The sequence below is a fragment of the Paraburkholderia phenazinium genome (assembly GCF_900100735.1).
GTDB classification, from domain to species: domain Bacteria; phylum Pseudomonadota; class Gammaproteobacteria; order Burkholderiales; family Burkholderiaceae; genus Paraburkholderia; species Paraburkholderia phenazinia.
This window is the reverse complement of the sequence record NZ_FNCJ01000022.1, coordinates 1-57,671: the sequence shown is the minus strand read 5'-3', so window position 1 is coordinate 57,671 and position 57,671 is coordinate 1. Positions and strand designations below refer to the sequence as shown.

Annotated in this window: 45 protein-coding genes and 4 pseudogenes (1 of these 49 running past the window's edge); 25 read left to right on the top strand and 24 right to left on the bottom strand. The window is 63.4% G+C overall.

Annotated features, from left to right (window positions below; all coding sequences use genetic code 11):
• On the bottom strand, positions 1-295 hold the 5' end (the start) of the coding sequence (locus BLQ92_RS33160) for a TorF family putative porin (protein WP_090692837.1). Its footprint begins 356 nt before the window's first position; only the first 295 of its 651 coding nucleotides appear in the window; the start codon lies at positions 293-295; the stop codon falls past the left edge of the window.
• 524 nt (positions 296-819) lie between these two features.
• Here BLQ92_RS33160 and BLQ92_RS33155 point away from each other — a divergent pair.
• The 4 genes from BLQ92_RS33155 to BLQ92_RS40300 all read left to right on the top strand — a co-directional run bounded on the left by BLQ92_RS33155 (position 820) and on the right by BLQ92_RS40300 (position 5,636).
• Positions 820-1,581, top strand: coding sequence for a hypothetical protein (locus BLQ92_RS33155; protein ID WP_090692832.1), 762 nt, complete (start codon positions 820-822; stop codon positions 1,579-1,581).
• Between the two features lie 291 nt (positions 1,582-1,872).
• Positions 1,873-2,538 carry a hypothetical protein gene (locus BLQ92_RS33150; protein ID WP_090692829.1) on the top strand — a complete coding sequence of 222 codons (666 nt, stop codon included), beginning with the start codon at positions 1,873-1,875 and terminating at the stop codon, positions 2,536-2,538.
• Positions 2,539-2,724: 186 nt separating this feature from the next.
• Positions 2,725-4,098 carry a S8 family peptidase gene (locus tag BLQ92_RS33145; protein ID WP_090692825.1) on the top strand — a complete coding sequence of 458 codons (1,374 nt, stop codon included), beginning with the start codon at positions 2,725-2,727 and terminating at the stop codon, positions 4,096-4,098.
• A gap of 953 nt (positions 4,099-5,051) precedes the next feature.
• Positions 5,052-5,636: a J domain-containing protein gene (locus BLQ92_RS40300; protein ID WP_175772378.1), complete on the top strand. Its 585-nt coding sequence runs from the start codon at positions 5,052-5,054 to the stop codon at positions 5,634-5,636.
• 106 nt (positions 5,637-5,742) lie between these two features.
• Here BLQ92_RS40300 and BLQ92_RS33135 read toward each other — a convergent pair whose 3' ends face one another.
• Both BLQ92_RS33135 and BLQ92_RS33130 read right to left on the bottom strand, forming a co-directional pair.
• A complete protein-coding gene (locus BLQ92_RS33135; RefSeq protein WP_090693094.1) occupies positions 5,743-7,971 on the bottom strand; it encodes an ankyrin repeat domain-containing protein in 2,229 nt (742 codons plus the stop codon).
• 120 nt (positions 7,972-8,091) lie between these two features.
• Positions 8,092-11,460 carry a hypothetical protein gene (locus BLQ92_RS33130; protein WP_090692818.1) on the bottom strand — a complete coding sequence of 1,123 codons (3,369 nt, stop codon included), beginning with the start codon at positions 11,458-11,460 and terminating at the stop codon, positions 8,092-8,094.
• Positions 11,461-12,409: 949 nt separating this feature from the next.
• On the opposite strand from BLQ92_RS33130, the gene BLQ92_RS40295 reads away from it, so the two are divergent.
• The 3 genes from BLQ92_RS40295 (at position 12,410) to BLQ92_RS33115 (ending at position 16,409) form a co-directional block, all read left to right on the top strand.
• Positions 12,410-13,168 carry a hypothetical protein gene (locus tag BLQ92_RS40295; protein ID WP_176860797.1) on the top strand — a complete coding sequence of 253 codons (759 nt, stop codon included), beginning with the start codon at positions 12,410-12,412 and terminating at the stop codon, positions 13,166-13,168.
• Between the two features lie 326 nt (positions 13,169-13,494).
• Positions 13,495-14,067 (top strand): hypothetical protein, encoded by a 573-nt coding sequence (locus tag BLQ92_RS40290; protein ID WP_176860796.1) that lies wholly within the window; start codon positions 13,495-13,497, stop codon positions 14,065-14,067.
• A gap of 107 nt (positions 14,068-14,174) precedes the next feature.
• Positions 14,175-16,409: a coiled-coil domain-containing protein gene (locus tag BLQ92_RS33115; RefSeq protein ID WP_090692812.1), complete on the top strand. Its 2,235-nt coding sequence runs from the start codon at positions 14,175-14,177 to the stop codon at positions 16,407-16,409.
• A 59-nt stretch (positions 16,410-16,468) separates the two neighbouring features.
• Here the strand turns inward: BLQ92_RS33115 and BLQ92_RS33110 are convergent, their stop codons facing one another.
• The 12 genes from BLQ92_RS33110 to sctU form a co-directional block, all read right to left on the bottom strand.
• The gene (locus BLQ92_RS33110; protein ID WP_143016721.1) at positions 16,469-16,990 is read right to left on the bottom strand and encodes a hypothetical protein; all 522 of its coding nucleotides are present in this window, start codon (positions 16,988-16,990) and stop codon (positions 16,469-16,471) included.
• A 173-nt stretch (positions 16,991-17,163) separates the two neighbouring features.
• The gene (locus tag BLQ92_RS33105) at positions 17,164-17,619 is read right to left on the bottom strand and encodes a type III secretion system chaperone family protein (protein ID WP_090692805.1); all 456 of its coding nucleotides are present in this window, start codon (positions 17,617-17,619) and stop codon (positions 17,164-17,166) included.
• Positions 17,620-17,714: 95 nt separating this feature from the next.
• Positions 17,715-17,933: a hypothetical protein gene (locus BLQ92_RS33100; protein ID WP_090692801.1), complete on the bottom strand. Its 219-nt coding sequence runs from the start codon at positions 17,931-17,933 to the stop codon at positions 17,715-17,717.
• 125 nt (positions 17,934-18,058) lie between these two features.
• Positions 18,059-18,307, bottom strand: coding sequence for a hypothetical protein (locus BLQ92_RS33095; protein ID WP_090692798.1), 249 nt, complete (start codon positions 18,305-18,307; stop codon positions 18,059-18,061).
• Positions 18,308-18,339: 32 nt separating this feature from the next.
• Positions 18,340-19,356: an HrpD5 family protein gene (hrpD5, locus tag BLQ92_RS33090; RefSeq protein WP_090692794.1), complete on the bottom strand. Its 1,017-nt coding sequence runs from the start codon at positions 19,354-19,356 to the stop codon at positions 18,340-18,342.
• Between the two features lie 47 nt (positions 19,357-19,403).
• Positions 19,404-20,153, bottom strand: coding sequence for a hypothetical protein (locus BLQ92_RS33085; protein WP_090692789.1), 750 nt, complete (start codon positions 20,151-20,153; stop codon positions 19,404-19,406).
• The gene (gene sctS, locus BLQ92_RS33080; protein ID WP_090692786.1) at positions 20,150-20,410 is read right to left on the bottom strand and encodes a type III secretion system export apparatus subunit SctS; all 261 of its coding nucleotides are present in this window, start codon (positions 20,408-20,410) and stop codon (positions 20,150-20,152) included. Before sctS ends, BLQ92_RS33085 begins: the two co-directional genes overlap by 4 nt.
• Positions 20,411-20,413: 3 nt before the next feature.
• Positions 20,414-21,061 carry a type III secretion system export apparatus subunit SctR gene (gene sctR / locus BLQ92_RS33075; RefSeq protein ID WP_090692782.1) on the bottom strand — a complete coding sequence of 216 codons (648 nt, stop codon included), beginning with the start codon at positions 21,059-21,061 and terminating at the stop codon, positions 20,414-20,416.
• Positions 21,045-22,154, bottom strand: coding sequence for a type III secretion system cytoplasmic ring protein SctQ (gene sctQ / locus BLQ92_RS33070; RefSeq protein ID WP_175772382.1), 1,110 nt, complete (start codon positions 22,152-22,154; stop codon positions 21,045-21,047). Before sctQ ends, sctR begins: the two co-directional genes overlap by 17 nt.
• A gap of 28 nt (positions 22,155-22,182) precedes the next feature.
• Positions 22,183-22,893, bottom strand: a complete 711-nt coding sequence (gene sctP / locus BLQ92_RS33065; protein ID WP_090692774.1) for a type III secretion system protein SctP — start codon at positions 22,891-22,893, stop codon at positions 22,183-22,185.
• A 17-nt stretch (positions 22,894-22,910) separates the two neighbouring features.
• On the bottom strand, positions 22,911-24,962 hold the full coding sequence (gene sctV / locus BLQ92_RS33060) for a type III secretion system export apparatus subunit SctV (protein WP_090692770.1): 2,052 nt from the start codon (positions 24,960-24,962) through the stop codon (positions 22,911-22,913).
• A complete protein-coding gene (gene sctU / locus BLQ92_RS33055; RefSeq protein WP_090692766.1) occupies positions 24,959-26,071 on the bottom strand; it encodes a type III secretion system export apparatus subunit SctU in 1,113 nt (370 codons plus the stop codon). The genes sctV and sctU overlap by 4 nt, the downstream gene beginning before the upstream one ends.
• 288 nt (positions 26,072-26,359) lie before the next feature.
• On the opposite strand from sctU, the gene BLQ92_RS33050 reads away from it, so the two are divergent.
• The 10 genes from BLQ92_RS33050 (at position 26,360) to sctC (ending at position 35,790) form a co-directional block, all read left to right on the top strand.
• Positions 26,360-26,839: an HrpB1 family type III secretion system apparatus protein gene (locus BLQ92_RS33050; protein ID WP_090692762.1), complete on the top strand. Its 480-nt coding sequence runs from the start codon at positions 26,360-26,362 to the stop codon at positions 26,837-26,839.
• Between the two features lie 10 nt (positions 26,840-26,849).
• Positions 26,850-27,257, top strand: coding sequence for a hypothetical protein (locus BLQ92_RS33045; protein ID WP_090692759.1), 408 nt, complete (start codon positions 26,850-26,852; stop codon positions 27,255-27,257).
• A 20-nt stretch (positions 27,258-27,277) separates the two neighbouring features.
• A complete protein-coding gene (gene sctJ, locus BLQ92_RS33040) occupies positions 27,278-28,078 on the top strand; it encodes a type III secretion system inner membrane ring lipoprotein SctJ (protein ID WP_090692757.1) in 801 nt (266 codons plus the stop codon).
• On the top strand, positions 28,075-28,779 hold the full coding sequence (locus tag BLQ92_RS33035; protein WP_090692754.1) for a type III secretion protein HrpB4: 705 nt from the start codon (positions 28,075-28,077) through the stop codon (positions 28,777-28,779). Before sctJ ends, BLQ92_RS33035 begins: the two co-directional genes overlap by 4 nt.
• Entirely contained in the window at positions 28,764-29,558 is a 795-nt protein-coding gene (gene sctL / locus BLQ92_RS33030; protein WP_090692750.1) for a type III secretion system stator protein SctL, read from the top strand. Before BLQ92_RS33035 ends, sctL begins: the two co-directional genes overlap by 16 nt.
• Positions 29,545-30,879 carry a type III secretion system ATPase SctN gene (gene sctN, locus BLQ92_RS33025; RefSeq protein ID WP_425194928.1) on the top strand — a complete coding sequence of 445 codons (1,335 nt, stop codon included), beginning with the start codon at positions 29,545-29,547 and terminating at the stop codon, positions 30,877-30,879. The genes sctL and sctN overlap by 14 nt, the downstream gene beginning before the upstream one ends.
• 2 nt (positions 30,880-30,881) lie before the next feature.
• Entirely contained in the window at positions 30,882-31,376 is a 495-nt protein-coding gene (locus BLQ92_RS33020; protein WP_090692743.1) for a hypothetical protein, read from the top strand.
• Between the two features lies 1 nt (position 31,377).
• Positions 31,378-32,214: a type III secretion system export apparatus subunit SctT gene (gene sctT / locus BLQ92_RS33015; RefSeq protein ID WP_208449356.1), complete on the top strand. Its 837-nt coding sequence runs from the start codon at positions 31,378-31,380 to the stop codon at positions 32,212-32,214.
• A 209-nt stretch (positions 32,215-32,423) separates the two neighbouring features.
• Entirely contained in the window at positions 32,424-33,878 is a 1,455-nt protein-coding gene (locus BLQ92_RS33010) for a helix-turn-helix transcriptional regulator (protein ID WP_090692738.1), read from the top strand.
• Between the two features lie 28 nt (positions 33,879-33,906).
• Positions 33,907-35,790: a type III secretion system outer membrane ring subunit SctC gene (gene sctC / locus BLQ92_RS33005; protein ID WP_090692734.1), complete on the top strand. Its 1,884-nt coding sequence runs from the start codon at positions 33,907-33,909 to the stop codon at positions 35,788-35,790.
• A 148-nt stretch (positions 35,791-35,938) separates the two neighbouring features.
• On the opposite strand, the gene BLQ92_RS33000 is transcribed toward sctC, so the two are convergent.
• A complete protein-coding gene (locus tag BLQ92_RS33000; RefSeq protein WP_090692731.1) occupies positions 35,939-37,138 on the bottom strand; it encodes a hypothetical protein in 1,200 nt (399 codons plus the stop codon).
• Positions 37,139-37,601: 463 nt separating this feature from the next.
• Between BLQ92_RS33000 and BLQ92_RS32995 the strand changes: the two genes are divergently transcribed.
• Positions 37,602-38,180, top strand: a complete 579-nt coding sequence (locus BLQ92_RS32995; RefSeq protein ID WP_143016720.1) for a GNAT family N-acetyltransferase — start codon at positions 37,602-37,604, stop codon at positions 38,178-38,180.
• 96 nt (positions 38,181-38,276) lie between these two features.
• Here BLQ92_RS32995 and BLQ92_RS40285 read toward each other — a convergent pair whose 3' ends face one another.
• Both BLQ92_RS40285 and BLQ92_RS32980 read right to left on the bottom strand, forming a co-directional pair.
• Positions 38,277-39,194: a hypothetical protein gene (locus BLQ92_RS40285; protein ID WP_175772386.1), complete on the bottom strand. Its 918-nt coding sequence runs from the start codon at positions 39,192-39,194 to the stop codon at positions 38,277-38,279.
• Positions 39,195-39,511: 317 nt separating this feature from the next.
• Positions 39,512-40,324, bottom strand: a complete 813-nt coding sequence (locus BLQ92_RS32980) for a response regulator transcription factor (protein WP_143016718.1) — start codon at positions 40,322-40,324, stop codon at positions 39,512-39,514.
• 520 nt (positions 40,325-40,844) lie between these two features.
• On the opposite strand from BLQ92_RS32980, the gene BLQ92_RS32975 reads away from it, so the two are divergent.
• The 3 genes and pseudogenes from BLQ92_RS32975 to BLQ92_RS32965 form a co-directional block, all read left to right on the top strand.
• Positions 40,845-41,441: an RNA polymerase sigma factor gene (locus BLQ92_RS32975; protein WP_090693085.1), complete on the top strand. Its 597-nt coding sequence runs from the start codon at positions 40,845-40,847 to the stop codon at positions 41,439-41,441.
• Positions 41,438-42,109, top strand: coding sequence for a zf-HC2 domain-containing protein (locus BLQ92_RS32970; RefSeq protein WP_090692712.1), 672 nt, complete (start codon positions 41,438-41,440; stop codon positions 42,107-42,109). Before BLQ92_RS32975 ends, BLQ92_RS32970 begins: the two co-directional genes overlap by 4 nt.
• A gap of 455 nt (positions 42,110-42,564) precedes the next feature.
• Positions 42,565-43,266, top strand: a pseudogene (locus tag BLQ92_RS32965) (sensor histidine kinase); the annotation flags it as partial.
• A gap of 10 nt (positions 43,267-43,276) precedes the next feature.
• Here BLQ92_RS32965 and BLQ92_RS32960 read toward each other — a convergent pair.
• From BLQ92_RS32960 to BLQ92_RS40280, 4 genes are all read right to left on the bottom strand, one after another.
• Positions 43,277-46,807, bottom strand: coding sequence for a hypothetical protein (locus tag BLQ92_RS32960; RefSeq protein ID WP_090692709.1), 3,531 nt, complete (start codon positions 46,805-46,807; stop codon positions 43,277-43,279).
• Between the two features lie 297 nt (positions 46,808-47,104).
• Entirely contained in the window at positions 47,105-47,584 is a 480-nt protein-coding gene (locus BLQ92_RS32955) for a hypothetical protein (RefSeq protein ID WP_090692706.1), read from the bottom strand.
• Entirely contained in the window at positions 47,581-47,907 is a 327-nt protein-coding gene (locus BLQ92_RS32950) for a hypothetical protein (protein WP_143016717.1), read from the bottom strand. The genes BLQ92_RS32955 and BLQ92_RS32950 overlap by 4 nt, the downstream gene beginning before the upstream one ends.
• 33 nt (positions 47,908-47,940) lie before the next feature.
• Complete coding sequence (locus tag BLQ92_RS40280; protein ID WP_175772388.1) at positions 47,941-48,117, bottom strand: hypothetical protein; 177 nt, start codon at positions 48,115-48,117, stop codon at positions 47,941-47,943.
• A gap of 1,192 nt (positions 48,118-49,309) precedes the next feature.
• Between BLQ92_RS40280 and BLQ92_RS41520 the strand changes: the two are divergent.
• Positions 49,310-53,019: pseudogene (locus BLQ92_RS41520) on the top strand (YadA-like family protein).
• A 166-nt stretch (positions 53,020-53,185) separates the two neighbouring features.
• Positions 53,186-53,488, top strand: a pseudogene (locus BLQ92_RS41285) (OmpA family protein); the annotation flags it as partial.
• A gap of 154 nt (positions 53,489-53,642) precedes the next feature.
• Here BLQ92_RS41285 and BLQ92_RS32935 read toward each other — a convergent pair.
• Together BLQ92_RS32935 and BLQ92_RS32930 are read right to left on the bottom strand one after the other, a co-directional pair.
• On the bottom strand, positions 53,643-53,873 hold the full coding sequence (locus BLQ92_RS32935) for a hypothetical protein (protein ID WP_090692695.1): 231 nt from the start codon (positions 53,871-53,873) through the stop codon (positions 53,643-53,645).
• Between the two features lie 58 nt (positions 53,874-53,931).
• Positions 53,932-55,329 carry a sensor domain-containing diguanylate cyclase gene (locus BLQ92_RS32930; RefSeq protein ID WP_244106226.1) on the bottom strand — a complete coding sequence of 466 codons (1,398 nt, stop codon included), beginning with the start codon at positions 55,327-55,329 and terminating at the stop codon, positions 53,932-53,934.
• Between the two features lie 456 nt (positions 55,330-55,785).
• On the opposite strand from BLQ92_RS32930, the gene BLQ92_RS32925 reads away from it, so the two are divergent.
• Positions 55,786-56,718, top strand: a complete 933-nt coding sequence (locus BLQ92_RS32925) for a substrate-binding domain-containing protein (RefSeq protein ID WP_090693078.1) — start codon at positions 55,786-55,788, stop codon at positions 56,716-56,718.
• Between the two features lie 141 nt (positions 56,719-56,859).
• A pseudogene (locus BLQ92_RS32920) lies at positions 56,860-57,671 on the top strand (hypothetical protein); the annotation flags it as partial.

The following is a 57,671-nucleotide window of genomic DNA, read 5'->3' as shown; positions in this document are numbered from 1 at the left end:
CGAAGTGAGAGGCCATCGGCTCACGCGCGAACTGGTAATGGGACAACATCGCCTGCAGGCTCCAGTCGGCGGCCCAACGCCACGAGTATCCAGCGTTCGCGATGAACTCGGCGCCGAGCGGCGCGCCGTCAAAAAACCTGACCGGCGACACCGACGCGTTAGCAAATAACCCCGGTCCAGGGTACCAACTGACCTCGGCGCCGACCGATGGCTTGCCGTCGCTCTGGTCGAGTCCGCGATTGATCCGGTCGGTCGTGGCCTGTAGCTGAAATTGCCAGTCGTCGAATGCGGCCATGGCCGGCGCCGGGCAGCAGAGGGCGGCGAGCGCCAGTGGCGCGGCGCAACGCAGCAGGCGGCGCGCGTACGTAGCCGCTGCTTGCAGGGGATGGGGCGAGCAACACCTCAACTTCATATTGACGTGATGGTTTCTTGGGGGGGTGTCGGCTCGGGCGCCGGTTGCCGGCGAGGCACGTGCGCTGGCGATCGGGCATGGGCCGATCCTACCGTAGAAACTTTACGCGCCGATATGGGCGATGGACCTGATTCGTTATTTTCTGGGCGAACCGCCCCAATTGGTGGGAACGCCAATGGAGCGGCGGACTTGCGCAGCGAACGGAGATGCGCCGGCCATGGTTCGCTGAAGTCGTGCGGATTTCGCCGGGTGCGTGAGCCGCGCTGGCTCGTTTGGCTAACTTAACGTACGGAGCGGCGCGTTGTGTCGGCAGCGCGAGTAGCGTATGGCGAGTGCGCGCCGCTCGCGCGGTTAGATCCGCGCCGCATGGTGCGGTGCGGGCGAACAATCAGACGACGAGGCCCACCATGAACGTTTCCATCGATATCTCCACCAATACCGATTCACTCGGTACCGACCCAGCCGCGGCGGCCCAGGCCGAAACGCAGCCCTTCGACTACAACGCGGTCTACCAGTCGACGCTGCAGTCGTTGCAGCAAATGATGCAGCAGGTGTTTGCTCAGGACGGCATCACCGAAGCCGATCTGGACGGCAGTACTGGCTCGGACATGACGGCGCAAAGCGCATCGGGCGCGCTCGCCGGCTACATGCAACAGAACAACATCGGGTCGCTGGACCCCAACCAGCTCTACCAGATGGCGTACAACCCGGCGCCCGGCACGCCGTCCGACGTGTCCGAGGCAGCCCAGTACATGCTGCAAAACCCGGATACCTTCAATCAGATCGAGACGCACGATGTGCCGGGCGCCGATGGCATTGCAGGCGCGAACGACTTCGATTGGGCGGCGCAGGGCGGACTCGGCAATGTTCCGGCCACGCCGGTTGCCGTGGCCGCTTCGCAGACCGATGCACAAAGCGCGTCGGGTGCGCTTGCCGGCTATATGCACGACAACGGCATCAACACGCTTGATCCGAACCAGCTCTATCAGATTGCCTACAATCCTCAGGCCAATACGCCGCCTGGTGTCTCGGCTGCGGCGGCGTACATGCTGCAAAACTCGGACACGTTCAATCAGATCGAAACGCACGATGTGGCGGGCGCCGATGGCATCGCTGGCGCGAACGATTTCGATTGGGCAGCCGAGGGCGGCCTCAACCAGGCCGACTGATCCGCGGTACGCCGTACCATGCCACGGGTCGGCGTGAGCGCCGCCCGTGCGGCGGGCCTGCGCACCCCCGCATGCTGATTCCAGGCACGACCGTGGCAGGGCAGATACGGGGCCGCATTATTGGATCGGGTACGATGGCGGCTTTGATTGTGTAGCGCTCAATAGCGCGTACGCCTGCCCTCGGGACTCCGTTTGTCGATCATGCCTCGTCGTGCGTGTACGTTGCACCGATCGGGTGCCGCGAGGCTTCCCTGCGGAAGAACCCTCGCTGCGCTGCTTTGTGCCGCGCTCGTGCTGCCCGCCGCGGCCCGCGCCGAAGGCTGGAGCGTCGATGCCACGGCCGCGACCGACAAGGTGCTGCGCGGCCTGTCGCTGACCGAAGGTACGCCATCGATCGGCGTGGATGCAGCGTACTATTGGAATTCGGGTTTTTATGCAGACGCTTCGCTCGCGCGTGCCAAGCCTGTGCCGGCCGACTCTGCCACTGGGCTGTTCGTCGGAGGCCTCGGTTACCTGCAGGGCGGCGCCGGCGACTGGCGCACGCAATATGGCTGGACCCACTACGGGTACACCGACGCGGCGTTAAGCTCATTCGATTTCGACGACTTCAGGGTGACCGAAGCCTACCGCGGCACGATCTTCGTCTCGGCCGGCGGCTCTCCCCATGCCCGTATGGTCGATGCGCAAGGACACAGCGCTTCTGGTCCGGTATTCTCGGCGGATAGCGTCGTACGCATACCTTTGAGCTTTGGCTGGTCGGCCGACGGCAGTCTCGGCTATTTCGGCCTGCAGCGCCCCTACCACACCGGATTCGCCTACGGTAGTCTGGGCGTAACGTGGCAAATCGGCCAGTTTCAATTCGACACGTCCCTGATCGGCACGAGTCCCGGGGCAAAACGGCGCTTCGGCAGCACGGCGGACAACCGTCTCGTCGCCGATTGCGTCTGGCGCTTCTGAGCGCCGCCGGTACGGGCTCGCGAAATTTTGCAATGTTGCCGACGGTTGCAACATTCGTTCCTCATAGCGGCACTCACGGAGAGGATCTACCGTGTTCCCTAACTTTTCCGCAGAGACAAGCCCAATGATGGACCGCTCATCCAGCACGCCGGCCGCAATCCTTCCACCACGTTTCGGGAGAACCCGATGAGAACGTTCGACGGCATGCGCGCACGGCTGGCCGCCCGCGCAACCCGCGTGTCCGAACTGACGCGTCGTGTCTCGCTGGCTGCCCTGCTATTGCCGCTGCTGGCGGCTTGCACTGGTGTGTCCCTTGTGCCGCCATCCAATCTTCAGATCGATCCGGCGGCGCTAGAACACATGAACACGAACAGCGACCGCATGGTTATCGTCACGGTCGCCAATCCGAGCGAGTCGATGCCGATGCTGGCCGGCACGACGGCCGGCGGCTATGACGGCGCACCCGGTTACGCGGCTTACGGCAGCGCGCGGGCGACGGTCGCGGCAATCGCGCGCGACTACAACTTGCGCGAGGTGATGGCCTGGCCGATCGTGCCACTGCAAGTGCATTGCGCCGTGCTGGAAATAACCGGCAGTGTGCCCCGCGCCGAGGTACTGGCGAAGCTCGGCAAGGATCGCCGCGTGAAGCTTGCGCAGCCGCTGCAGTCTTTTCGCACGTTAGGCGAGCCGGCCGCGCCGGCCTCCCGGGGAGACTATCTGAGCCTCGAGCGTGGACTGCAGGATATCGACGCGCTAGCTGCCCAGCGCGTTTCGCAAGGACAGGGCGTCCGCGTGGCGGTGATCGATACGGGCGTGGATACGACGCATCCCGATCTGGCCGGCAAAATCGTCCTGAAGCGCGACTTCGTCGAGCAGGACGCGACGCTGTTCAACCGCGATGTCCACGGCACTGCGGTGGCCGGTGTGATTGCCGCGAATCCGGGCAACCGGCACGGCGTCACGGGCGTCGCACCGGGCGCGGAGATTTTCGCGCTGAAGGCCTGCTGGCAGATGCCGCCGGCGAGCGGCGCAGCGTCGAGCGGTCCGTCGATCTGCAATTCGCTGACGCTGGCCCAGGCGCTTGGAGCCGCGATCGACTTGCACGCACAGGTGATCAACCTGAGTCTGAGTGGACCGCCCGATCCCCTGTTGACCCAACTGGTCGAATACGGCTTGCGGCACGGCGCGATCGTGGTTGGCGCGGTTCCACCGGACGGCGACATGCACGCGTTTCCGGTCGGCATTGCTCACGTGATTGCCGCCGACATGCCAGGTACCGCCACCACCGGCGAGGTGGTCTACGCGCCGGGACGGGACGTGCTGACGCTTACGCCGGGCGGCCACTACGACTTTCTGTCCGGCTCCTCGTTCTCCGCCGCCTATGTGTCGGGGATTGCTGCGCTGTTGCTTGCTGTCAATCCGGACCTCAATGCGGCCAAGGTCTATGCCGCGCTCAAAAGCAGCGCTGCCGAAGGCGGCGCGAAGCAGATCGTCAACGCATGTAACGCATTGGCTGCCGTGATGACCGGCGGCTGCGCCACCATCAACGTGGCGCGCTGAGAACGCCGCAGGTTCGTTACCAACCCAACGCCAACGCGCTCATTACCCGCATCGAACGCTAACTGGCGCGAATTCGCCGGCTGCGCTGGTCTTTCGCGGGCAGAGGGGCATCCATGCGACATGATGGCTGGACAATAGATAGATGCCGTTTGGGCCTGCTGCGGCCCTGCACCTGCGCTCATGCTCGATCGCGGGGTGGTGCGGTGCCTGCAAGCGGGTATGGACAGGAGAATCTGATGCCGAGCCGGATAGATAACGCGTTGCCTTTGCCCTTGGCACAGCCTGCTGCGAGCCCCGCTCCAGACAACCTGTCACGAAGGTCGGACACGACGCCGCGTGCCAGGAAAGACGAGGCGTTTTCGCACCTGCGTGGCACGAATTCATCGGCGCAAAGAGCGTCCGGGGCGTCGGCGAGTCCACCGTCGGCTGCGAATCCTGCCGGTTCACGCCGGCCAGGTTCAAACGGTGTAGAGCGGCTTGCCACTTTCTTCAACCGTGCGCACGCGGAGTCGGGTGGCTCCAAGGGTTCCAGCGTACCGCCTGACAGACCGGCGCGGCCGGGCAATGGGCCTGCGCGCTCCGGGCAAGCACGCACGGGTGCGCAATCTGCACAGGCCGCAGGTGACGCAAACCGGTCCGGCCGAAAGAACGATGCCCCCGGTGCCGCAGGGTTCGAACGAAGCAACGGTCCTGCGAGGCCGCGTCCCGCGCCGAGCCGGCACTCGGCTGCCGCCGGTGGACCAGGCTTTGCGCAGTCCTACACGTATCGACGGCCATCGCACCCATCGCAGCATTCCGCAGGCGCATACGCCGCCCCGCATTTCACGGCTCATGGCTACCCGCAATATGTGCGGCCCACATGGAACCGGCTGGGATATCACAGTCGCCTGTTCGGCGCCGGCCAACTGTTCGGATTCTCATACGGATTCGGGCAAACCGCGCATGGGGCCGGGATGCATTTCGGGTTTCATTTCAACGGCCGGTTCCATACCTTGCATGTCGGCCTGCAACCCACCACGCCGCAGCCTTTCTTCGTGGCGCTCAATAGCGGCTATACCTACGGGGCGCCCCCCTATAAGCCGTATGCGGGTGGCCTCTATCACCACGGCGCCGGCGCATGGCAGCCGGGACACTCGTATGGCTACGCTCCGTACGGTTCGCATCAATCCCATGGCCCTTACGGCACGACGACACCGCCTTTCACGGGACGGTGGAATCCGCCTTCGTCTGCAGGCTCTGCACCGCCACCGGGCAGCATGCCGCAAGGGGCGCGCCCACGTCCTGTGCCATCGGTGGATCAAACCCCTCCCAAAGGTTTCCGGCAATGGTACGCGGTGCTAGGTGTGCCACACGATCGTGCGACACGTGAGGCAGTGAAAGCACAGTATCGGAAAGATGCGCTGCGCCTGCATCCGGACAAGCCGAGTGGCAGTGTCGCCGCCTTCCAGGAGCTGCAGTGGGCGTACACCACCGCGCTGAGCGTGCTGGACGCACGCGAGCGCGGCGAGCACGTGCCTGAGCCGCCGCGGGCCGCTTGATTAGGGTGCCGCTACACCGTGGCGCTTTGCCGGTTTTGTTTGGCTAGCTGCTGCCGACCAGAACCGCTTGTTGCCCGGCCTCGCTTCACGCTTGCTCGAATCCGGACTAGTCCTCTTCCGCAATCGACACCATGGGCAAGCGGCCTCGCCTCGCGATGGCGGGCAAGGTCTCCGAGGTACGCACCGGGCCGCGACGGGGCGTCCAGCGCGGTGCGCGCATTTCGTCGAGAGCGGGATTGTCGAGGATCGCCTGTTCGCGATCGACCGAAAAACGCGCTAGAGCGTTACTGAAAAGCCGTGGGTCCGCGTGGTAGCCCAATCCGGGCGGCCCGCTCGTTTGCGGGCGTTTGCCGTTCGGGCCATCGGTATCGGTCAAGCCGAGTTTCAGGTGCACGAGACCGGGATACCTGTAGCCACCCGCGCCCTTCATGATCCCCGTCAGTCCGCGATGCGGGGCTTTCGCATAGTCGAGTGTGATCGCGACGCCTCTCGGGCGGCTGTAATCGACATCGATGTGTCCGTCCTTTGTCGCGCGGCGCGCCTGGTTGTTGTTCAGCAACTGCGAGTCCAGCAGAATCATCGACGGCTGTTTCGGCAACAGGACGCGGCTTTCGACGGTCGCGCGGAAGGTCTGGGCCATCGCGCCACCCATCGACATGCCGCTGACGAATTCCAGTTCGGCGCGGTTCGGATACGAGAGGATCTTTGCAAACAGTTCGCCGGCCCGTTTCGTCGCCCGGTCGACCTCGCCGATCCGGCCGAATGCGCTTGAGACATCCTGGCGGAAGTCGCGGCCATTCTGTGTGCCTTCGAAGAATATCCGCAGTTTGAGCGGCTGTTGCAATTCGCCGCCCGGCACACGTTTGGCGGCAATGCGCAGATGCGCGATTTTCATCACCCTTTGCAGTTCGGTCATCTCTGCGGACGTCAGGGACTCGGTTATCGCAGGATGTCGTAGAGCGGCGTCGTCGTAGTTGCGCAACTGGCCGCTGATCTCCTGGCCGAACTGCTTGAACGTTTCGCGGATCGCGCGCTTTTGCTCGCGCACTTCAGTGTGGTCGGAGGAGAGTTTGCCGAACCCCAATGCTTCAGAAAGTGATTCGGCTTCCTTGTCGTTGAGCTCGTCGAAAGCGCGCAGTGGATCGGCGACGAAGTTCAGTTTGTGGCCAGACTTCAGATTGTTGATCGCCGCCTTGCCGGATGCGCCGAAACGAGCTGGCGATAATGTCAGATCGGGCTCGATGCGCAGATCGTGCTGCTCCGTACGGCTCTGTGGTTGCGGCTGTGGCGTGGCAGTCGGGGGCTTGCGGTCGCGCAGGTTGCCGAGCAACGGCGACTCGCGCTTCGCCAGTTCGAGAAATGCCCTGGCCGCATAAGCATGCGTCGGAATCACATCGGCTGCCCCGCCGAAGCGGGCCGTCAGGAACTGGGCGAAAGTGCGGCCGGATCTGTTCTTTACAGTGAGGTCCGGGTTATGCGCGAGCAGCGCGAGTACCGTGTCCCGGTTGGCCGACTGGGCGAGCCGCATCGCCGCCGTATCGCCGTTGCGATCACGCTGATCGACGGGCGCCCCGGCGCGTACCAGCCACTCGACCGCCTCCGGGGACCTGGCGTTGAAGAGCGGTGAAGTACCGCGCATGTCCGTTGCCTTCGCGTCGGCCCCGGCTTCGAGCAGCGGGCCCACGAGCGCCGGATAGTGTTTCGCGGCCAGATGAAGGGGCGTGTCTCCCCGCTGGTCGGTTATCTGCAGGTCGGCGCCGTGCGCGATCAGGGTGCTGGCGAATTCGAGGTTGCGGGCGGTTATGGCGTTGCTCAGCAGCGTGTCGCCACGGTGGTCTGTTGCATTGGCCAGGTCGGGGAAGCGCTTGAGAATGTCGTTGACGTGTTCGGACGGGAAATCAGTTTCCCACACCATGTCGAGCAGCGCGTTCTGGTCTTCGGCTTTCGCTACGGCGTCGAGCTCGGCTGGCGCCTTGCCCTTGAGGCCGGCGGCAGACGTCTCGCCTTGGTCGCTGCCGATCCAGGCATGCGATGCCGTGCGCGGCGAACCCGGTCCGCTTGAGCTGGGCGACCAGACGGCGCCCGCGCGAACCGCTGCGATTGCCTCACGCAATTCGTCGTCTGCCGAGCGGCGTGGTGCAGCTTGACGACGCTCTGGCGCGGTCATTGGCGTGCCACGATCGACCTGGCGCGGAGCCAGCCCGGCCAGTGCCTCGTTAAGCGAACTGCGGCTACGGCTGTGTCGTTGCCTCGGCGCAGCGGCGGCCGCCGGCACGCCTGCAGGCTCAGCAGTCCTACCCAGCCAGGAACGCAGCGTAGAGATTGGGCTTTTCATGGCAAGCACCCAAGAGGTGAAGGTCGAAACCCATTGTGTTTCGTGTCACGATCTAACCGGCATACAGTGGCGAAAATCCTTCCCTTGCGGCGAATGGACGATGGTGCTGGCGTTTCATCGTCACGCCCCCGCCGTGGGTTCTCCCGAACCAAGGTGAATGCTCGTACCGTTGGGGAGATTGTCTCTGCGCTCACGGGTCCATTCGTTCGCGATCGGCAGCGGCACGACCACTGCCGACAGTTCCCGGTCGCTCGCCACCGTCTCCTGTGCACTGAATTGCACACCGAGATTGATGCCCTGGGTATCGCGAGCGGTTTGCCCCTCGAGCGAGAAGGTCTGGCTCGGTATCCAGGAATCTTCGTCTTCGAGAAGCGTCTTCATGTCCTTCTCGATTCTCGACAACATCGGATCTTGCGGATCGCGTTCGTGAATCGCGTGGGCGAACGCCGCCAGCTCGTCGAGCTTTTTGCGGTCCTCTGCGCGGATGCGGTAGCGTGTCACATAGTGCTGCCCCGGCCCCGCCCAGTTTTTCACCTTCGTCTTGAAGTCCTCGAACGCTTGCTCGCCGTTGTCCGGCCCGTTGGCTGCCTTGAAGACCTGGGTGAATTGCGCATGACGCGCAGGTTCGTTCAGGAACTTCACGAAATCCTTGGCGTTGCGTTCCTCGAACTCGCGTAGTGTGAAGGGCTCGGAGAGTTTGCCGGATTTGACGATGGTGCGAAACGTCGCGTTGAAGCCGCGGTCGTCGAGTGCGAAGGTCCGTGTGCCCTGGGTCGGACCGCTGGCGAGCGACGCCGTCACGGGGCCAGCGGCATGGCTTAGCGGGATCGTCGGGTTCGTCTGTGTGGCGCTGAGCGTCATGTTTTGCTGGAAGCGCCATAGATAGTTCGCGCGGACCATCCGGTTCCTGCCGGTTTCCTCTTTGCGCCGATTCGAGCCGTGCGTCGTCAGATCGTTTGCATAACCCACGCTGAGGGCGGCGCGCTCCGCCTCCGACTTCGAAAATGCCCCAGCGATCTTGCCGAGCAGATGCCCGACGCGCACGCCTGCTGACGCGCTGACCGGGTGGTGCACGGTCTGCGCATCCTGATCCTGCCAGCCGATGGACAGCGTCTGGCTCTCGAAGAAGCGATTGGCGATCAGCTCCCATGTTTTGTCGGGGCTGAGCGCGCCATGCTCGCCCTTCGCCACCGACCAGACGAGGTCGTTGAAGGCGACCAGTTCGGTGCGCGCGCTGTCGGTATCGAAACCTGAGCCGTCGGACTTCGGTCGACGCAGCGCGCGCACCATCACACCGCGCGTTTTCACGCTTTCGATGGCGAGGGGCGTGATTTCAGCGCTGGCGGTCCCTTGCCCGAGCACCTTCGCCAACACACCCGGTCCGCCGCTGGCTGTCAATCCGACTCCCATCGAGCCGGCTTTTTGCCGCTGCGTGCCGATGAAAATTTCGCCACCATGCGTGGTGGAGCCGATGCTCATCACCGCATTGGCCGAGCGCGAGATCTTGAGGTCGAGAATCGGCACCACGCTGACCGGAGCGAACTTTTCCGTGACGTACCGGATCGACTCCGAAATGGACGCCGTATTGATCCCGACGGTGCCGCCATTCGATGCGGTGAGCGGGTTGCCCCAGCTATGGTCTAGCAGGTACGTGCGAGTGAAGCGATGCAGGCCGTCAGGCGTGAGATCGTCGGGCCGCACCGCCGCCGAATCGACGACGGTGAGCGCCTTGCGCAGTGCCGCGGCGAACTCGGTTTCCTCGTGATGGACTGGCGAAGCGGGCGCGGCGCCGTCAGCGACGCGTTCGCGCGCCTCCTGCGGTGGCGATCCACGGGCGATTTCCCTGCCCAACGCCGTGCGCTCAGTCATGGGCATATGCGTGTCGCGGGCCCATTTCTGCAGGTCGGCGAGCGTCAGCTCGCGGCTGACCGTACGTTCGAAACCCCAGCCCTTGCGTTTGAGCGTACTGCCGGCCCATCGCTGCAGATGGCCTTCGATCAGCTCGCGGGTCTGCGGGGTGTCGACGTCATAGCGCGTTGCGATCCGTCCGGCGATCGACTTCAGGGCCGCGTTGTCGAGCTTGTTGCCGAGCGGGCGCATCTGTTGTTCCTCGAACAGCGACTCCCAATGCTCGAGAAGCGCATCGCGCAGCACAGGCTCCGGTAGTTTCCTCGTACGAGGATCCGGCAGTTCTCGCGCGAAGGTTTCGAGGTCGGGGAACCGCTGCTGGTTGTGGGCGCGCAGGGCCTTGACGACGGCTTTCGCGTTGTCGTCGAGGGCCTGGACGTCTTCGTCGGGGTGCTTCAGGAGGTTGTTGTTCGCGCCGAACTTGCGCAGGCCCGTGAGCGGCGTTTTCTTGCGGCCGATCGTCTGCTGTGCGCGCATTGCGACGATCCGCGCTTTCGCATCGATGACCTTTGCGGTCGATCGCACCATGTTGCTGCGATCGAACCTGACGTTACGCAAATCCTGCAGATGATTGGCCCGCTGGATGTATTTATTCATCTTCGCGAGCCGGCCTTGCACCTTGGCCAGTTCGGTGCCGGGGCCACGGTCGCGAAAGCCGTTGTTCCATGAAAAGATCGCGGCTTTCTCGCTGGCGTCGAGTGACGCGTGCGGATCGTCGCCAACGTGCTCGAGTGCGCGGCTTTCAATGAGCAGCACGTCCTGGGCGAGCGTGGTCTGGTTGGTGTCGCGAGCACCGCGTGCGGCACTTGCGTGTACGGCGATATCGGCCGGTGCGCCGCGTTCGGCCTCGACCTTGGCGGCCGCCTCGAGGAAGCGTTTGAGATGCGCTTGCCGGTTCTCGGGCAAGCCGGGCTGCAACGTGCGCAGTAGCGCCTCGAAGCCCGCCGGCGAGGAGGCGAGTCGCGCTGCGGTTCTCAGCGCATCCAGCTGCGGTGTCGCGAGCGACGGCCGTCCGGGCTCCAACGTCAGGAGCGATTCGAGCGGCGCCGGGTTGGAACCGTCAGCGGGGGCGACCGTGCCGAAGGTCAGGAAGCGACCTTGCCGAAGTGCGTCGAAGGCGGCAAGGGCGCGCCCGGCGTCGCCGCCGCTCACTTGCGCGAGGCGTTCGGCGATCAGCATGGGGTGCGTGAAACTGAATTCGGTTCGGTTTGGGTCGGGCGGCGCGTCAGGCTCCGGGGTGGGCCGTTGTGTGCGAAGCCGTTGTGCCAGTTCGACGTGGTCGGCGGTTTCGCCCGTGGATGTGAACAGCGATTGAACGCGCGCGTTGAAATTTCCCTCATTGAGCAGTGTAGGGGCAATCGTCTCGACGCTGCTCTGCCTCTGGGCCGGACTGTCCGATTTCGAACGCCGCAGCCCCAGCGTAGCGAACTCCTGGACGAACGCCTTCAGCGCCTTGAGCTTTTTCCCCTGTCTCAAGCCCGTTTCCGCACGTGCCGAGGGCGGCGGCTGGACCGTGCCGGGTTCGGCCGGCGTTGCGGGGTCGACCGGCGTGGGGGAGGGACCGCCCTGACGCAGCGTCATCGGCTTACCCGGTCTAGAAGTGGTTCGGATTCCGATGTATGTAATATCGGTGTTCGCGTGATAGCGGTTTTTGTTCCGCTCTTCATGTGCGTCGCGCACCAGGTTAGCGGGGTCGTTCCGGCTAGTCGGCAAAGGTTCGGTCTCGTGGCGCACGGGCGAGGACTCACTCTGCGGCGGCGTGCCGCCGGAGTGTATCGAGGCAGTGTCACTGTGCGTGTCATGATCCGAGTCGCTTGGCGGTTCCTCGAAGATCTCGTGTTCCACGTGACCGGTTTCGTGTACCGGTGACTGGTCCGGACTGGAATCGAAGCGAGGCAGGGCAACGACATTCGATGACTGCTCAGGCCGCCCAATGTGGGCGCCAAGCGAGCCACTCCTGCGCTCGGGCAACTGCGGCGCGCTTGACGCGCGTCGCAATTCAGGCTGGCTGGACCCTTCTTGCCCGGTTGGCTCGATGCCTAGCTCCGTGAATCCTGGTTTCCGCTCATCGATGTGAGGCACGCGCCGCAACCGCGGACCAGGCGCGGCAGATACCGGCGGTGGTGGTTCCGCGTTGTCGGTTTGCTTCTTCCTCCTGCTCGAGCGGCCCATGCCCAGGAACGAAAGCACGCCAGACTTCTTGTGCCCTTTGCGGCTGGCGCCGGCACCTGCCGACGTCGACCCCTGGGCGGATGAAGAGCTGCTGGCGCCAGCCGCAAAGGGCAGCGGCGCTGGCGTTTGAGACCTGCTGATTCGCGAAGAGGGCATGTCGGCTCCGTCAAGCGGGTGAGAACGATATCGATAGGTGACGCAGCCCGCGTGTGGAAAACGTGGGCGTCGAGCAGATTGAAGAGTAGTGACGTGCCGAGGGCTGGCGCGGCGCTGCGACGAAAGAGTGAGGGCGAGGGCGAAATATCGGGCGTCGCTTGGGAGATGACGGATGTTTCGCACCTGTCTCCGGCGATTCGCCGTGAAGCGGGTTCTGGAGATTCGGCGGCGGCGACAATCAAGCTCTGCGGGCAGCCGGACTCCGCTCGCGCGGCACGCGCCGACGATTGCAGGCGATGCCGTCAGAAGGCTTGATGGCTGGCGATCCGGCTCGGGTTTGCCGCAATCCGGACATGTCGGCCAGGAATTGGGAAAGGGCGAAATTCTTATGTCGAAGATCATTCGGGCAGGCAGTAGCGCGGTTCCTGCGAGCGTCGTGCCGGTCGAAAGTCGAACGGAGGATGTGAGGCGACGGCGGGTACTTTCAGCCCCTGTGGCCGTTGGCAGTCTGAGCGGATTCACAGCGGCGCAAGTGTCGCAAGCGCGGAGCTGTCGACCTCGGCCCCTGTCCGGGCGCAAACCCGAAACGAAACAACGGCTCGGCCGGCTGCGCAGGGAACTCAACCGGACCAGTCCGTCGCCGTCCAATCCGCAAGAGGCCCGAGCGGCAATCGTCGAAGCGATGGCGCGCGCCAATCTGTCAGGCTGGACCGTGCCTCTGCTATCGGACGATTCGACGGTCCAATACGCCGACGGCTCGCTCCAGATTACGTTGATTACACATGTGATCGTCTTCAACCCCAGCGGCGCATTTCAGATCGCCGATCTGTGCCCGCCCGGCAGCGTCTATTTCGAAATGGCGGGTTGCGAAGGCGCCAAGTTCGTTGTGCCTTCCAGTCCAGGCAGCGCTAACCAGAAGCGACGTCGCGTTCACGCCGGCTTCGATCGACGCGCCAGGTAGCATGGGCTGTTTCGCCGTTGTCTCCGCGGATTCGCGCGCGCTTGGTGCGGTCGGCCTTTATGTCGCAGAGAATCGGGACGTCATGGTTTTTCACACGGTTCGCTCAGGAGGGAACGATGAACGCCAAACGTTTCGGTCACCGACGCATGCGCCGGATACTGCCGCTTTTGATCGCGTGCTGTCTTGGCGCGTTCAGTTCTCAGCCGGTCTCGGAGGTTCGCTTCAGGTCGACGTGCGGGGCTTGCAGCAAGGTTCGTCAGGCCGACACGGGGTGGTCGAGGGCGGCGTCTCAGGACCGTTCGCTTCTCGTCATATGGTGAGTCGACATGAACAGGATCGAGAACCATCGCGCCATCGTACCGGTCGACACCAGCTCGTCGCCGACGCCGACGCCGACGTCTGCGCGGCAGCCTGCAGGGCAGCCGGCGGGACGCCGGGCCGCCGCAAGCGCGTCATTGCAGGGCCTTGCGAAGCGGGCCACGCAAGGCCAGCTCGCTGAGCACGGCACGAAAGCCGCGCGGGTCGCGCCGCCGCGCGCGGGGCTGCCGAAGGCGAATCGTCATGGCGCCGGTCGTGCAGAACCAGATGGCGAAGTGCCGCAGAGCGATGAGGCATCAAAGCCTGACCGCCACCAGCATGCCAGCGCGGCCTCGCAGAAGCCGGGGCAGCCGAAGTCTGCCGATCGCAAGTCGCATGATGCCGAACACGCCGAACACGCCGAACACGCCGAACACGCCGAACACGCCGAACACGCCGAACACGCCGAACACGCCGAACACCACGCGGCACAGCTGGCCGCGGCGAAGGCGCGTCACGACCGCTTGAGGCGACTCTCCGACTTCAAGAAGCGTCTCGTCGTACACAAGAGCTCAGTGCTCACGAAGCTCGTCGGGGGTTGAGTCCCGCTCCGATGACAGGCGAGAGGCAAGCGCTTTGCCACCTTTTCCTGATTTTGAAGGCTCGGAACTGGCATTGCGAGATGCCGTAGCCGAAGCGAGGATACCCTATGGTCCAGCCAGTTCGAACCCTTGAACCCCGTGAGGGGATCGCCGCTCACGACGCGCCGCAAGCGCCGCAGCAGCCTCCCGCTGAACCGGCACGCCGCACTCGAGGCGCAGGGTCGGCCGCACTGGGCGGACTGGCGCCGCTGGCACGAACGGCCACGCATGCAGGAGCGAGTTCCGCTCGTACCGGCGCGGCGCCGCAAGCATCGCGGCCGGAGTACGACGTCGACGCTACGGCGTCGTTCAGCGCGAGGCTGCGGGACACCCAGGCGGTGCTCGCGCTTGCCGAAGAGTTTCAGGCGCTGGAAGCGCAACTCGCAACCTTGAAAGCGCCGCGCCAGCCCGCGGCCGACGACGCGCCGAAAATGTCCGAAGCCGAGTTGCAGCACACCGTGCGGCGCCTGCGGACGAAACACGAAAGCGCGGCGCGCCATGTCGCGGAACTCAGCGGACAGTGCGAACAGGCACGCGAAGTGGTCGAGCAACTGATTGCCTCGCTAGAAGGCAAGACGCGGCGGCTCGAACAGCTGGAGCGCGAGCACGGCGCTGCACTGCAGTCCGATCCGCAGACTGCGCCGCGTCCCTCGCCGGCTGCGGCGCCCCGTGAAGAAGGGCGCTCCACCGACAGCCGCAGCATTGCGGCGCTGTCGCGGCAGATCGATCTGCTCGCCGCGAGCCGCAGCGCCGCCGCGGATGAAGCGAGCGCGGTTGCCGAACGAGACGGCTTGCGAGCGCTTGCCGAGGTTGGGGCGCTCGAGACGATCGATTTCGTCAGCCCGGAACTGCAGGAGAAAGTCACAGCATGGTTGCGCAATCTGCCGGAGGTTTCGCGTCGTGCTGCGCGCCGGCACGGAGATCCCGATCGACAGTTCGATATGGCGTTGAAGGCGGCGTTCGAGCACATCGGCGCTTCCGGTACGGAGCCGCAGCGGGCGTGCCGGGCCTTCATGCACGCTGTGTCGAGCATGGCGAACGAGGGCGTAGGCACGGCTGTGGAGCGTATGCTCGCGATCGACCTCGCGGCCAGCTTGCGCGTCGCGACCGTTGGACGTCGCAGTGGCAAATCGCTTGATCAGATGAATGCGGTGCGAAGACGCTTCGACCAGGCACCGGCTCAGGTAACTGCGAAACGCATACTCGCCGAGTTCGAACGAACGCATGACAACCTGTGCGCCGCGCAACGCCAGGGCGCGACGGTCACGCAAGTGGGCGATCAGGTGCTGAGCGCGACGGAACTGGGCCGTGCCGTTCGCCAGACCGCAGCGATGGTGACGCATCTGAAGCAACACCAGGCAGCGTTCCATTCGATGATCGATGCGATGGAAAGATACTTCGTGCAGAGCATGGAAGTCGACGATATCGAGAAGATGGGGCAGCAGATAGCGCCGCAGCTCGGTGGGTACTACAGTGCCAGGGTCGCCGAGCTCAACGCGCAGCGCGCCGCACTCAACCAGGCGCCCGCGTTGCCGGCTACCCGGCGCGCCGAACAGCCGGCGGCAGCCGGCTTGCCCCGGGCCGCGAGCGCCGGTACCGATCTCGATCAACTCGAAGTGCGCATCGGCCGTCTGCGAGGCGAAATCCAGTCCTACACCGAGCAGCACGAAAAGGAGTTCAAATCCTATCGGGATCTGAGTGAACGTCACATCACGGCGTCCAGTGATCTCGACGAAATCGCCCAGGATCTGGCCGCGCAGCAACAGCAGATCGGCGCCTTGCGCGAAGCAAAACACGAGGACCTCCGTCAGCGCGCGACGCGCGGCGACGAAGCCGGCCATCTTGAAGGCGAGCTCACGAAGCATTGGGCGCAAGCGCTGCGGAGTCCCGAACTGCGTAAACTCATTTCGCGCACGGCGCTCGGTCGCGTGGTCGATGTGCACCTCGGCCAGAATGCCGCGAAGATGCGCGCCCGCACGGGCAGGGTTCAGCGCACGGGGACGTTCCTTTCGCGAGCGGGCCTGTTGCGCGTGATTGCCGACATCGCGCGCCACGAGCTAGACAAGCCAGCATCGGCGCTGCTCGCCCGAACCCCGCACGAACTTGACCGTATCGCGAGCGGCTATCCGGGCGACCGCGTCGACGCGCTCTGCAATCATGGTCGCGTGATTGGACAGGGCGTGCGCAAGAGTGCGCGAGGTATCGAGGAAGCACGCACAGGCACCAGCCAGTACGCGATCGAATGGGTACGCGGCGAGGGCGCCCGGATCAGTCATTTGCATCCGTGGGTGTCGCCGTACTGAGCGATGCGGCAGGCGTTGGGTCGGCCCGCCTCAATCGCGGGTCACCCATCGTCAGCTTGTCAGTCGCCGATTCCCGATGGCAACCTCGAATCGACGAACGCGGTAAAGCGGGCTGCGAGTGTCGCGCCACTGCGAATCCGGCGTTCTATCTCTGCGGGTCCCTGCGCGCGCGTCTCGAGAACGAGGTCGTTGGTCGCGATACGAGCGTCGCGACCGCTCGACGAGTCGAAATGCATCACGCTGCGAGCTTTACCACGCTGCTTTGCAAAGCGGGCATCCGGAGCCAATACGGCCGGTCCATTGGCCCATGCGTCCATCACGACGGTACGTTCACCTTCGCCGCTGTCCGCAGCGCCCGGCAAGCGTGCTTGTGCCCACGCGTGGCCGAGGCCCTGGCCACTGACGTAATGCACGGTCTCCTGATCTTCAAGGCGGCGGCTGTGGTAAACGCTAGTTGTGCTTGCATGCTCGCCGCAATTGCCGGCGCCAAACACGGTGGCCGCGGCCGCCGAATGCGTTGCCTGAGTATTGAAATCGACGAAGGGTTGGCCAGTGCGACGATAGAATTCGTCCTTCAGCATGGTAGCCGCCTTCATCCGCCAGCGGCTTTCGTTGTTGGTCGCCCGAACGTCTGTATCAACATTGCCTCGCCCAAACCTGAGCAAAGCGCCCGGTAACTTGCTGGTCACGACCGGTACTCCGCTTGTGGCCGTTGTCGTTTCCGACATTGCATAGCGCACCGATACGCGTCGCGCTACGCACGAATCCAGATATACGCACCGTCGGAAAGATGCCGGAACATCTCATCGTCCGACAGCAGAATGTTCTCGCGCCAATAACGGCCATGCTCGACGTAGTGCTCGATCATCTCGACGAGCCATGGGCCGTCGGCATCGTCGTCGAGCATGCCGCGCACCACCAGTACGACGCCACCCGTCTCGGCTTCGACGCCCAGTTGTGCCTGGTCCTGTGCATAGACGGACAGGTTCGCTTCCAGCAGCAGCCGGAACACGCGCAGCGTGCGGCCACCCGAGATGACACCAAACTGGAAGTTGACGTAGATGGCAGCAGGATCCTCGTCGAAGTAGTCGATCGCGATGTCGAAATCGTCGATGCAGACAACGCCATGCGTGATCACGTGCTCCGCGTCGCCGATACCGCGCAGATCGCATAACTCACGGATCAACTGGTCGCGGCGTTCGAGGCTCATTGGGAGGTGGCTGCGAGAGCCATACAGGTTGAGACAGCCGATACAAACAAAATGGGTGCGTTCCGCGCGGCGCGAAAACGCACCCCGAATACCGCTTAGCCTTGCGTCAGGCTCTTCGCGTTCTTCGGACCGGCTTCAGCCAGCTGATCCTTGGCCGCGTCGTTGTTCAGCTCGTTTTCCATCTGGGTTGCTGCGTCCTGCTCGGCAATCGAGCTTGCCGTGCTGGCTTCCATTTGCGAAATGGTCGAAGCGGTATCGGCTGCGCCAGCTACGGTCGAGCCTGCGGAAATGCCTTTCGAGAGTCCACCTGCCATGATGATGCTCCTTATTTAAAGTCAAAACAGACCCCGGGATGGGGCAAGATTACCGTGACCTCATGGACACGGGCATTGCATTCCTGCACTCGCGTACAGGGAAGACGGCTTCGTGATTGAAGGGGTCACGATTCCGATTCCATGGCCGCGCGGCACAACTGCGCGGCGGCTTTCAGTCCGTCCGCAACCGTGGTTGCGGACTGGCGCAGCATGGGCTCGCCAAGCTTGACGGCTTGCGCTGCGATGTCTGTTGCGATGCGCTCGAGTCCGGCCGCGGCGTCGGCAAACTTGCGGCGCTGTGCGGGCGCTTGTTCTGCGAGCGTCTTCACGTTGTCGATGATGTCGATCAATTCGGGGGTCATGGCGTCGTACATGATCTTCCTCAGTTCGGTGCGTGATTCAATGTTCAGTTGAGTTCTTCCGGCGTGGCCTGCGTCGCGGCGAAATGCTTGGTGCCGTCGCTCGATTCCACGTACTGCAAATTGCCTACGGTCAGCAGCGATTCGACGTCGGATGGCGCACCCATGCGGTCGTCGGCAGTGAACCGCGGCGCGATGCTGGCGAGCATCGGCGCGAGGTCGCCCTGCAACTGCTCGAGCGTCGCGCGTGCCGCGCCGGCATTCTTCGCTACGCCAACCACTGCGAACGTGCGCTTGCCCAGGTAGTGCACCTGCAACGCGGTGTCGTGCAACGACTCCTGCAGGTCCCGCGTAATCTGATCGACGCAGCCGACCCGCCAGACCAGCTTGCCCGGCACGATCGCTTCAAGCGTGTTGTGCGCCGTGATCTCGCTGGCGCTGTCCGGCACCACGCCGGCGATCTCGAAGCGTCCGTCGGCGCGCTTGACCTGCACGTCGTCGAGCTGCAGACGGTGTAGCGCGCTCATGAGCGTGTCGACCGTCGGCTGCGGCGTCGCGCCGTGCATGGAGCCGTCCACCCGCGGATGCAGCACCGCCGGCAAGGCGATACCTGCGCAGCCGATCGCGAGCAGCGCCGCCCCGGCGAGTCCCACGTTGCGCACGCCGCGATGCTTGCGTGCAAGCTTGACCGGTTGCGGCAAAGACTCGACTGCTGCGGCCTCCGTCAACGTCGTTGGGTCCGCCAATGAACCCTTGGGTGCAAGCACCGACTCGAGCAAGACGATGTCCGACGGCCAGGCGGCGTGTGCGTCGCCGACGCACAGTACGATGTCGTCGAAACGTTGCGGGACGAAATCGTCGAGCATCACAGCCGGGCCGTTGGCCGCGTGATCCGCAATCGAGATGCGTCCGTCGTCGTGGTAGCTCAGTTCCATCATGGGCAATGTCCAGTCGCTGATCTGAAGGTCCGCTTCGTGATCGTTGCCGATGCGCGTCTGCGTTGGATTCAACTTTATGCGAGCGCCGGCGTGGCGGCCGGTCAACAAACGAATTTCCTTGGTCATGAGCGAACTCCTTGCATCATCGTGCGGCGCAGGATTGCGCGCGGTGTTCAAACACCTGCCCGGCGACGGCCGAGCAGCGAATTGAGTCGGGCGAGTGCGAGCGCACGTTCACCGTCGGTGCGTACGCGTTCGAGGTTCAACAGCATCAACGGCAACAACAGATTGATCGAATGCTGCCGTGCCGGCGCGCGCGACACGGGCGTGCCCATGGCTTCGATCAGGCGTGAACGGATATCCACAAGCTTCGGCGGCGTGTGTGCCGCCGCACCCGGCAGGGTGAGGAACTCGCGCATTGTCGCCAGCACCGCATAGGTCGAGCTCGCGGGCGGCCGTTCTTCGGCTTGCGCGCGGCGTGCGATGAAGAGTTCCTGTTCGGCACGGCGATGCGCTTCGTCGGCGTCGCTGGCTGCGGCGTTGCCGCTCGCCGTCCGCCGGCCGCTGCGTGACAAACCTGCGCTACTCGCTGCGCCTCGTTCGTCCTCGTCCTGCTGTCCGCCGCCCGAGTTGCCTTGCTCACCGCCACGCCGCTCACCGGCGCGCATCACCAGTTCCGCGTTGCGTTGCAGGTGCTCTTCGAGCATCTGCAGCAGTTCTTCGCTGGCGCCGCTTTCGTCGACGCCGTCCTGCGAATCGGCGCCGCGCCTTCGCTTCGTGCGGGGGCGGTTGCCGCTCTTGTGGGTCTTCACCTGCTCGTGATGGCGATGGTGGCCGGGCGTTGCCGCGGCCTCCGAGGTACTTTGCGAGGCCGTCCCGTTGTCGCTCGGAACATGACTCCCATTGACGCGTGAGAGGCTCATGGGAACACCGTGCGCATGACGGACTGGGCAAACTGCATGACGGCCGACGCCCCCCAGGGCGCGGCGACCACAATGACCACGGTGACAATCAAAAACTTTACGCCGTGCGAGATACTGGAGTCCTGCAGCGATGTGACCGCCTGCAGAAAGGCGATCAGGAGGCCCGCGGCGGCGGCGACGCCCACCGCGGGCAGCGAGACGAGCAGGCAGAGCGTCAGTGCATTGGTGGTCAGTTGTGTGATCGCGTCGTAGTCCATACGTCACCTGTAAGTCGAAACAAGGCCGTGAATCAGCGTGGACCAACCGTCCATCGAAACGAACAGCAGCAGCTTGAAGGGGATCGCGACATTGGTCGGGGTTACCTGCGAAAGGCCGAGCGCCATCAGGATGTTGGCGACGATCAGATCGACGACGACAAAGGCGAGGTAAAGCAGAAAGCCGATCCTGAACGCCGAGGTCAGCTCGGTCAGCGTGAAGGCGGGCGCAAGCACGATCAGATCGTCGGGCTTGAGCGCAGCGGCCTTGTCGGCAGGCCAGATTTGCTGGGCCGAGTGAATGAAGAAAGCCTTTTCACGCTCGGCGGTGTGCTTGAGCAGAAACTGGCGAAACGGCTCGCGCGCGGCGTCGAAAATCGGCATCACCTGGCTTGTAGGCGACTCCTCGCTCGAAAGCTGGGCGCGATGGACCGCTTCCATGCCGACGGGCGCCATCACGAAGCAGGTGACGATCATGGCAATGCCGTTGAGCACGGTGGTGGGCGGCACCTGCTGCACGCCGAGCGCGTTGCGCAGCAGTCCGAGCACGACCACGATCTTGGTATAGGACGTCACGACCATCGCGGCGAACGGCAGCATGCCGAACGCGAGCAGTCCGACCAGCAACGAGGCGACGTCAAGATTGCCGTTCATCGCTCGCCGCCATCCGGTGAATTTGCACGCCGAGATTGTCGCCGACGGCAACCAGCTTGCCGATGGCGAGCGTTTGCCCATACGCAACGAGGCGTGCCGGGGCGTCCATCAGCGGCAGCGGCAGTTCAAGCACGTAGCCGCTTTGCAGCGAGTTAAGTTGCGCGAGGCTCAGGTTGACCGTCAGCACCTCGATGTGCACCGGCAGGTCCAGTGCGCCGACGTCGATGAGCGGCTCACTGTCCGGTTCGGGCGAGGCGGTGGCGTGCGGACTGAAGTCGTCGGATTGAGCGTCGTTCACATAGTTCACAGGTGTCTCCAGGGTTACGGCTTGCGCATCGATGCGAACGCTGGCGCATAACTGGCGGCCGCGCGCAGCGCCGAAGCGCAACGTGGCATGGTCAAGAGGGCGGCCTGCGCCGAATGGCGCAGCGGGTTGCCAGCCGAGCAGGATGTCGTTGCGCCGCAGCGACCCCAGCAGGGTGGGTGAGCAGAGACGGCTGCGCAAACGCAGGACGCCGGGTATCGCGATGTCGTCGAGCGAACCAGCCGTCAGGGGGGCAATGGCGGGCCGCCGGCGGATCCAGACGCGTTCGTAGTCGGCCGCGAGTACATCTGGCAATGCGACGACGACGCAGGTTCTGTCCTGGCCATCAAGCGCGAAACGCACGGCCAGACCGCTTAACTCGCTCAAGCCGCTTGCGCCGCTGCCTGGGCCGTCTGCCTGCACCGACAGCGCAATCGACTTGACCTCGGGCGTGCCCGCTGCATCGGTTCGAAAGCGCGCGAGTAGCTCGGCGAGCCACAGGTTCGCGAGTGCAGCGGCGCGTTTGGGTTCGGTATCGAGCGCAATGGTCTGCAGCGCGGGATAGTCGTCTGCATCGGCCACCACGGTGAGCGGGCCGTGTGCGCATTCGAGTTGCAACGTGATGGCTCGCTCGAACCTGACCGGCGCGAGACCGGCGAGTTTCACGTCGAACCCGACACCCGGATGGTCTGCGCGCGCGTCGCCCAGAGCGCGGCACAATTGAGCGAGTGCCGGGCTATAGCGTGGCAGTCGGCCGTCAAGAGCGGACGGCGTGACGTCGTTGACCACTCGGTATCTCCAGGTGACGAAGGCTTCTTCAGGTGACAACGTCGACATCGATCCGGCGGTGCAGCGCATCGGAAAGACGGGCGCGCAATGTCTCGGCGTTGTCATAGATTAGTCGTGCAGAGCGTGGATTCGAGGTTTCAAAACGAATAGCTATGCGCGACGGCGAAAGTTGCAGATGCAACAACGTGTCGCCGAGTACCGCGGGGTTCATCGGCAGCGTGACTTCCCACGAGGCGTCATCGGATGCTCCTGACATCGAGCAGAAGCGTGCGATACGATCGGCCAGCTGCTGGGCGAGCACCTCACCGTGGGCAGCGGTGGCGCACGCGCTGACGATGTGCTTGCCGAGGGCGGTCTCTTCGCTGGCCGAGCGGTTCTCTTCCACGGTCTTCTTCTGTGCCGTGGCGGCAGCAATCCTGCTGGAGGTCGCAGGAGCGGGTCCGTCCTGGTGTTCCGCGCCGCCTTCCTGAACTGGGGGCGCTGTCTTGCCAGCCACCGTATCAGGCGGTGGGTTGAACTCGCCGGCGCCTTGCGGCTCGGCGGCTTCGGCCCGCGGCGTGCCCGCTTCGTCGGGCGATGCCGCCAAAGCGGTCACGCCGGTGAGCGCGGATGCCTGCGCCGCGAGCGAGCGGAAGATCTGGACCGCGGACGGGGCTGCCGCGCGGGTCCCACCCGAAGCTGGATTCGGTGTGCCGGGCACGATGCGAATTTCCCGGGCGCTGCGTGCGCGTTCGGACATGGCGATCCTCTGCAGAACTAGAAGGTGAGGCGCCCGGCCGGCGTCAGGTGTGCGTCGGAGCCGAGTTCCTGGAACGAATAGACGTGCAGCCACGGAAAGCGCTGCTCGATCATGCGCCGCGTGTAGCGGCGGATATCCATGGCCGCGACGATCGACAGTTGCGTGGCCGGTTTCGGCCCGCAGATTGCCTCGAGGTTAGCGAGCAGGGTGTCGATCAGGTTCGGCTCCAGCGCGAGGAAGTTGCCGGCGGGCGTGGGCTTGATGGCCTGGCGGATCGTCTGTTCGACCTCGGGGTCAAGCACGATGGCACGCAGTTCGCCGGTGCCGCCCGTTGCCCGGTGGGCAATGAAGCGCCCGAGATCGCCGCGCACGTACTCGGTCACCATCAGCAGGTCCTTCTCTTTCGGCCCCCAGACCACAAGGCTTTCGAGAATCGCGCGCATATTGCGGATCGGCACCTGCTCTTCGAGCATGCGCCGCAGCACTTCGGCAATCCGCTGGGTGGGCAGTGCTTTCTGCACCTCGGCCACCAGGCCGGGATAGTCGAGCGCGGCGCGCTCGAGCAGCCACTGGGTTTCCTGCAGGCCGACAAAGAGTTGTGCTTGCGCGCCAAGGCGCGCGACTGCGTGACCGGCAATCAGCGCCTCGCGGCTGATGCTGGCGGCCTTGGCGTCGGCCGGTACTTTGGTGGCGTCGATCCAGTAGCTGACATCGAGCCCAGCGACGTCGAGCCGCTTCTCGCCGTGTTGCAGCAGCGCTTCGGACGCCTCGCGCAATACGACGATTCCGGGCAGCAGTTCGAGCGGCGCTGAGGGGACGTCCTGCACCAGCAACTGATAACTGTGTTCGGGCAACTCTTCGGCGACCCACACCGCCGTGCGTGGAAACGGCAGGCCAAGATCCGCAGTCAAGGCACGGCGGCCGCGTTCGAAGGCGGCGTCGAGTGCTGCCGAGTCGATCAGCGCGGCCAGCGTCGGCGCCAGGCGGATCGCCAGCGGCACAGCGAATGCGGGCGCCTTCGCGGCAATGGTCGGTGTGCTTTCCTTCGATCCTTCGCGCATCAGCGCCGGCAGTTCAGGGCCGGCCGGCTGCTCCGCCTTGCGCTGTTTGCGCCGCAGCGAATAGCCGCCGGCGAACAAGGCGGCCGCAAGCACGACGAACAGCACAGCCGGAAAACCCGGCACGAGTGCGAAGCCGCACATCAGCGCCGCCGCGCTGAACAACGCGCGCGAGTTGCCTGATAGCTGTTCGAGAATTTCGGTGCCGAGCGAGCGTGGCGCTTTCTCTTCGTCGGCTACCCGCGTAATCAGAATGCCGGCGGCCACCGAAATCAGCAATGAGGGAATCTGCGACACCATGGCGTCGCCGATCGACAGCACGGAGAAGCGGTTGGCGGCTTCGCCTGCCGACATGCCGTGATAGCTCACGCCGATCACGATGCCGGCGAGAATATTGACCATCGTGATGACGAGGCCCGCGATCGCGTCGCCCTTGACGAACTTCATGGCGCCGTCCATGCCACCATGCAACTGGCTTTCGATCGCCAGCAGCGCACGGCGGCGCTGCGCCTGTTCGGCGGTCAGATTGCCGGCGCGCACATCGGCGTCGATGCTCATCTGTTTACCCGGCATGCCGTCGAGCGTGAAGCGCGCGCCGACTTCCGCCACCCGTTCGGAGCCCTTCGCGATTACGATGAACTGCACGGTCGTGATGATCAGAAACACCACCAGACCGACGACCAGATTGCCGCCCACCACCAGTTCGCCGAAGCTCTCGATGATGTGGCCGGCGTCGGCGTTGAGCAGAATCGACTTGGTCGAGGCGATGTTAAGCGAGAGCCTGAACAGCGTCGTGAACAGCAGTAGCGACGGGAACGCCGATAACGAGGTCGCCTTCGGGATATACATCGTGACGCTCAGCAGCACGACGCTCGCCGTGATGTTGATGCCGAGCAGCGTATCGATCAGGAAGGTCGGCAGCGGCAGGATCATCAGCGCGACGACGGCGACGATCACGCCGGCAATCGCGACTTCGCCGCTGTACTGGGAAACGGGGGCACTTTTTATCATGACGGGATGCCTCGGTCGGGTATTGCGGATGTGCCGGCGCGCTGGCCGGCTGGCTCGCTTTGCGCTTCTTGCGCGGCGAGATCCTCGACCCACGCGAGCACGGCGGCGACTGCCTTGAAGCACGCCTCCGGAATGGCGTTGTCGAGCGGCACGAGGTAGAGCGCCCGTGCGAGAGGCGGATTGCGCACGATCGGCACGCCATGACGCATCGCCATGCGGCGGATTTCGAGCGCGTCGGCGTCCACGCCCTTGGCGACCACACGCGGCAAATCGAATTCGTCGGGCATATAGCGCACCGCGACCGCATAGTGAGTCGGGTTGACGATCACAGCCTGGGCTCCGGCGACTTTCTTCTCCGGATTGCTCTCGACGATCTCGCGAGCGACCTGCTTGCGCTTGCCCTTCAGGTGCGGGTCGCCCTCGGAATCCTTGTGTTCGCGCTTGACGTCGTCCTTGCTCATGCGGTGGTCGCGAATGAAGAGCCACTGCTGCACGGCGTAGTCGGCCACGCCGAGCACCAGATAGAGCACGCCGCCGACCGCGAACAGGCGGCACAGCGCCGACCACGAAATCTGGATCAGATCGGGCACTGGCTCATAGGCGACCCCCACGATCAGCGGCGCGAGCGCGAGCAAGGTCTTCCATAGCGCGGCGCTGATGATCGCGGTCTTCACGAGCATCTTCGCGAGGTCGACAAACGAGCGCATCGAGAACATGCGCTTGAGTCCCGCACCGGGATTGATCGCGCTGAACTTCGGTTCTAGCGGCTTTAACGACACCTGAAAACCGACTTGAGCGGCGAGCGCGGCGATTGCCGTGACGAGTGTGGCGGCCACCGGCAGGAACATGAGCAGGGCCGCCTGGGTCGCCATGCCGGTAAGCGTGTGGCGCAGATCGAAGGACGGTTGGTCCGCCGAGCGCACGTCGAGCGCGAGCTGCACTATCGTCCGCAGATGCACGCCCATCGCCGGACCGGCCACCGCAAAACCGAGCGAGGCCGCGATCAGCAGCAGCGCAAACACGAGGTCCGGGCTCTTGACCGTTTCACCGTCGTTGCGTGCGTCCCTGAGCTTTTTCTCAGTTGGCTCTTCGGTCTTCTCGTCGGCCATGTGGGTTGCTCCATGGGATGGGATCGGTGCCGAGTCTCGCCGTGTTTCGAGCTTCACGCGCATCCAGTGGGCGAAACCGCGCGTCCAGCAGCGAACCGCTGCGAACTGCAGCGAATGGCAGGGAGCCTGGATACAGGTGGTTCGCCAGGAGGCGAGAGAATTCGCAGGCGCACGCGGCTGGCCTCCACCCGCACGGCTACCTTAGGCACGTCGGCAGATCACCACTGCCGGTATGGCGGCGCCTTTGCCGTCTTTTCGTGAAACAACTGAGAACCGCGAGGCTTAACGATGAATCTCACGACATGCAGCAATCGTCTTGTGTCAGGTCTGGTCGAGATGCTGACCTGGGCGGCGAGGACAGGGCATCTGGACGAAGCGGACCGGCTGCTGGCCGCGCTACATCTGATGCGCCCCAAATTCGTCGAATTGCACGCCTACGATGCGTGGCTGCTGATCCGGCGCAATCGCATGACCGATGCCGCGCAGTTGCTGCGGCAGCTCGAGGGGCGCGAACTGCAGGTGCCGTTCGGGCCGTACGTGACGGCGCTGCTCGCGGTATGTCTGTCCGCGCTCGGCGATCCGGGCTGGCGTGTCTACGCGAACGAAGTGCTGACTCGCGATGAGGATGCCGAGTCGGTCGGGCTGATGAACCTGCTGACGGGTAAGCGCAAGAAAGACGAGGCGGAGGACACGCAAGCGTCGAACCTGTCGGCCGGCACGGCCGATCTGCTGCGCCAGGCCATGTCGTTCAGCTATCTGCGCGCGTAAGGAGCCGGTCATGACTTCTGCAATCCCTCCTGTGGAGCCGCTGCGCTCGCTTGCAGCGGTGGACCCAGCCGGTGCCGCTGGGCCGGCATCGAGCGCGACCCAGGCGCCCAACGGCCTCGGTGAACGTTTCTCGCAAGCGCTGGCCGACGCGCGGCTCGTGCCCGAGCAGGGCGCGCACGTGCAGGGCCCGTCGGCTGTCTCGCAAGCGGTCTCGGCGCAGGACGAGGCGTTCAACACACTGACCACGAAGATCGATGCGTTTGAAGCGTCGAGCGGCACGCTCTCGATGCAGCAAGTGGCGGCGCAGTCGCTGCAGATCCAGCACGAGATCACTTCGCAGATGGTGAAGATCTACGTGGGTACGGCGGTGGCGCAGGGCGGCAAGGGTACGGTCCAGACCTTGATGAAGAACCAGTAACATCGGCGACAGGAGCTGCAATGAGCCGCTTTTCGAATCTGCTGCGCGCGTTGGCCTTGGCCGTCGTGAGCGCGGCGCTGCTGGCGGGTTGCAGCAAGCAGTTGTTTGCGCAACTTCCCGAGGCCGACGCGAACGACCTGATGCGGGTGCTGCTCGAAGCCGGTGTCGATGCCAGCAAATCGACGCCGGACAGCGGCAAGACATGGGAGGTGTCGGTCGACGAGGACGACTTTGCGCGTTCCATGGAAGTGCTCAGGGCTCACGGGCTGCCGCATCAGAAGTACACCTCGCTCGGCGAGATGTTCAAGAAGGACGGCCTCATCTCCACGCCGACCGAGGAGCGCGTGCGCTTCATCTACGGCGTTTCGCAGCAGCTCTCGGCGATGCTTTCACGCATCGACGGCGTCGCCTATGCCGATGTCCAGATCGTGCTGCCGAACAACGATCCGCTATCGAGCGTCGTGAAGCCGTCGTCGGCCGCGGTGTTCATCAAGTACGGCGAAGGCACGGACATTCAGGCGCTGGTGCCGAGCGTCAAGAATCTCGTGGTCCATAGCGTAGAGGGACTTTCCTATGACAACGTCAGCGTAACGCTCGTCCAGGCCGCGGAGCCCGCGGGCGCTGCTACGCCTGTCGAGAGCGGCAGCGGTCATTCTGCGAAGTTCTGGGTCGGTTTGATCGTGGCCGGCATCGTGCTGGCGGCCCTGATCGCGGCTGTGGCGACCGGCATCGTCGTTGCACCGCAGCGTTTTGCACGCGTGATGCCGGCGCGCTGGTCGAAGAAGCGTCTGATAGCGCCCGAACCGATGGATGCAGCATGAGCACCGCTCATCCTCTCGTGCGCATGCTGACGGTCTACGACATCCGGGTGCGCGAGCTGTCTGCCATGCTCGGTGAGGCGTCGCTGGAACTTCCGCCCGCGGGCGACCCCGAGGCCGACACGACGCAAAGCGGCGGCCATGCGCGTGCGCTCAGAACGCAGGCTGCCCGTCGAATCTGGTTTGCGGCGCCGGTGCCGCTCGATGCGTTTATCCAGCCTGGCAACCGCATTGCGCTCGTCGCGCCGGAGCTGATGCGGCGCCTGCTTGCGGCGCGTGCGCTGTTCGCGTGCCGCGATGCGGTGCGGCGCTGCGTCGAACGTCAGACGCGTCACGCCCTGCTGGAAGGCGTTGGCGCCACCGCTTTGGAGGCACTGGTGGATACACCAGCGTCTCAAGCGGGCGCAGGGGCCGTGCTGCCCGAGGACACCTCGCCTGATGCACTTGCGCGCTGCGGCTGGCACGTGATGGCCGCCGAAGGCGCCTGCAGCAACCCGACCTTGCGTAACCTGATCGAATTGAGTCTAGCAAGCATGCGCGAGGAGTCGACGCCCGCGGCCGACCCGCTGCGGCGAGGCGCGGACGACGGCGCCGAGACGCTGCATGGGGCGCGCGCCCACGCGACTGCGTCTAGCGATGAAATGGATCGTTTCTTTACCGCCGTGGGGCGTATGTTTCCGGAGCTTCAATGGCTATTTGGTTGAAATCGGATCACAAGGTCGTCGCGATCGACACCGACGTCGTGCGCGCAGAAGAAGTGATGCGCGTCACGGAACTGAACAATGCGCTCGAAGCGTTGCACGAACTCGTCGCGGCGACCATGGCCGACGCCACCGAGCGCGCGCGAGCGCTGCTCGAACAGGCCCGGCGCGAGGCCGACGCGTTCGTCGCGGGCGCGCGGCGCAAGTTCGAGAACAGTTCGCGGCTGGGCTATGCGGCGGGTCACCGGCGTGCGCTGGCCGACGTGCATGCGCAGCATCTCGCTGCCGCGCGGGACGAGCAGGAACAACTGCATGGATCGGCCGAACGCCTGTCGCGCATCGTGATGAAAGCCGTCGAGCAGGTGATTGCGGAAAGCGACCGCGATGCGCTGATGCGCCGCGTCGCGCTCACCGTGACCCGCGCGATCGACGACGCCACGCATCTGAGCGTGACGGTCTCTCCAGGCGACGCGGAGCGGGCCCGGCGCCTGTTCGGCGAGCTTGGGCGGGCGGCGGTGCCGCCACTGAACGTCGAGGTCATCGTCGACGACGAGGCGCCGTTCGACACCTGCGTCTGCGAATGGGATAGCGGGGTAGTCGAGGCCAATCTAGGTGTGCAACTCGCTTCGTTGGCGCGAGCGCTTGCAAGGGGCGCGGTGGTCACGGCGGGGGCACACTCGGGCTATCGGGCCGAGCGCGAATCCGGCGGGTGGGACGCCGATGCAGAACCGGGCGGTGAAGCTGGCAATGAGTCAGCCGGTACTGACGATGAGGATGCCTGAGATGACGTCGATTGCTGATCTGGCCGAGCGCCTCGAGGCCACCTTGGGGGCGAGCGCTTCGCTCGAACGCTACGGCAAGGTGCTCGAGGCGGTCGGCACGCTCGTCAAAGTGGGTGGTCTCGACGCGCAAATGGGCGAGCTATGCGAATTGCGGCATGCGGACGGCACGCTGATGCAGCGCGCCGAGGTGGTTGGCATCACACGGGAGTACGCCTTGCTCGCGCCGTTCGGCAGCATGACGGGTCTCTCGCGCAGCACGCGTGTGACCGGCCGTGGCGAGCCGCTGACGGTCGCGGTGGGAGAGCAACTGCTTGGGCGAGTGCTGGACGGGCTCGGTGAGCCGTCCGACGGCGGCGGCCCGATTGAGGCCGAATGCCGCGCGCCGATTTTTGCGTCGGCGCCCGACCCGCTCGAGCGCCGCATGATCGACACGCAGATGCCGACCGGCGTGCGTGTGATCGACGGCCTGATGGCGCTCGGCGAGGGGCAGCGCATGGGCATTTTCGCAGCGGCGGGTGTTGGCAAGAGCACCTTGCTCGGCATGCTTGCTCGCGGCACCGAGTGCGATATCAATGTCATCGTGCTGATCGGCGAGCGCGGCCGCGAAGTACGCGAATTCATCGAACTAATTCTCGGCGAAGAAGGGATGGCGCGCAGCGTGGTCGTGTGCGCGACATCGGACCGCTCGTCGATCGAGCGGGCCAAAGCTGCGTATGTCGGCACCGCGATCGCCGAATACTTTCGCGATCGCGGCTTGCGCGTGTTGCTGATGATGGATTCGCTCACGCGCTTTGCCCGCGCGCAGCGCGAGATCGGCCTGTCGGCCGGCGAGCCGCCGACGCGGCGCGGCTTTCCGCCGTCGGTGTTCGCCGAATTGCCGCGCATCCTCGAGCGCGCAGGCATGGGGCGCGAGGGTTCGATCACCGCGCTCTACACGGTGCTCGCGGAGGACGAAGAGGGGGGTGATCCGGTCAGCGAGGAAGTTCGCGGCATTCTTGACGGCCACCTCGTGCTGTCGCGCAAGATCGCGGCGCGCAACCGCTATCCGGCGATCGACGTGCTCAACAGTCTGAGCCGCGTGATGCCGCAGATCGCCTCGCCGGAACACTGCGCGAGCGCGGGCCGGATGCGTCAGTTGATGGCGAAATACGATGAAATCGAAATGCTGTTGCAGATCGGCGAGTATAAGCAGGGCAGCGATCCGCTTGCCGACGAAGCCATCGCCTTTCATGACGATATCGAATCGTTTTTGCGGCAGAGGACCGATGAACTCGCCGGCATCGACGAGACCTGCAACCTGCTGGCGGGCTTTGGGGAATAACGATGAGCCGTGCGGTTCAAGCGGTCTGGAAAGTCGTCGTCGCGGCCAAGGCGCGGACCAAAGAGCGTCTCGAGCGGGAGCTCGCGGACGCGCGCCGCCGCCTCGAAGTACTGAACGGCGAGGTTGAAGAGGCACAGTCGAGCGTGCAATACGCGCAGGCGCAGCGCCTCGCGCACGAGGAGCGTATCGGCCAGTTGCTGAGCGACTCGCGCGGCCTGTCGCCCTCCGTGTATCTGAACCATGACCACTATCGCGCACCGCTTGCCCAGGCGCTCGATGCCGCCCGCACCGGCTTGCGTACCGCTTGCGAGGCAACCGATGCCCAGCAGCACGCTGTCGAGCGTCTCGGCATGCAGGTGCGCAGGGCCGACGCCGCGCTCGATGCCGCGCGCGAGCAGTTGCGCGCCGCGACGGCCGCGATGCAGCGCCGCATTGACGAGCGCGTCGATGAGGAAGCGTGCGAAAGCGCGGCGGTCAGGATAAGGCGAGGAGGATAGGATGCCCGATGCAATGATGGCGGCCCATGCGCTTGCCGATCTGTTCAAGGAATACGAAGGACTGTTTTTAACGCTTGCGCTGAGCGGCGTACGGATTGCCGTGGTGTTCCAGATCCTGCCTGCGACGAGCGGCGACATGCTGCCGGGTATCGCCCGCAATGGCGTGATCTATCTGTTTGCGATTTTCATTGCTGCGGCGCAGCCCGCGCACCATTTCGATGACCTGGGCTCCGCACAGATGCTACTGCTGTCGGTCAAGGAAATGTTCCTCGGCGCCGTGCTCGGCTACGCGGCCTCGAGCGTGTTCTGGATCGCCCAATGCACCGGCACGCTGATCGACGATCTCGCGGGCTACAACAACGTGCAGATGACAAATCCACTGCGTGGCGATCAGAGCACGCCGATTTCGAACACACTGCTGCAGTTGGCCGTCACGTTGTTCTACGTGGCCGGCGGCATGATGTTCATGCTCGGGGCGTTGTTCGAATCGTTCAAGTGGTGGCCGCTCGTGTCGTTGACGCCGTCGATGACCGACGTGGCGGAGTCGTTCATCATCGCGCGCACGGACTCGATCATGACGGCTACCGTGAAGCTCGGCATGCCGGTGATGCTCGCGCTCGTGTGCGTCGATCTGTCTATCGGCGTGCTGGCGCGTGCGGCTGAGAAGCTCGAACCGTCGTCGCTCAGCCAGCCGATTCGCGGCGCGATCGGGCTGCTGATGCTCATCTTCCTCGTGGGGGTGTTTGCGCAGCAGGTGACGAGCGCACTGCGCCTCGACACGTTCATGCACGAGGCCGCTGCGCTGGCAGCGCCCGCAGGTGGCGCCGCGCCGCGTTGATTTCCTCTCAATCCTCATCAACTACCCCTCAAATCACGCGGTGAGTATTGTTGTGATTGCCGGTGAGATTGTTGAAACTGTGCACCGCTCGCGCGGCTAACATCATTTCAACAGAGGCGTGTTTATCGTTGGCTTGCGACGCCGCCACTGCCCGGTTCAAGCCTGGTCGACCGCAATCAGACGGGGCAATTTCGCGTGAGTGTTGAGCTATGTATCCGACGGTCTATCTGGCGTTGTTGTCTGCATTCCGTTTCCGCGATTGCCAGCCGCGCTATGCGGCGGCCATTCTCGACGGGGACTTCTCCCGAGCTTATTGCGTCGTCGACGATGCTGCCGAGATCGGCGCGCACGCGCCGGCCAGCTCACGTGAGCGGGGCAACGAAGAATTGACGGCGCTTGCCGACGTTTCGCTCTTGCTAGACAACCCAGAGGAGGCCGAAGAATACTATCGCCGAGCCCAGAAGATGATCTGGAAAGATGACCAGCAACTGCGCGTGCAGTCGTGCCGCAACACGGGCTGGATCTCACTGATGCGCGCGCGCCTTGGCGTCGCGCAGCGCAGCTTTGCGCGCATTACCGGAGAAACGGATGCGCAGGTCGAGCAGCGCATCGAGGCATACGTGGGCCTCGCACTCGCCCACCACCAGTTGGCCCAGCAGAATGCGGCCGACGACGCCCTGCTGGCAGCAGCGGAACTGGCCGATGCGCATACCGAGCCGCGTTTCCGCCTGGTCATCGATCTGCTCGCGCAGGAATTCGAGGTGCGGCTGAAAATTCGTTCGGCCCGCGCACTGAATGACCACGCGTTCTGGCAGTCTGCGCTGGTATGTGCTGCGCTCGGCGCGAACGTTCGTGCGCGTATCGAGCCCGCGACAGCGATTGCGTGCCGCGACGCGTTGATGGCACAACGTATCGAAGACCTGGACTGCATGGAGCGCCTCGCCAACGGCGAGCGCAACTGGTCCGCACAAGTGCTGACGACACGCGCGCGCCGCGGCTGCGGCGCTCCCGCCACGACCCGCCAGACCTTCCATGCGAGCCTCGACATGCTGCTGGCGGCGCTCGCCGGTGGCCTCGACGAGGTTGCCGCGGACCTGGTCGACCGGATGTTGACGGGTAACGCCGACGAGCAGCGCCGCAATTTCGATTACCTGTACTGCATGGCGAAGGTCGCCGCATACCGCGGCAATCCGGCAGACGCGCTGAAGTTCTATTCGCACTACACCGTCGAAGCGTTACGCTGCCTACGCAGCGAAGCGCCGCCGCTGCGCGCGGCGAACGGCCCACGCCAGCGGGCAGGCGCCGCCAGCGACGACGTGTCGGCACGGCTGCCTGCCAAATACCGGCGCGCGTACCGCTATATTGTGGAGAACATCGACCGCCAGGACCTGACGACCCGCGAGGTCGCCGCCGAACTGAACGTAACGATGCGCACCATCCAGCTGGTCTTCAAGCGCGCACTCGGCGTGACGCCGTGTGGACTGATTCGGGCGCTGCGGCTCGAAGGCATCCGTGAAGATCTGCTCGACGACCACGGCCCGGCCGCGACGATCTACGATACCGCGGCGCGCTGGGGCCTGACGAGCCGCTCGACGCTCGCCAAAGGCTATCGCAAGTACTTCGACGAATCCCCGTCCGAAACCATCGTCGCTCATGCACGGTAATGGCGCGGATCCCGCCTGGAGCAGCCTCATGAATCTCCGTCAACGCAACTCGCGCCCGGCGCGCCGCGTGCCGCATCTCGGCGCCCTGGCAGGCGCATTGCTCGCCGCTGCGTGCCTCGCGCCCCAGCCGGCGCAGGCGCGGCCGATTCCTTGGAAAGAAGGGCATTTCCAGTACGTCGCCGACCACAAGGACCTCAAGGAAGTGCTGCGCGATCTTGGCGCGAGTGAAAACGTCATGACGTGGATCTCACCGCAGGTGGACGGCACCGTCACGGGCCGTTTCGACGAAACGCCGCAGCGTTTTCTCGACCGCATGGCGGATTCGTTTGGCTTTATCTGGTACTACGACGGGTCGGTGTTGCGGGTCTCGGGCCCGAACGAGGCGCGTAGCGCGACGATTGGTTTAGTGCATGCGTCGGCTGGCGACCTGCGGCGCGCACTGGCTCGCCTGGGCGTCACCGATCCGCGCTTTCCGGTGCTCTATGACGACGATACGGGTACGGCGATTGTCTCGGGGCCACCGCGCATGGTCGAACTCGCGACCGACGTCGCGCATCTGATCGACCGCGACGTGGCGCGAGCCGACGAGCCGGAAATCCGTACCTTCCCGTTGCACTATGCGTGGGCGACCGACCGCTCGCTGACCATCAACGGCCAGGCGGTGAACTTGCCCGGCGTGGCCTCGGTGCTGCGCAGCATGTATCCAGACAGCGCGGGAGCGAACGTCGCGCACGCCTCGACTGCGGCGCGCGCCGACGCCTACAAGATGCACGGCCTCGATACGGCCGCAGCGGACGGCGGCGGGCGTGCCGCCAGCGCCGCTCCGATTCCGACGCTGCCGGGCCTGTTCGGCGCAGGCGCCGCCGATCATACGGTTAATAATCCGCCGCTGCCGGCCGGTTATCGTCAAGGGGATGGCGGCGCGTCGCCGGGCTTGCCGACCGATGCGCCGCAGGCTGACGTGGATGGGGCAAGTGGCGCGCCGCATGCCGCGGACCCGGTGATCCAGGCCGATGCGCGCAACAATGCGATTCTGATTCGCGCACGCGCCGAGGCCATGCCCGGCTTCGAGAAGCTGATTGCGTCGCTCGACCGGCGTCCCGGTGTCGTGGAGATCGACGCCAGCATCATCGAGATCACCGAGACTGGACTCAAGCAGCTCGGGGTCGACTGGCGACTGCATTCGGGCCACCTCGACTTCGAAACGGGCAATGGGCAGTCCACGCAGGCGTCTAACCCGGGATCGCTCAATCCGCAGGGTTTCGGCAACCCGAACGATACGACCACGGCCGGAGTGCTCGCCACGCCGAGCGGCGCGGTGCTGACTGCGGTGATCGGTGGAGCGGGGCGCTATCTGCTAAGCCGCATCAGCGCGCTGGAACAGAGCGATAACGCGCGCATCACCGCCAACCCGAAGGTGGCGACGCTCGACAATATCGAAGCCGTGATGGACAACAAGCAGACGTTCTATGTGCCGGTGCAGGGCTACCAGTCCGGCGATCTGTACAGCGTGTCCGCGGGGGTGTCGCTACGAGTGCTGCCGAGCATCGTCGCCGACCCGGCGACGCCGCAGATCCGGCTCGACGTGCATATCGAAGATGGCCAGTTGACCACGCAGGTCGTGGGACAACTGCCGGTGGTCAGCAACAGCACGATCGATACGCAGGCGCTGATCAACGAAGGGCAGAGTCTGCTGATTGCCGGGTACACGGTCGATCAGGACGACAGCAGCACGTCGGGCGTGCCGGGCCTGTCGAAACTCCCGCTGATCGGCAAGCTGTTCCAGTACAAGTCGCACCAGGGCCAGAAGTTTCAGCGCCTCTTTCTGCTCACGCCCCGCATTGTCCCGGCAACGCCGGAACAGGCCCAGGCACCGGCCGCCGCGTGCAGCGATTGTCCCTCTGGTTCGTAACGAGGCCATAAAAAGCGAGGCCATAAAAAAGGACCGGTTCTGATCGGACCGGTCCTTTTTGCGCTGCTCGGGTTTCTGTCGTTGCATTTCCCGCGGTGGCGATCGGGATGTCAATCGGGATCAGGATCGCCAATCGCGGGTCGCGCCCTCAGCTATCCGCACTCAGTTCGGCACGACGCTTTTGGGCGCCACCGCCGCTACCCATGCCGGCCTGCATGAGAAAGTTCTCGAGCATCAGTTCCTGCTCGAGCTGCGTATCGCCGCCGCCTGCCTGCGCAAGCGCGGTGCTGCTTGCGTTGTTGGCGGTGTTATTGGCGGCATCTTGTGCATTGTCGTCGGCGTCCTCTTTCTTTTCGTGCTTCGCTTCCTTCGACTCCCTGCCTTCCGCTTTGCCCGCATGAGCTGAGCTTTTGCCGGAACGCCCAAACGCCGCAAACGAGTACGAACTGCCGCCGGCCGATTCGCCGTGCGAGTGTTTCGAACCGGACGAACCCAGGCCGTCGCCCAGTGCGCCGGCGGCGATACCCAGCCCCGCCGCGGCGAGTGCGGTGTCTTCGCTCGAACCGCCGCCTTGCGGCATCACCTTCGCGGCAACATCGGACAAGCCCTGCTGGACCTTGTCGCCGACTTCGGTCTCGGCCACGTTCTTGACGACGCCTTTGGCCATCTGCGTGACGTTGCCGTGCAGCGCGCCGCCGATCGCCGAATCGATCTGGGCGTTGCCGATGTGCGCGTTCATCAGTGCCTGCGTGCCGATCGCTGCGGCTGCCCCTTCGGGGGTGAGGTCGGAGGCGACGTTGAGCGCATCCATGGTCGCGCCGCCGAGCGCGCCGGCGGCCGCACCCCACTTGCCGTGGGCCGCGTCGTTGACGGCGTCGACGGTGCCTTTGATGGCGCCTTCGGTGCCGCTGACCACCTGGCTCGCCACCTGGTCGACGCTCTTGGTGACGTCGTTTCTCACCCCGTTGAATGCTTTGTTGACCTTGCCCACCGCGTTGTCCAGCTTCTTGCTCAAATGCATGTCCCCAAGCGAATCGAGCGTGGCCTCGGTCCCGGCGGAACCGAGGTCGGAGCCGGTCTTCACCACGTCGTCGCCGGCCTGCAGCGCCTTGTTCAAGGCCTGCTGCAGATGACCGTGGATCAACGCGTCAGCGGATTGCAGCGTGGCCTCCGCGGTATCGAGCGCGTCTTTGCCCAGCGTCTTGCCGACGGTTTCGACACCCTCAGCGATCCCTTTGCCGACTTTTGCAATGTCCTTGCCGGCGGTTTCCAGCCCCTTGCCGACGTCCTTCGCGACATCGCCGATATCGTGCCCGAGGTGTTCGAATGCGTGTTTGATTGCACCCATGGTAGTTCCTTTAAGTCAGGTCGTTCGCTTGAAATGGGGAAAGCCAGTACAGGCGGCTGGCTTTCACTGGAATCCGGGCCTCCCGCAGGTGGCCGGATCTTCGCCGCGCGACGATGCGCCATGAGTCCTTCCGCTACGGGATGGAGCCGCCGTGCGACGCATCGCTCTGCTCTAACGATAACGGGGACCGGCTGCCGCGATCAGGAGCGTGGCGAACTGTGCGCGACCGCCGCGAAATGAATCGGTGCGACCGCGCTCGACGACATGGCGGACTGCGCGAAGTCTGGGGTTCATCGTTAGCGTGAGTGACGCGAATCTGTTCGCTCGTCGACCCACAGTTTCGCCTCTCACGCCATGGATAACGTCTTGCCCATTTAGCGTGATAGCAATCTGGTTTGGCAGCACGGGATTCGTACTGGAGCTGCGTCCGTAAGGTATCGATTTTCGAATTGAGACGAACGACATGGATTCACCTTCAACTCCCCACACGCTAAGTTGCAGTCAGGAAGTGCACGCGGAAATGCGAGAGCACACGGTAAGGAGGCGACTGCGGCTTGCGGACCATGCGGATCTGGCTGTTTATTACGAGGCGGACGCGGCCCAGCTCGCGGTGACCCACAAGGATGTGCGGCAGGTCTTCACCAAAGAGATGTTCATTGACTATTACAAGAGTTGTCCCTCGATCGGCTTCATATACGATGAGAAGCCCATAGGGGGGATCATTTTCAACAATGGATATGCCCACATCGCGGTGCTGCCCGAGTATCACGGACGCTGGGCATGGCTGTGGGAGCCCGCGCTCGAATGGCTGTTTAGCATCCAGCCGGAAGTGCTGGGAATAGTGGATGCGGAAAATCGGGCCTGTCTGGCGTTTATGACACGTAATGGATGGCCGGCGGTGAGCGTCGCCGAAGATAAGGTGATCTTTCTCATTACACAGGAGGGCAGAGCACGTAGGCGCGGGTCACCAACAAGTATGACCACCCGGTCAACGCCGTTTTGTAGCAGTAACGATGTCGCGGTAAAGTTCGGGCAGCACTAACTTTGGCCTGAAAAAACAAAACCCCACGCTCCGAAAAACGTGGGGTTAGTCAGCAGTCTGAGCCGGCGCAACGCGCCGGCTTTTCAAACGAGTACGTCAAACCCCCGAGGCGCCCGACGGGCTCTTTTGTTGCTGCATCAGTTGCTGCAGCATCTGCGTGATTTCGCCCAGCATCTGCAACGCATTCGGGCTTTGACCCTGGCCGCCGCCTTGTCCCGATCCCGACTGGCCGCCTGACTGCGACTGTTCGAGTTGCTGGAGCATCTGGGTGATCTCCTGCAGCATCGAATCGATCTGGGACGCTTGCGAGTTGCCCGCACCGTTGGCATTGCCCGGGTCGCTCGGGCCACCGCTGGCGCCGGGACCGCTGGCGTTGCCTGGACCACCTGCGCCGCCTGCACCGCCTGCACCACTTGCGCCGCCACCCGAGCCGCCGCCGCCTTGGCCTGCACCCGGTTGGCCACCGCCTGATTGCGACTGCTCGAGCTGCTGGAGCATCTGCATGATTTCCTGCAGCATGGTTTCGAGCTGCGAGGTCTGCGAGTTGCCCGCACCGCTTGGGCTCGCCGCGCCTGCTCCCGACTGGCCGCCTGACTGCGACTGTTCGAGTTGCTGGAGCATCTGAATGATTTGCTGCAGCATGGATTCTAGCTGCGACATCTGTGAGTTGTCCGCGCCGCTTGCGCCGCTGCTTGCGTCAGGGCCTCCGGCGCTGCTCGGACCACCGGCATCGCTCGGACCGCCGGCGCCGCTCGGGCCGCCGCCACCACCGCCGCCGCTGCCTGCGCTGGCCGGCGAGCCGCCGTCCGACTGGCCGCCGCCGTTCGGGTCGAGACCGGTTTGCTGGTTTTGCGTGGCGATCGTTTGCTGCAACATCTGTTCGATCATTTGAAGGACTTCCGCCAGGATCTGTTCGATCTGGGCGGCGCTGCCGCTTCCCGACTGCGAGCTGCTCGACGGATCGAGCGAGAGCGAGGAGGAAGCGCCGAGGGAACTGTCGATTGATAGACTCATGGATGACCTCGTCGTGTGAGGATGAACCAGGCCCTCCCACAGGGCGGGCCGATTTTCGCCGCGCGACGACACGCCGTGAGTCCACTCCGAAATGGAGCAGCCGTGCGACGCATCGTTCACTTCCAACGATATCGTTCGTCCGCAGCGACGACGCGCGGCGCGGCGAACTGTGCGCGACTAGCGCGAAATTACTCGGCACAGGCAAGGGCAGGGCCGCACGCGTGTCGTATCGAGTCGAGCGGGAAGAGAGCAGGAAGAAGCGCCGCCGCGGCAGTGACAACTGCAGCGGCGATCCGGGTGACGGGAAATCAGGCGTGCTAGGCGAGCAGTTTTGCGTAGTTGGCGTGCAGCTGGGCAGGCGGCGGCAGTGGCACGGAAGTAGCCGTTGCGGTTAGCTGTAGCGAGGTATCCGCCATATTTGCCATGTCCGTCGCTTTCGCCGCGATCTCAGGCGTCGCGACATCGAGCTTGTAGCCGAGCGCGTACACGGTCTTTAGCGTCAGCGTCGAGTTGCTGGACAGACTCAATTTTTTGCGCAGCTTATAGATGTGCTGCTCGATAGAGCGTGCGGCGACGTTCTCGCAAGAGCCCCAGACGCCTCCGGCAATCTGTGCGCGGCTTAGAAACTTGCCGGGGTTCGAGAAGAACAGCCACGCCATCGCAAACTCGCGCGGCGTCATCGCAATGTCGATGCCGTCGCATGACAGCGTGCCGAGGTCGCGCCGCAATTCGTAGCCACCGAGTGCGATGGAATCCTCCCCTGTGTCCTGGGTCTCGCGCCGGATCACGACGTGTGTGCGCAGGCGGATCTGCTCGAGATCGAAGCGGTTGGCGACATCCGTGGCGCCCGCGTTGACCCAGCGCAGCATGGCCGACCAGTTCGAGAACGGAGTGAGTACGATGACCGGCGTGCACAGGTCTGCATTGCAATTGCGCCAGGACAGCAGTGAATTGACCAGCATCGAATTGTTCTTCGCATCGATGAGTACGAGGTCGTAGGGTGTCGTACGCATGTTACGCAACAGCGGCAATTCTCCGTCGAATGGCTCGATGGAGATCGCGTCTTCGCTGAAGCATTCGACAAGGCTGCTAGTCAACAAGCGGTCTTCGGTCACAAGAGCAAATCGCACGTTCTTCTCCCATTTGCCCAGCCTTCGGCCATGTGTCTGGGGCTGGTTCGCTATGTCTGCCGGTGCTGCGGCGTGGTAGCCGCTGCGCCGGCAACGATTGAATCGAAGCGTGCTCTCTCGAAGCCGTTTCGATCAACGGTCACGACCAGCCGGTTGGCCAGTCGGTACGAACGGCGCACTCGGACGCGCCGCGCCTCACCTCATCGGATGAAGTCTATTGCCCGTAAGTGACGCTGGCCGTTCAATTCGATTCATGCCGAGCAAGAGCACTACCGGCGTGTAACGCGGCGTAACCTGACGAACGAATCCCGGCGTATCAAGGCTTTTGCATGCTCGTGACGGCCTCGTTATAGGGAAATCCTTACCATAAAATCAGGTGTTGCCTATTCGCGACCGTGTGCTGTTGTACGCAAAGTGACCACTAGAAATTTTTTCGCACCGTCCCGCAACTTTTCTCGCGGAGGAGGGAACCCACGGTGTAGAGAAAATCATGCCGTTCTGGCCGATTGCGGACCGCACCATGCTGACTAATCAAGTTGCTTCAAGGCGAAGTTCAAGCACCGCGCGCAGCGTCGACGCCGACGACATGGCGTTGATCGAGCGTGTGATGGCGCAGGACAAGGGTGCGCTCGCCGCGCTTTACCGCGAGTACCACCGGCGGCTGGTGCGTTTTCTTGGCCGCTTTACGCGCCGCGACGACGTTATCGAGGAAGTCATCAACGACACCTTCCTGATTGTCTGGCAAAAGGCCTCTGAGTTTCGTGGCCAGGCGCGCGTGTCGACGTGGCTGATGGGCATTGCCTATCGGGTGACGCTCAAGGCGTTGCGTCAGGGTGGGCTGTCGCATGAACCGCTGCATGGGGAACACGACGAGCGCGCGAGCGAACCGTTTGCCGACCACGAACTCGCGGATTGGGTGGCCAAAGGGCTCATGCGCTTGTCGCCTGAGCATCGGCTGGTGTTGGAGCTTGCTTATGTGATGGGGCATTCGTTGGAAGAAATCGCGGAGATCACAACCGCACCGGTGAGCACCGTGAAGGCCAGAATGTTTCATGCACGCGTGAAGTTGCGCAATGTCATGCCGGGGCTCGCCGGCTTTGCCGGGGACGAATCATGAATACAACCTCACTCTTTGACGAACGCGCACACCTGCAGGTCTGGGAACTGCTGCCGTGGTACGTGAACGGTACTGCATCGGCGGATGAACGTGACACGGTGGAAACCCATCTGCGCGACTGCACGTCGTGTCGCGGGGAGTACGCCCGTCAGCTTGACATCCATGTGCAGATGAACGTCGAAGTGCCGACCGGGCCACCGGTCGAACAAGGGATCGCGCATCTGTTGCACCAGATCGACGAACAGGCGCGGCCGTTGCCGCGGGCGGCGGCGAATGCGCGCTGGACGCCGCATGGCCGCCGGGCATGGGTGACCTATGGCCTCGCCGCGCTCGTGCTGCTCGAGACCACGGGACTGGTGATGTTCGGTGCACCGTCGCGCGGCAGTAGCCCTGCCGTGTCGGTTTATCGCACCTTGTCGACGCCGGATCGATCTACCGCGCTCGCGACCATTCGGTTGGTTGTCGACGCGACGATGCCGGCAGGACAACTGCAGGCGCTGCTCGTGCCGCTGCATCTACAGATTGTTGGCGGTCCGGGCGAAAACGGCGTGTATTCGCTCGCCCCAGTGGCCACGCCCGGCGACGTTGAACGGCAGGTCAGCGCGTTGCGGACGGCACAGGGCGTGCGCTTTGTGGAGCCGGTGGTCAAGGGTGGTGATGCGCCGTGATCCGGCGCAGAGTGGCCTTGCGGCTGTATGTGTTTGCTTTCGCGTTTAGCGGGCTGGTGACGTTAGGGTTGACGGCATTGCAGGTGTTCGGCGATCACCGCAGTGGTGTCGAACTCGCACGCGCTGCGGCGAAACTCCTCGCGATCCACGGGGCCGCCACTTTCTCGGTGGGACTGTTCGTCATCTATCTGACGAATCGGCTCCTCATGCAGCATCTGCGCGCTATCGCGCATGCCGCCGACAGCTCAGACTATCAGCACGCGCCGCGTTCGCTCGATCTGGTCCGCCGCCGCAGTGCGACGCTCGACGAACTCGACCGCGTCGTGCTGGCGTTCAATGCAATGGGCACCCGTCTCTATTGCTCACATATGATTCGCGACGAGCTCAATGCACGCGTCGCCCAACTCACCGGGGAGCTTGCTCAGGCGCGCCATGACCTGAGTGCACGGACCGATGAGCGGGAACGCGGCGAGTCGCGCGAGACACTGCGCGAGTTCGGCGCGTACATGGAGGCGACACGCGAAGACGAGAGAAAGCGCATCGCACTGGAAATCCACGACGAATTGGGGCAGTTGTTGACGGCGCTCAAGATGGATGTGTCGCTGCTCAAGATGCGTCTGACGGCGCCGGACCTGCTCGAGAAAGTGGCCGACATGCGCGTGCTTGTCGACCAGACGATCTGGATGGTACGCAACGTCGCCAACGATTTGCGTCCCGCCGCACTCAATTTCGGTCTCACTTCAGCGCTTGAATGGCTTACTGACGATTTCGCGCGACGTAACGGCATTCCCTGTCAGTTTCGCATGAACGGCAGCGAACCGGTGCTTGCGGAAGCGCACGCAACGGCGGTGTTCCGCATCGTGCAGGAATCGCTGACCAACGTGACCCGTCACTCGCGGGCCACTTGCGTCCATGTCACCCTCAACATCAACGAACGTGGCTTCGATCTGCATATCAACGACAACGGCGGTGGATTCGACCCCGACACGGCGCGCAATGGATACTCGTACGGACTATTGAGCATGAGCGAGCGCGCCCGTCTGATTGGCGCTTGGTTGCGGATAGATAGCGCACCCGGTGCCGGAACCACGGTGTCGGTGAGCGTTCCGCTCTGTGGTGGAACGCTCGCGCGACCAGAGGAATCCTGCTTGCTCTAAGTTTGCTCAGTTATTGCCGGCGCAGCGTCGCTTCGTCCCGCAAGCGGGTCTGAATGCCCATGTTGCGCGGCTCGACGTGAAACAGCGCAGCCGAGTTGATGGCCCTCGTGTTGCTGACGATTGCCGCAAAGGTGTCGAGCAGCGCACGGCCCTCGCCGCAGAAGTAGTCGACCCGCTGCTCGAGCGTGCCGAGCGTGCCGAGCGTCTGCAAGCGGCTGCGTGCCGCATCGAGATCCACATCGCCGATCTCGATGTCAGTGCTGAGCGGCAGTTGCGATTCGACCGGCGCGGCTCCGTCGGCTGCCGTTCCCGGTGCATGGCTTGCCACTTCTCGGGCAATCTGGGCCACCCGGGCAAACGGCTCGGAGGCATAGTAGCGCTGAAATTCGTTGACCATAGGCGCGCTTTCGAGCGACTGGCCGCGCGCGGCTGCTGCGTCTTTCGCTTGCAGGTAGTCGGCATAGCGCGACACCACGTCGACAATGGTCTGCGGGTGTCCGAAATAGGCGTTGCGCACATGCGGGTTCGCGTTGAACAACTGTTTCAGTTCGCGAGGGTCGCCGCCGGGTGCCTGATCGAGCACCGCGGCGAGCTTCGGGTGCTGCATCATCAGGTAGCTCAGGTCAGGCCCGATGATCTCGCCTTCGAAACCCTGGCTGCTGTCGGCATAGGAAAGCGCCGGCGTAAAGGTGCCCGCGTGGGTGGGCAGGGACACAGAGACCGCTAGGCCACTGCTCTTGTTGCCGAGCACGCGAATGTACTGCAGGTCGGTCGCGCGGGGCGACAGGCCCGGCGCCTGACGGAACTTCATTACGATGCTGCTGCCGTCGCTTACGTCTAGCGCGAGTCCTTGCACCTGGCGAAGCGCGTCTGCCGGATCGATCTTCGGGGTATCGGTCGCGAGGCTTGCGTTGAGTCGTTCGACGGCTTTGCGGACCGCTTTTTCCAGCATGCTGCCCAGCAGCGGCGCCCCGCCTTGGGCAGTCAGCGTGATCTGCCAGAAGGTGCCGAGACGGCCTGGGTTCACCTGCCGAGTTGCTTTCATGACCTTGATCTCGGCACTGGCCGTGACCTCGCCGGCGTCGTTCGTGATCGAAACTGGGCCGAGCGATTTCTTCGCGCGGCCGAGTATGGCGCCGAGCGTATTCGACTGTGCCCCACCGGAAGCCTGCAGCTTTAGCGCGGCGTCCCAGCGCTCCCAGATCGCGGCGTCTTTCAGCGGGCCGTTCTTCTGGACATCGTATTTCTTGAGCGGCAGGTAGAGCCGGTCGAGCAGCGTGCGTACCGTGTTATAGCGGCTGTCGGCGTGCTCGATAGCGCTCGCCTGGCCGGGATCGGCCTCGCGCGTGCTCTGCTGCTTGAGGATCGCGATGTGGGTGCCGACGCAGCCGAGCGCGAGACTGATGTTGCCATAGCTACGGCCGATGAACTCCTTGGGATTGGCGAGCGCCTTCGCTTCGGAATGCGGGTAGCGACCGCCCCAGATTTCGTCGTTGATACGCGCGAACGCTTCGGCTCGGGCTGCGCGCAGTTCCGCGCGTTGCTCAGGGGGCATGAAGCGGTCGTTGCGAGCTAGCAGGGCCTGGCTGTCGTCGATGAAACTGCGGTACATACCCGTGAGGATCTCAGCGTGCGCGGCCGCGCGCTCGAGCGGTTGTGGCCCAGGCTGCCCGATGGCATGCAGGAACTGCGCAGGCACACTCGCTGCGTCGCCAAACAGCAACTGTTCGTGCGCAGAAATGAGCGGTGTCTGCGCGTCGGCGCCGGCTGCGCTCAAGCCGCGGCGCATGGTGTCATAGAGGTGCAGCTGGGGCGGTGCAGGCGTGCCGCACAGCGCATCGAGCTGGCGATGCAGGTCGAAGGTGGCCTTGAAATCCTTGTGATAGCCGGGGTCGAGCAGTTGATGGGGCGGGTTGGTTGTCTCGGTGAAGAACTGCATCAGATCGCCCCTGAGATTCGCGTCGAAGGTGCCGGCCGCTTCGAGATCAGTGCTGCCGCCGGTTGCCTTGCTGAGGTTCGCGTCACCGCTTACGGTCGTCTCGCGGAACGCCACCAGACGGTCCGCGTAAGCGACCGAATCGGGTACGTCGCGCCGCGGCGCCGCGGGCAGCGGATCCTGCTCGGCCAGCCGTTGCCGCAGTACGTCGCCGGCCGATGGGTACGCAGCGGCGATCAGTTTGCCGAAGTGGTCGTGGCCCAGGTGCTGGTCGAGCGCCATCGACAGCAGGCTCATCTTGAAGGCGTTGAAACCTTTCGCGATTTTGCCGTCGTTGAGGTAATAGGGACGCCCCGCCGCAGGCGTGTAGTTACGCCCGACAAAGCGTGCGATGTCGTTGCGAAGCTGCTCCATGTTGTGCACGAGCCTGCGGGTTTTCGGACCGGCGGAGCGGATCCAGGAGCGGTTCGCGTCGAGGTTGGCGATCAGCTTGACCAGTTCGTGCAGGTCGTCGTGTTCGAAGTACGTGCCACCACCGCTGTAGCTGACCTGGCCCGAGGTCTGTCCGGCCCAGTTGGACAGCTTGCGGAATGTGCCGCCGATACCCGCTTTGAGCGAGACGCCGTACGAGGTCCAGAAGTCGATGTCGCGATCGTCGTCCGCGAACAGCGTCGCACCGCCGCTCACGCCAGCCTGCACCGTCAGCGCACTGTGCGCGTGAAGCGGTGCATAGGCGAGGTTAACGCTGGTGGTGGTGGCGACATTCGGGCCGGAGATGCCTTGACTGATGCCCGGCGCCGCGCGCTCGAGGTTCTGGACTTCGCGTTGCGCATACTCGTTGCCGATGTCGTGTGCCGCCGCGCTCAGATGCGTGCGCTTCAATTCCGTCAGTAGGCCGGCAATCATGAAGTAGGACGCTGCGTCCGGGCGCGCGCCGTTACCGGCAACGAGCTGGCGATCGAGGTAGCGTGCCAGCACGCTCGCGGTGCGCGAGGCTTTGGCGAACTGGTCTCGCACGGCCAGGCCGAGCTGGTCGGGACGCAGACTTGGGTTGTCTGCCGCGAGTGTGTCGATGGCGCTCAGCTCTTCCATCAGCCGGTTGCGCAACTGGTTGCCCGTCTTCTGGTGCCGAGGGGCAATGTGGTCAGGTACCGCGGGTAGGGCGTCGCTGAGTGCGCTAACCGTTTGCCGCAGACGTGCTGTGTCGAGTGCTCCGGTGTCTGGGTCGATGACAGGGCCATTGGGTGGGGCAATGGAGAGAGCCGCCTGGCTCGGCGCCGGGCGCTGTACCGGCGTTTCGGGCGCCGACTGGTGAAGCGGCGGCAGGTTGCGTTTGCGCGCCTCGCGTTGCATCGCCCGTATGTTTCGCCCGCCGCGCAGATCGTCCCGATCGAGGAGCGTTGTCAGATGGTCGTTGCTGAGCTGCCTGGCTGCCTTGATTTTCGGCCGTGCGGTGACCTGGTCCATCAACTCGCGCAGCGCGCCCGGCAGCGCCGAGGTTTTGCGTGTGCGAGCTTTGGGCGGTGGCGCGGGTGGCTGCTCTGTTGCGGCTGCCTGGGTTGATGGGCGGGAGAGATAAGGAACGTAGTCGAGAATTTTTTTCATGGCATCTCCTGCGCCGAGAGAGCAGCGTTGGTGTGTCGTCAATCGGTCATTATTGAGACCCGATGGTAGGAAAGGCTCGTGCCCGGTGCGCGATGCGCCGGCGAATTTGAGTCGCCGTGAGCGAGATGTGAAGGGGGGGCTGTGTGAGAGATTCTGGTGAGCGGCGCAGAAGCCGGCCGCTGTGACGGCGTCAGAGGCCGAGCGCGCTGTGCGGTTCGTCCAGGGCGTCGCCCGTATCGGCCATGACGCAGTTGCGCCCGGCCAGTTTCGCCTCGCAGAGCATGCGGTCCGCACGCTTTAGAGTCGCAGTGACGTCGAAGCCATCCGCATTAAGATCCGCAGAAAACGCGATGCAGACACCTCGGGGATCTCCGTGGCCAGATCGTCGCGGGCAATCGCGTCGATAATGCCGGTGGCCTGAACGAACGGGCCGATCACATGGCGCATGAACCCCGCGACCATCCAGATCAGCACGGCGAGTAGCGCGGTTTCGGCGAGACCCGCGCCGGCCAGAGTGAGAAGCGCACTCTGGCGGTTTTCACGGAGTTCGCCTTGCGCAAGACCGATCACGCTGTCGCGAAAGCCGGTAATGGCCCGCATGGTGGGTACGTAGTGTTGCGCAAACTGGGCGGTCGAGATGTCTGCGCCGCCGGGTTGGAGGGCGAGGGCACGCACGCTGGCAACGTAGCGCAGGCCGATCCCGAAGTATTGCTCGTTCATCGCGGCGAGCGCTTGCGGATCCGAGGCGCTGAGGGTAAGGCTGCGCGCGTCGATCATGGCGCGCAACTGCTCGATACGGCCGCGCGTACGTTCGATGGCGAGCTGTTCGTCTGCAGGAACTCGGGGATGATCGCTATCATCCGGTTCCCCGCGTCCTGCAACGCGTGATCGCCGCGTTGCGCTCGCGCGAGACGGGCAAGTTGATCGACGTTGAGCCGCGCAGCGGCCAGATCGACCTGTAATGCGCTCACGGTGCCGAGTTCGCTGGAACAATGCGAACAATGGTCCCTGCTCAGCGAATCGGCCAGCAAGGCGATCTGTCTATCGCTTTCGTGGCGCGCCCGCTGCAGCGCGGCGGCGCGCTCTGCCGGAATCGGCAAGTCTTCTCCGAGCACCCCGTTGGTCGGCCCGCGTTACGCGGAGACCTTCTCCATCGCGAGCAGCGTCAGGCGGAACGATTGAAAGCTGTCGAGCGCCTCGTCGGCCTTTGTGTAGGCAGACCACTCGTGGGCGAAGAGCCAGCAGAACAACATCAGGATGGGAACAAAGACGACCGTGGCCTGAATACCGAAGCGTCGACTGATCGACATGGACGAAAGTGCGGTACGTATCATGGTGGTTCTAGCGAACGGGTTTGAGACTGCGACCAGCTAGCCCACCTTCACCTGTCAGGCACGGTCCTCCTCTGAATGATTAACGGCAGCTTTGGCGATTCTCTTTACCTGGGGAAGATGTGCTGGCACGAGGCGCGCAAAGGATTGCGCAGCCACTCTGGAAGCACCCGCCAGCCTCGTGTACATGTGCCGCGGCTTGATATTCAGGATTTCCTTATTTTTTGTTAGGCATTCCCTCCGAATGGATGGCGCTCTGCGTCGCGCGGTGCCTGGAGCCAGGTAGTTGCGGTCAGGCCGCTGCGCAGACCGCGTCGCACGGTTTGCGCGAGACAGTTGTTTTCTCTACTGAACTACCGAGCAGACGAGGCGGCTGGCAGCACACCAACACAAATCTTTCCGACATAAAAGCGATTTCGATAAGCATTTCTTTATTCTTATGTCAGTTAATCCTTAATTGATATCAAATGTTTTCCTAATGATGATCGGAGACGTTGTTAAATATATAAATATTCTCATGATACTCATGGGGTTTCTATGGACAAGTGAAAATACCTATGCGAAAGTTTCATCAAATACTTAATGGAACTTACCTTTCCTTACTTGTCGTCACGAAAAGTCCACGTCGACGCACGCATTTCCCGGTAATCGGTTCACATAGTGCGCAACTCGTTGCTGATACAGAAAATATGACGCTTGGCGTGCGGCGCTGGAGCGTTTGCCATGTCGTGCCGAGAGCGCAATCGCAATACTTCATGGAGGACTGTCAATCATGAGGTTTTTCCCGGGCCGTGAAGTGAAAGGCAAACGTTTGCCAAGCCAACGATTGAATTTAGGTAGAAAATTAGCGCTCTTTCACGCAATTGACATCGATATCTTGTGGCCCTGCGGACCTTCATAAGCTAACGGCCTGCTGCAGTCTGCACGGCCAGAATGCCAGACAATAGAAACGGTCCAGCGGCCCCTCATCAATACGTTTCTAATGTGATGCCTGTTTGAAGGAGGATGGCGCACGTCATGACTTAGGATATCTAAGCATAGACATCAGTCGAAAGTAAATGCAGTTCCGCACAATAAAGCAACGTAGCGCTAACAAATTCATTTCGATTTTTATATTTCGCCATCCTTGCGATATGTGGGGTGGTTGCTAAAAATATCGAATGGGAAAAATATGAACAAGGTATATCGGTCGATCTGGAATAAGGCTCTAGGTGCCTTTGTAGCCGTGTCGGAGCTGAACAAGTCGTGCGGCAAGGGCAGGTCGGGGGCCGAGGCCACCGTATGCGGAGGGCAAAATGATCAGCGTGGCGAGCAGGGCGCTTCTACTCTGCACGGTCCTGATTCACGCGTCGTCACCGTACTATTGTTGATGGGCCTGGGTGGATGGTGCGCGCAAGCGGAGGCGCAGGTGAGTTGCTCTACATCACCCTATAACTTCTATAACGGTAGTTCTTCGTGTGTGGGCTTTCTATCCACGGCCAGCGCTACCGGGGCCACGGCGGTGGGCGGGAGTGCAACGGCGTCCGCGGCGAGTGCTACAGCCGTAGGGAACGGCGCAGTGGCGAACGGCCAGGATTCGGTTGCACTGGGCACGTCCACTACTGCAAACGGCAATGCCTCGATTTCTATCGGTTATAGCAATTTCACCAATGGCCTCAATGGGATGGCGATCGGTGTTTTTTCGAACGCGACTGGTCTTAACGCTCTCGCACTCGGCCAGGCAGCCGCCGCCAACGGTCAGTCGGCAATAGCCTTTGGCGTTAACTCCGTTGCGGATGGACTTAACGCTCTCGCCATGGGGGCAGCAGCGCAGGCTCTGGACGCGACTACGGTCGCCATTGGTCCTGGCGCGACGGCTAGCAGTACCTCCGGTTCCAGTATCGCGATAGGCTCCAACGCCCGGGCTGCCGCTTCGGGCGCCGGTGGCTCGCCGATCGCCATCGGCGCAAATGCCAATGCGGCCGGTGCTTCGGGCACGTCGCTGCCGGGCGGTGGCAGTACCTTCGAAGCGACTGCTCTGGGCAATGGCTCGACCGCCACCGGGCAGGGCAGTACGGCACTCGGCCTTGCGTCGACCGCCACCGGAACATGGGGCACGGCCGTGGGTACCGTCGCCACCGCATCGGGGGCGGACTCCACGGCCCTTGGCACCTGGTCGCAAGCGACTGGCACCGATGCGGTGGCAATTGGTGTCGGCGGCGCCACGGCCGCTACGGCGGTGCGAGCCTCCGCGGCCGGTGCAGTGGCGCTGGGCGGTAACGCCACCGCAGGTGCTGTGGCATCGGGCAGCAATGCGATTGCCGTCGGCGGACAATCGAGCGCGTCGGCGGCCTCTGCAATCGCGATTGGTGATGCAGCGGCAGCCAGCACGATCAACGGACTCGCGATAGGCGCTTCCTCGGCTGCAACGGGTACATCTGCGGTTGCCATTGGGGCGTCCGCGACTGCAAGCGGGCAGGGCGCAACCGCCTTTGCTGTTAATTCCAATGCAAGCGGAACCAATTCCCTTGCCCTCGGAAATGGCGCACAGGCGCTTGCCGCTTCCACGGTCGCCTTCGGCGACAGCAGCACAGTCGCTGCTGCCGCCGGCGTGGGTTCGTTGGCAGGCGGCCACGATTCGCAAGTGACGTCCGGCACGGGTGCAGTTGCGCTCGGTGACGGGCAAACGGCGAGCGGCAATGGCGCCGTGGCGATCGGTGATCCGAACAGTTCAATCGGCACCGGCGCGGTGACGGCGGGCGCGAACAACACGGCAAATGGCAACGGCGCTGTGGCGATCGGCAATTCGAACAATGCCCAGGGGCAGGGTTCGGTCGCGCTCGGCAACGCCTCGACGGCTGCCGCGGCTGGCGCGGTCGCATTCGGCGCTTCCGCGGTGGCCAACAATGCGGGAGACGTCGCGCTGGGTTCGGGCTCTGTGACCGCCGCGCCGAATCCCACCGCAAGCGCGACGATCGGCGGCACGACGTACAATTTTCAGGGAACGAATCCTGCGAGTGTCGTAAGCGTCGGCGCCCCGGGTAGCGAGCGCCAGATCACCAACGTGGCGGCAGGACGGATCAGTTCGACGAGCACGGATGCCATCAACGGCTCGCAATTGTATGCGGCGAATCAGGCGATCAATGCGCTGTCGACATCCACATCGACCGGCCTTTCGACGGCGAACAGCGCGGTCGCGTCGCTTTCCACGTCGACTTCGACCGGCATCGGCTCACTGTCGACGGGCTTGTGTCGACGAGTGTCGGCTCGATCACGACGAACGTGAACAATCTGGGCAACGGCACTGCCGCGGCACTCGGCGGCGGTGCGACCTACAACCCGTCGACCGGCACAATCTCAGCGCCGACCTATACGACGTACAACGCGAACGGCACAACCACGGTCAACAACAGCGTTGGCTCGGTCATCGACAACATCAATTCGCAGGGCATCGAGTATTTTCACGCGAATTCCACCGCAGCGGACAGTCAGGCACTAGGTACCGACAGTGTCGCGATCGGCCCGCAGGCTGTCGCGGGCGGAGCGAGTAGCCTTGCAGCCGGAAACGGTGCGCAGGCGGCGTCGGCGAACGGCCTCGCGCTCGGCGCGCAGTCGAACGTGACGGTCGCCGGCGGTGTCGCGATCGGCTCCGAATCGGTGTCGGATCGGGCGATTCTGTCGGGGGTCGGCTCGATTGCGGTCGGTAGTCACTCGATTCCGTTCAATACGTCGGATGGAACCCTGCTCGGCGCCGTGTCGTTTGGCGATGCGACGACGAACACCTACCGGCAATTGACCAACGTCGCCGACGGTACGCAGTCGCAGGATGCAGTCACGGTGCGTCAGCTTGCCGGCGCGCTGTCGTCGTTCGCAGTGACGGGACAAATGTATTTCCATGCAAATTCGGCGCAAGCTGATTCGCTCGCCGTGGGCGCCGAGTCGGTGGCGGTCGGCCCGACGACTGTGGTGAACGGCAACAATGGTGTGGGCATCGGGAACGGCGCAATCGTCGATTCGACCGCGCCTGGTGGCGTGGCGCTCGGCGCAGGGTCGCTGACGACGGTAGGTGCATTGACCAACTACATCGCGTACGGGTTGAGCAGCCCGCAGTCGTCGGCGGGCGAAGTCAATGTCGGCAATCGGCAGATTACCGGTCTCGCCGCAGGGCGTAGCGGAACCGATGCGGTCAACGTCTCCCAACTGGATTCGGTGGCAACCCAGTTGACTACTTTGATCAATCAACGGACGACCAACAATGGCGGATCGTTCTCGTCCAATTCTGGCAGTTCCAGCGGTCTGCCGGGCCCTACGGGTTCGAACTCATCGGCAGGCAGATCGGGGTCGGTGGCGTCCGGTTCCAGCAGCACCGCGGTCGGCAACAACTCGCATGCAACCGGCAATGGCTCGACCGCGATCGGTGCCGGGGCGACGTCGAGTGGTGCTGGATCGACGTCGATCGGCACGGGCAGCGACGACGGCGGACGCTCGAATGTGCTGGCGGTGGGCTCGGCTTCGTCGAACCGGCAGGTTGTCAACGTGGCGGCAGGTACGGAAGGAACCGACGCGGTCAACCTCAACCAGTTGAATGCAGTATCGACCGCACTGTCGACGTCGGTGAACAATCTGAGCAACCAGGTCGGCCAGATGCAGCAACAGATCCAGCAAACGGACTCGATGGCGCGCGAGGGGATTGCTGCGACCGCTGCGATGGCGTCGATTCCGCACATGGATCGCGACTCGAATTTCGCGATGGGTGTCGGCACGGCGACTTTTTTAGGTCAGAAGGCGATGGCGGTCGGCATGCAGGCTCGTATCACCGAGAACCTGAAGGCGACGATGAATGGCGGCTTCAGCGGAAGCCAGCGAGTCGTGGGCGCAGGCATGCTGCATCAGTGGAAGTGACTGCGAAACGGGGCGTCTCGAACCCATACCCGGCAGTGCGTGCCCGTCCTGTCAATCGGTCAGCACAGGATCGGACGGGCCTTGCCGGTCTCAAGAAATACGAGCGAACCAGCTCGCGTCAACGCGCGAGCTTGGCTTCTACACACAGATTTTCCGGAGCATTACAGTGAAGATTCTCCATCTCGCACCTATTCTGTCCGCGCTGTCTCTGGCAGCCTGCTCCAGCGCTTCCGGCCCGACGTTCAACGCCTATGAGTTGCAGCCAAGGGACGGCGTGCGGACATACCAGGTCGACTGTCACGGCATATTTTCCAGCCAGGCGACCTGCATGAAGGTCGCCAGGCGCATGTGCGGCGACGAGCCAGTGCGAACTGTCGATTCGACCAAACCGTTCCGCGATGGCGTCGATCCCGGAAGACTCGTATTCCAATGCGGTGTGCCGCCTGCACCGACGCCCGAGCCCGTCGCTTCCAACACGACGGCCGAAGGGCGAGCAAGTAACCGGCGCGTCGAAATTTCACTGCAACACTAGCTGGAACTCATCGAAGTGCAGTCCGGTGCCTATCTTGGAGAGGACGACATCGTTTGTAGCGCGGTGGCGTCCATTGAATTGGGATCGTGGCCTACGGAAGCGTCGGTCCAAATTTTTCGACAAACTGGCCGGCCACGGCCTCAATTTGATCTTGGCTCGTCAAATCCAGGTTTTCCTGTGCGGCAAAATCGCGGAACATTTGCGTTCTGTCGGCTCCAAGCGCGTCGTCTACGTGCTCGACCGTGGTCGTCACGCTCCCGTCTTGCTTCACCGTTACCTTCGTCGTTACGTCGATAACAAGCTGGCGATCTGTGGTATGCATTTTTAAATTCGTCCTCGCCGGTTTCCGGCCGGCATGCCGTGGCACGATTGTGCCAGCGTTATTGATCCATGAGTGCGATATCGACCCGGCCACGCCCCGCAGCTTTTGCCAGATAGAGCGCGTGATCGGCAGCCTTGGTCAGATCCGTCATCTCAACGCCCGTTTCGATGACCCGGCTGGCGACGCCGACACTGATCGAGACGTGGGGCATATGTGGTAAATCGCCATGGGGAATTGCAAGCTCGAGCACCGCGTCGCACATCCGCTGGCCGACGTGAGCCGCCGCCACCGTATCGGTCTCCGGCAACAGAACCACGAACTCTTCGCCACCGTAGCGTGCAACCAGATCGTTTCCGCGCCGTACGGTCCGCGCGAGGCATTCGGCAACGAGCACGAGACATCGGTCGCCTTCGACGTGGCCATAGCGGTCGTTGAAACGTTTGAAGAAGTCGATGTCGATCATCAGCAACGACAATGTCGAGCGGTCGTGGACGCCGCGTTGCCAGTGCGCCGCCAGCGCGGCGTCAAAGGCGCGGCGATTGGCGACGCCCGTCAGCGGATCTGTCGTAGCAAGCCGTTTCAACTCGTCAAGTGCTGCAGCAAGTCGCGAATGAAGAAACGTATTTTCGACCAACAGCAACAGCAGCACGAAGCTGGCTGCGCACATGCCATAGAATCGTCCGACATAGAACCCGAGGTCGTAGCGCCCTCCATTGAACACGGCACTCAGAGCGACGTCGCAAATCCAGACGCACATCACGACCATGAGCCACAGGTCGATTGTCGAACGGTGTCTTTGTCGGTATAGCACCGCAAAGGCAAGGAGACAGAATCCCCAGGTTGTTCCCGCTACCCATCGCATTGCCGGCGAGTAATGGTTGTTCTGTATGACTTCAGGCAGCAGGCTTTCTCCTGCTATTGCGAGGCCAGCCATTCCCGCGGCGAGGCAAAGCACAGCGCCGACGACCAACATCAGCCTGCCAGCTCCGATAGTGCCGTTCATCGCCCGGGGCTGTTTCTTGTCTTTCAGCAGCGCATAGGCAATGACGAAGCACGGAAACCCGGCATGCCAGAACATGTATATCCAGGCCGTGCTTTGCGGTCCCGCATTCAGGAGTCCTGTTGGCGAAAACAAGCCGGGAAAGCTCAACATGTGAAGAAGGGCGATCGCGGATGTGTACAGATAGGCGCAGGCCAATGCGCCAAGTGCCCTCGAACGTGCGATGACACACTGGCCAAACAGAAGAACCGAGGTAATCAGATCGTTAAGGATCAGTGCCGATTCGTATACAGGGATAAATGCGGGCACTTGAGGCAGTGGTGTCTTCGCAAACGGCGCGGCAATGAGAAAGACAAGTATCGACAGAAGCGCAACGGCCCAGGGAAGCAGGCGCGCATACCGGTTTGTCGAATGCGGGCGTGGCGAATCAGCTTGCTCATCGATGCGTTCAGACATCGAGCTTAGTTCAGGCGTCATGGTTAAACAGGTTCGGTCGGGTCATGGTTGGATCAGCTGCACGGTCTGTGCTTGCAGCGTCATGCCTTCACCTGAACCGCGGAAGACGCTTACTGCTACAGTTTAAATCATTGGTACAAGCCTCGAATGGTAGGGCTTTGATGAAAATGCAGTGAGGAAATCCTGAATCCTTGCTGCGCGGCCCGTGTTTTGACCAGCTTGACCTCACCTCCGTACAAGCGCGAAGATAGTCGTCTCACACATGAGCGATCCGGGGTCATCGACAGGGTCGATAGCCGCTCCGATCAACGCGAAACTACGTCTGAAAAGTTGTACAAGATGAGACCAAGGATGGTGAAGTGAGATCGGCAAGGTGTAGTGACTGCTGCGTACCAGATCCTCGTGCCTTTCCCCTAGCGGGCGAGCGGTGCGTCCCGGCGCCGTGAGGTGGCCATCATGCGTAGGGTCTTGAGGCTCGTTGTACTGTTTGCCGTATTGGCCGGAATGTTGCCAACTGCGTACGCCGCCAAGATAGGTGTCGTATTGGCCGGATCGTCGCTTGTCTTCTTCCAGGCGATGATCAAGGGAATCGAACGGGCGGCCGACGATCAGCATGTCCAGCTCCTGATGCGCAACCCTTCTGACGGGACGTCGCTCGACACATCCAACCTCCAGTTGCGCATCATCGATTACCTGGTACAGCAAGGCGTGGCCGGCATTGTCCTGGTGCCTGAGCCCCTCCAGGGGAAAACCCCCGTTTCGATCCCCGTCCCTCTGGTCCTGGTCGATCGGGACACTACCGATTACAACGGCATCTCGACCGTTTATACAGACAATTTCGGCGCAGGCAAAAAGGCGGCGCTCAGTCTTGTGCCCGTCCTGCGAAAGGGCGCGAGGGTTGCAGTGCTGCGGCTCGCACCGAACATCAGTTCCACGACCGAGCGCGAAAACGGGTTTCTAAGCATTGCGCGGGAAGAAGGATGGGATGTAGTGGTTGATACCTACGTGGGGTACCGGCCCCGTGATGCGGAGGAATTGATCGCCAAGGCCTTGAGTGCCGATGCGGGCCACCTCGATGCCGTTTTCGCACCGGCCGAGCCAATCGCCTATGGCGCCCTGCGAGTCGTTGAAGCCAGGGCGGTCGGCGATCGTCCGCACCTGGTCGTATTCGACTGGCGCCCTGAATTCATGGATGGACTCAAGCATGGCGTCATTTATGCCGATATCGTGCAGGATCCTTACCGTATGGGTTATCGTGCGGTCGAAGCATTGGTTGGGGCTTTGCAGGGCCATCCGCCCCGCCCCAAAGTATTCGTCGACGTGGTGACCGTGACGCCGAACAACCTGAATGATCCGGCGATTCGTGCGGTATTGGCGAACTACCACTAGTAAGCGCTCCAGAGCAGCCTCGCGCACTACAGTTGCAGATCGTCGGGTCCGTTGCGCCTGGTCGATACCCAATCGGTCCCGTGACCCGTACCGGCGGCATGAAAATTGTTGTCACGATGGCCCTCTTACCGGGAGCTGATCTTGCTGGCTACGCATACTGGCTCGTTGGCCAAAACTTTCAGTACGCCACGCAGCGGAATCGCGGTCGCCCTATTGGGCCGCGTATTGCTGTTCAGTACGATGGTTACGTTGGTGGTGACCGTCGTTCAGCTATTGCTAAGTTACCAGGTTGAGGTGACAGGATTGCAGAACCGCTTCAATGAAATTGAGGAAGGCTATGCACCAGGTCTCGGCAACGCGCTGTGGGCTCTCGATAGCAAACAGTTGGAGGGGCAGCTCGACGGCATGCTCCACCTACCCCTGATACGTTATGTCGAAGTCCGCGAAACGCAGGCCGCGAATCCGCTGACGGTTTTCCGAGGTTCTGTACCGGTCAAGAACGCGGTCGTCAGGGAGTTTCCCGTCTATTGCTGTGACAACGACCGGCACCAGATCGGGATCCTGCATCTTGAGGCTAGCCTGACGGACATCTATCGCGATCTGTTACGCCAGGTGTTGGTGATTCTCGTGAGCAACGCGGCGAAAACGTTTCTGGTCGCGTTGTTCATCCTGTTTATAGTTCACAGGCTCGCGACGCGCCATCTCGTCGATATTGCCGCGACGCTGCGAGGACGCACACCGGGCATTGCGATGGCGCCATTGCGCTTAAGCCGGACACGGCGCAAGCCTGATGAACTGGATCAATTGGTCGACGCACTCAACATCATGTTCGAGGGACTCCAGCAGCATGCAGCCGAACTCCGCAGCGCGAACGCACAGATGGCCGCGATCCTCGACAACATTCCGGACCTTGCCTGGGTAAAAGACACTGACGGCCGATACGTGGCGGGCAA

What these genes read in the sequence shown, in the direction of transcription:
- BLQ92_RS33155 (WP_090692832.1), top strand. Translation starts at nt 820, where the DNA reads ATGAACGTTTCCATCGATATCTCCACCAATACCGATTCACTCGGTACC.
- sctR (WP_090692782.1), bottom strand. Translation starts at nt 21,061, where the DNA reads ATGAACGGCAATCTTGACGTCGCCTCGTTGCTGGTCGGACTGCTCGCG.
- BLQ92_RS33010 (WP_090692738.1), top strand. Translation starts at nt 32,424, where the DNA reads ATGTATCCGACGGTCTATCTGGCGTTGTTGTCTGCATTCCGTTTCCGC.
- BLQ92_RS33095 (WP_090692798.1), bottom strand. Translation starts at nt 18,307, where the DNA reads ATGTACGACGCCATGACCCCCGAATTGATCGACATCATCGACAACGTG.
- BLQ92_RS32975 (WP_090693085.1), top strand. Translation starts at nt 40,845, where the DNA reads ATGCTGACTAATCAAGTTGCTTCAAGGCGAAGTTCAAGCACCGCGCGC.
- BLQ92_RS33100 (WP_090692801.1), bottom strand. Translation starts at nt 17,933, where the DNA reads ATGGCAGGTGGACTCTCGAAAGGCATTTCCGCAGGCTCGACCGTAGCT.
- BLQ92_RS33020 (WP_090692743.1), top strand. Translation starts at nt 30,882, where the DNA reads ATGAGCCGTGCGGTTCAAGCGGTCTGGAAAGTCGTCGTCGCGGCCAAG.
- BLQ92_RS32995 (WP_143016720.1), top strand. Translation starts at nt 37,602, where the DNA reads ATGGATTCACCTTCAACTCCCCACACGCTAAGTTGCAGTCAGGAAGTG.
- BLQ92_RS32935 (WP_090692695.1), bottom strand. Translation starts at nt 53,873, where the DNA reads ATGCATACCACAGATCGCCAGCTTGTTATCGACGTAACGACGAAGGTA.
- sctV (WP_090692770.1), bottom strand. Translation starts at nt 24,962, where the DNA reads ATGATAAAAAGTGCCCCCGTTTCCCAGTACAGCGGCGAAGTCGCGATT.
- BLQ92_RS40290 (WP_176860796.1), top strand. Translation starts at nt 13,495, where the DNA reads ATGAACAGGATCGAGAACCATCGCGCCATCGTACCGGTCGACACCAGC.
- BLQ92_RS32970 (WP_090692712.1), top strand. Translation starts at nt 41,438, where the DNA reads ATGAATACAACCTCACTCTTTGACGAACGCGCACACCTGCAGGTCTGG.
- BLQ92_RS33130 (WP_090692818.1), bottom strand. Translation starts at nt 11,460, where the DNA reads ATGACGCTGCGTCAGGGCGGTCCCTCCCCCACGCCGGTCGACCCCGCA.
- sctC (WP_090692734.1), top strand. Translation starts at nt 33,907, where the DNA reads ATGAATCTCCGTCAACGCAACTCGCGCCCGGCGCGCCGCGTGCCGCAT.
- BLQ92_RS33115 (WP_090692812.1), top strand. Translation starts at nt 14,175, where the DNA reads ATGGTCCAGCCAGTTCGAACCCTTGAACCCCGTGAGGGGATCGCCGCT.
- sctP (WP_090692774.1), bottom strand. Translation starts at nt 22,893, where the DNA reads ATGTCCGAACGCGCACGCAGCGCCCGGGAAATTCGCATCGTGCCCGGC.
- BLQ92_RS40285 (WP_175772386.1), bottom strand. Translation starts at nt 39,194, where the DNA reads ATGAGTCTATCAATCGACAGTTCCCTCGGCGCTTCCTCCTCGCTCTCG.
- BLQ92_RS33110 (WP_143016721.1), bottom strand. Translation starts at nt 16,990, where the DNA reads ATGCTGAAGGACGAATTCTATCGTCGCACTGGCCAACCCTTCGTCGAT.
- BLQ92_RS33000 (WP_090692731.1), bottom strand. Translation starts at nt 37,138, where the DNA reads ATGGGTGCAATCAAACACGCATTCGAACACCTCGGGCACGATATCGGC.
- BLQ92_RS32930 (WP_244106226.1), bottom strand. Translation starts at nt 55,329, where the DNA reads ATGTCTGAACGCATCGATGAGCAAGCTGATTCGCCACGCCCGCATTCG.
- BLQ92_RS32925 (WP_090693078.1), top strand. Translation starts at nt 55,786, where the DNA reads ATGCGTAGGGTCTTGAGGCTCGTTGTACTGTTTGCCGTATTGGCCGGA.
- hrpD5 (WP_090692794.1), bottom strand. Translation starts at nt 19,356, where the DNA reads ATGACCAAGGAAATTCGTTTGTTGACCGGCCGCCACGCCGGCGCTCGC.
- BLQ92_RS33045 (WP_090692759.1), top strand. Translation starts at nt 26,850, where the DNA reads ATGACTTCTGCAATCCCTCCTGTGGAGCCGCTGCGCTCGCTTGCAGCG.
- BLQ92_RS33135 (WP_090693094.1), bottom strand. Translation starts at nt 7,971, where the DNA reads ATGAAAAGCCCAATCTCTACGCTGCGTTCCTGGCTGGGTAGGACTGCT.
- sctL (WP_090692750.1), top strand. Translation starts at nt 28,764, where the DNA reads ATGGCTATTTGGTTGAAATCGGATCACAAGGTCGTCGCGATCGACACC.
- BLQ92_RS40280 (WP_175772388.1), bottom strand. Translation starts at nt 48,117, where the DNA reads ATGTCGATCAGTCGACGCTTCGGTATTCAGGCCACGGTCGTCTTTGTT.
- BLQ92_RS40300 (WP_175772378.1), top strand. Translation starts at nt 5,052, where the DNA reads ATGCATTTCGGGTTTCATTTCAACGGCCGGTTCCATACCTTGCATGTC.
- BLQ92_RS33085 (WP_090692789.1), bottom strand. Translation starts at nt 20,153, where the DNA reads ATGAGCCTCTCACGCGTCAATGGGAGTCATGTTCCGAGCGACAACGGG.
- BLQ92_RS33145 (WP_090692825.1), top strand. Translation starts at nt 2,725, where the DNA reads ATGAGAACGTTCGACGGCATGCGCGCACGGCTGGCCGCCCGCGCAACC.
- BLQ92_RS33035 (WP_090692754.1), top strand. Translation starts at nt 28,075, where the DNA reads ATGAGCACCGCTCATCCTCTCGTGCGCATGCTGACGGTCTACGACATC.
- BLQ92_RS33105 (WP_090692805.1), bottom strand. Translation starts at nt 17,619, where the DNA reads ATGAGCCTCGAACGCCGCGACCAGTTGATCCGTGAGTTATGCGATCTG.
- BLQ92_RS32960 (WP_090692709.1), bottom strand. Translation starts at nt 46,807, where the DNA reads ATGAAAAAAATTCTCGACTACGTTCCTTATCTCTCCCGCCCATCAACC.
- sctN (WP_425194928.1), top strand. Translation starts at nt 29,545, where the DNA reads ATGAGGATGCCTGAGATGACGTCGATTGCTGATCTGGCCGAGCGCCTC.
- BLQ92_RS33050 (WP_090692762.1), top strand. Translation starts at nt 26,360, where the DNA reads ATGAATCTCACGACATGCAGCAATCGTCTTGTGTCAGGTCTGGTCGAG.
- sctT (WP_208449356.1), top strand. Translation starts at nt 31,378, where the DNA reads ATGCCCGATGCAATGATGGCGGCCCATGCGCTTGCCGATCTGTTCAAG.
- BLQ92_RS32955 (WP_090692706.1), bottom strand. Translation starts at nt 47,584, where the DNA reads ATGATCGACGCGCGCAGCCTTACCCTCAGCGCCTCGGATCCGCAAGCG.
- sctS (WP_090692786.1), bottom strand. Translation starts at nt 20,410, where the DNA reads ATGGACTACGACGCGATCACACAACTGACCACCAATGCACTGACGCTC.
- sctU (WP_090692766.1), bottom strand. Translation starts at nt 26,071, where the DNA reads ATGGCCGACGAGAAGACCGAAGAGCCAACTGAGAAAAAGCTCAGGGAC.
- sctJ (WP_090692757.1), top strand. Translation starts at nt 27,278, where the DNA reads ATGAGCCGCTTTTCGAATCTGCTGCGCGCGTTGGCCTTGGCCGTCGTG.